General features: G+C 74.6%; 41 protein-coding genes, 1 rRNA gene and 1 pseudogene (1 of these 43 cut by a window edge). 12 read left to right on the forward strand and 31 right to left on the reverse strand.

Features of this window, described 5'->3' with window-relative positions; genetic code table 11:
* On the reverse strand, window positions 1–190 hold the 5' portion of the coding sequence (locus ACIBPC_RS14630; protein ID WP_362964872.1) for an urease subunit gamma. 113 nt of this gene lie to the left of the window's left edge; the window shows 190 of its 303 coding nt (coding positions 1–190); its start codon is at window positions 188–190; the stop codon falls past the left edge of the window.
* 217 nt (window positions 191–407) lie between these two features.
* Between ACIBPC_RS14630 and ACIBPC_RS14635 the strand changes: the two genes are divergently transcribed.
* Window positions 408–1,433: an aspartate-semialdehyde dehydrogenase gene (locus ACIBPC_RS14635; RefSeq protein WP_362964874.1), complete on the forward strand. Its 1,026-nt coding sequence runs from the start codon at window positions 408–410 to the stop codon at window positions 1,431–1,433.
* 816 nt (window positions 1,434–2,249) lie between these two features.
* Here the strand turns inward: ACIBPC_RS14635 and ACIBPC_RS14640 are convergent.
* The 4 genes from ACIBPC_RS14640 to ACIBPC_RS14655 all read right to left on the reverse strand — a co-directional run bounded on the left by ACIBPC_RS14640 (window position 2,250) and on the right by ACIBPC_RS14655 (window position 6,352).
* Window positions 2,250–3,458, reverse strand: a complete 1,209-nt coding sequence (locus tag ACIBPC_RS14640) for a DUF5685 family protein (protein ID WP_398844275.1) — start codon at window positions 3,456–3,458, stop codon at window positions 2,250–2,252.
* Window positions 3,459–3,556: 98 nt separating this feature from the next.
* A complete protein-coding gene (locus ACIBPC_RS14645) occupies window positions 3,557–4,648 on the reverse strand; it encodes a S1 family peptidase (protein ID WP_398844277.1) in 1,092 nt (363 codons plus the stop codon).
* A gap of 370 nt (window positions 4,649–5,018) precedes the next feature.
* Window positions 5,019–5,327 carry a hypothetical protein gene (locus tag ACIBPC_RS14650; RefSeq protein WP_398844280.1) on the reverse strand — a complete coding sequence of 103 codons (309 nt, stop codon included), beginning with the start codon at window positions 5,325–5,327 and terminating at the stop codon, window positions 5,019–5,021.
* A 104-nt stretch (window positions 5,328–5,431) separates the two neighbouring features.
* A complete protein-coding gene (locus ACIBPC_RS14655) occupies window positions 5,432–6,352 on the reverse strand; it encodes a S1 family peptidase (protein WP_398844282.1) in 921 nt (306 codons plus the stop codon).
* A 389-nt stretch (window positions 6,353–6,741) separates the two neighbouring features.
* Between ACIBPC_RS14655 and ACIBPC_RS14660 the strand changes: the two genes are divergently transcribed.
* Window positions 6,742–7,185 carry a cell division protein SepF gene (locus tag ACIBPC_RS14660; protein ID WP_362964884.1) on the forward strand — a complete coding sequence of 148 codons (444 nt, stop codon included), beginning with the start codon at window positions 6,742–6,744 and terminating at the stop codon, window positions 7,183–7,185.
* A gap of 30 nt (window positions 7,186–7,215) precedes the next feature.
* Here ACIBPC_RS14660 and ACIBPC_RS14665 read toward each other — a convergent pair whose 3' ends face one another.
* Together ACIBPC_RS14665 and ACIBPC_RS14670 are read right to left on the reverse strand one after the other, a co-directional pair.
* Window positions 7,216–8,400 (reverse strand): acyl-CoA dehydrogenase family protein, encoded by a 1,185-nt coding sequence (locus ACIBPC_RS14665; RefSeq protein ID WP_398844284.1) that lies wholly within the window; start codon window positions 8,398–8,400, stop codon window positions 7,216–7,218.
* Window positions 8,401–8,425: 25 nt separating this feature from the next.
* The gene (locus ACIBPC_RS14670) at window positions 8,426–10,051 is read right to left on the reverse strand and encodes an MFS transporter (protein WP_398844287.1); all 1,626 of its coding nucleotides are present in this window, start codon (window positions 10,049–10,051) and stop codon (window positions 8,426–8,428) included.
* 337 nt (window positions 10,052–10,388) lie between these two features.
* On the opposite strand from ACIBPC_RS14670, the gene ACIBPC_RS14675 reads away from it, so the two are divergent.
* On the forward strand, window positions 10,389–11,363 hold the full coding sequence (locus ACIBPC_RS14675) for a phosphatase PAP2 family protein (protein ID WP_398844288.1): 975 nt from the start codon (window positions 10,389–10,391) through the stop codon (window positions 11,361–11,363).
* A gap of 15 nt (window positions 11,364–11,378) precedes the next feature.
* Here the strand turns inward: ACIBPC_RS14675 and ACIBPC_RS14680 are convergent, their stop codons facing one another.
* Complete coding sequence (locus ACIBPC_RS14680) at window positions 11,379–11,594, reverse strand: hypothetical protein (protein WP_398844291.1); 216 nt, start codon at window positions 11,592–11,594, stop codon at window positions 11,379–11,381.
* Window positions 11,595–12,040: 446 nt separating this feature from the next.
* Between ACIBPC_RS14680 and ACIBPC_RS14685 the strand changes: the two genes are divergently transcribed.
* Window positions 12,041–12,841 (forward strand): hypothetical protein, encoded by an 801-nt coding sequence (locus tag ACIBPC_RS14685; protein ID WP_362964894.1) that lies wholly within the window; start codon window positions 12,041–12,043, stop codon window positions 12,839–12,841.
* A 196-nt stretch (window positions 12,842–13,037) separates the two neighbouring features.
* On the forward strand, window positions 13,038–13,334 hold the full coding sequence (locus ACIBPC_RS14690; RefSeq protein ID WP_398844294.1) for a hypothetical protein: 297 nt from the start codon (window positions 13,038–13,040) through the stop codon (window positions 13,332–13,334).
* Window positions 13,335–13,430: 96 nt separating this feature from the next.
* On the opposite strand, the gene der is transcribed toward ACIBPC_RS14690, so the two are convergent.
* From der to ACIBPC_RS14755, 13 genes are all read right to left on the reverse strand, one after another.
* Window positions 13,431–14,900 carry a ribosome biogenesis GTPase Der gene (gene der / locus ACIBPC_RS14695; RefSeq protein WP_362964898.1) on the reverse strand — a complete coding sequence of 490 codons (1,470 nt, stop codon included), beginning with the start codon at window positions 14,898–14,900 and terminating at the stop codon, window positions 13,431–13,433.
* Between the two features lie 95 nt (window positions 14,901–14,995).
* Window positions 14,996–15,652, reverse strand: coding sequence for a lysophospholipid acyltransferase family protein (locus ACIBPC_RS14700; protein WP_362964900.1), 657 nt, complete (start codon window positions 15,650–15,652; stop codon window positions 14,996–14,998).
* A complete protein-coding gene (cmk, locus tag ACIBPC_RS14705; protein WP_362964902.1) occupies window positions 15,649–16,371 on the reverse strand; it encodes a (d)CMP kinase in 723 nt (240 codons plus the stop codon). Before cmk ends, ACIBPC_RS14700 begins: the two co-directional genes overlap by 4 nt.
* Window positions 16,372–16,475: 104 nt before the next feature.
* On the reverse strand, window positions 16,476–17,561 hold the full coding sequence (locus tag ACIBPC_RS14710) for a prephenate dehydrogenase (RefSeq protein WP_362964903.1): 1,086 nt from the start codon (window positions 17,559–17,561) through the stop codon (window positions 16,476–16,478).
* On the reverse strand, window positions 17,562–18,581 hold the full coding sequence (locus ACIBPC_RS14715; protein ID WP_398844298.1) for a pseudouridine synthase: 1,020 nt from the start codon (window positions 18,579–18,581) through the stop codon (window positions 17,562–17,564).
* Window positions 18,581–19,285, reverse strand: coding sequence for an SMC-Scp complex subunit ScpB (gene scpB / locus ACIBPC_RS14720; RefSeq protein WP_398844300.1), 705 nt, complete (start codon window positions 19,283–19,285; stop codon window positions 18,581–18,583). Before scpB ends, ACIBPC_RS14715 begins: the two co-directional genes overlap by 1 nt.
* Window positions 19,282–20,571 carry a segregation/condensation protein A gene (locus ACIBPC_RS14725; RefSeq protein ID WP_398844387.1) on the reverse strand — a complete coding sequence of 430 codons (1,290 nt, stop codon included), beginning with the start codon at window positions 20,569–20,571 and terminating at the stop codon, window positions 19,282–19,284. The genes scpB and ACIBPC_RS14725 overlap by 4 nt, the downstream gene beginning before the upstream one ends.
* A gap of 913 nt (window positions 20,572–21,484) precedes the next feature.
* Window positions 21,485–22,114: a hypothetical protein gene (locus tag ACIBPC_RS14730; RefSeq protein WP_398844390.1), complete on the reverse strand. Its 630-nt coding sequence runs from the start codon at window positions 22,112–22,114 to the stop codon at window positions 21,485–21,487.
* Complete coding sequence (locus tag ACIBPC_RS14735) at window positions 22,111–23,103, reverse strand: ParA family protein (RefSeq protein ID WP_398844392.1); 993 nt, start codon at window positions 23,101–23,103, stop codon at window positions 22,111–22,113. The genes ACIBPC_RS14730 and ACIBPC_RS14735 overlap by 4 nt, the downstream gene beginning before the upstream one ends.
* A 521-nt stretch (window positions 23,104–23,624) precedes the next feature.
* Window positions 23,625–24,740 (reverse strand): alanine dehydrogenase, encoded by a 1,116-nt coding sequence (gene ald, locus ACIBPC_RS14740; RefSeq protein ID WP_398844302.1) that lies wholly within the window; start codon window positions 24,738–24,740, stop codon window positions 23,625–23,627.
* A gap of 134 nt (window positions 24,741–24,874) precedes the next feature.
* Entirely contained in the window at window positions 24,875–26,977 is a 2,103-nt protein-coding gene (locus tag ACIBPC_RS14745; protein WP_398844304.1) for an AAA family ATPase, read from the reverse strand.
* 57 nt (window positions 26,978–27,034) lie between these two features.
* Window positions 27,035–27,682, reverse strand: coding sequence for an NUDIX hydrolase (locus ACIBPC_RS14750; RefSeq protein WP_362964917.1), 648 nt, complete (start codon window positions 27,680–27,682; stop codon window positions 27,035–27,037).
* 29 nt (window positions 27,683–27,711) lie between these two features.
* Window positions 27,712–29,373, reverse strand: a complete 1,662-nt coding sequence (locus ACIBPC_RS14755; protein WP_398844395.1) for a CTP synthase — start codon at window positions 29,371–29,373, stop codon at window positions 27,712–27,714.
* Between the two features lie 314 nt (window positions 29,374–29,687).
* On the opposite strand from ACIBPC_RS14755, the gene ACIBPC_RS14760 reads away from it, so the two are divergent.
* On the forward strand, window positions 29,688–31,553 hold the full coding sequence (locus ACIBPC_RS14760; protein WP_362964919.1) for a glycoside hydrolase family 15 protein: 1,866 nt from the start codon (window positions 29,688–29,690) through the stop codon (window positions 31,551–31,553).
* 238 nt (window positions 31,554–31,791) lie between these two features.
* Window positions 31,792–32,826 (forward strand): LacI family DNA-binding transcriptional regulator, encoded by a 1,035-nt coding sequence (locus ACIBPC_RS14765; RefSeq protein ID WP_398844307.1) that lies wholly within the window; start codon window positions 31,792–31,794, stop codon window positions 32,824–32,826.
* 11 nt (window positions 32,827–32,837) lie between these two features.
* Here ACIBPC_RS14765 and ACIBPC_RS14770 read toward each other — a convergent pair whose 3' ends face one another.
* The 6 genes and pseudogenes from ACIBPC_RS14770 to ACIBPC_RS14795 all read right to left on the reverse strand — a co-directional run.
* A complete protein-coding gene (locus tag ACIBPC_RS14770) occupies window positions 32,838–33,974 on the reverse strand; it encodes a glycosyltransferase family 4 protein (protein ID WP_362964923.1) in 1,137 nt (378 codons plus the stop codon).
* A 185-nt stretch (window positions 33,975–34,159) separates the two neighbouring features.
* Window positions 34,160–35,941, reverse strand: a complete 1,782-nt coding sequence (gene recN, locus ACIBPC_RS14775) for a DNA repair protein RecN (protein WP_398844310.1) — start codon at window positions 35,939–35,941, stop codon at window positions 34,160–34,162.
* Between the two features lie 101 nt (window positions 35,942–36,042).
* Window positions 36,043–36,999 carry an NAD kinase gene (locus tag ACIBPC_RS14780; protein WP_362964927.1) on the reverse strand — a complete coding sequence of 319 codons (957 nt, stop codon included), beginning with the start codon at window positions 36,997–36,999 and terminating at the stop codon, window positions 36,043–36,045.
* Window positions 36,996–37,820 carry a TlyA family RNA methyltransferase gene (locus ACIBPC_RS14785; RefSeq protein ID WP_398844397.1) on the reverse strand — a complete coding sequence of 275 codons (825 nt, stop codon included), beginning with the start codon at window positions 37,818–37,820 and terminating at the stop codon, window positions 36,996–36,998. The genes ACIBPC_RS14780 and ACIBPC_RS14785 overlap by 4 nt, the downstream gene beginning before the upstream one ends.
* Before the next feature lie 4 nt (window positions 37,821–37,824).
* Window positions 37,825–38,094: a hypothetical protein gene (locus tag ACIBPC_RS14790; protein ID WP_362964932.1), complete on the reverse strand. Its 270-nt coding sequence runs from the start codon at window positions 38,092–38,094 to the stop codon at window positions 37,825–37,827.
* Window positions 38,095–38,912: 818 nt separating this feature from the next.
* A pseudogene (locus ACIBPC_RS14795) lies at window positions 38,913–39,128 on the reverse strand (GatB/YqeY domain-containing protein); the annotation flags it as partial.
* Between the two features lie 424 nt (window positions 39,129–39,552).
* On the opposite strand from ACIBPC_RS14795, the gene ACIBPC_RS14800 reads away from it, so the two are divergent.
* The gene (locus tag ACIBPC_RS14800; protein ID WP_398844312.1) at window positions 39,553–40,392 is read left to right on the forward strand and encodes a siderophore-interacting protein; all 840 of its coding nucleotides are present in this window, start codon (window positions 39,553–39,555) and stop codon (window positions 40,390–40,392) included.
* Between the two features lie 15 nt (window positions 40,393–40,407).
* Here ACIBPC_RS14800 and ACIBPC_RS14805 read toward each other — a convergent pair whose 3' ends face one another.
* Window positions 40,408–41,463, reverse strand: a complete 1,056-nt coding sequence (locus tag ACIBPC_RS14805) for an HAD hydrolase-like protein (RefSeq protein ID WP_398844315.1) — start codon at window positions 41,461–41,463, stop codon at window positions 40,408–40,410.
* Window positions 41,464–41,509: 46 nt separating this feature from the next.
* Here ACIBPC_RS14805 and ACIBPC_RS14810 point away from each other — a divergent pair, with 46 nt between their 5' ends.
* Window positions 41,510–42,754: a DUF1015 family protein gene (locus ACIBPC_RS14810; RefSeq protein WP_398844318.1), complete on the forward strand. Its 1,245-nt coding sequence runs from the start codon at window positions 41,510–41,512 to the stop codon at window positions 42,752–42,754.
* A gap of 14 nt (window positions 42,755–42,768) precedes the next feature.
* Here ACIBPC_RS14810 and ACIBPC_RS14815 read toward each other — a convergent pair whose 3' ends face one another.
* Complete coding sequence (locus tag ACIBPC_RS14815) at window positions 42,769–43,899, reverse strand: hypothetical protein (RefSeq protein ID WP_398844321.1); 1,131 nt, start codon at window positions 43,897–43,899, stop codon at window positions 42,769–42,771.
* 333 nt (window positions 43,900–44,232) lie between these two features.
* Here ACIBPC_RS14815 and ACIBPC_RS14820 point away from each other — a divergent pair, with 333 nt between their 5' ends.
* Both ACIBPC_RS14820 and ACIBPC_RS14825 read left to right on the forward strand, forming a co-directional pair.
* Complete coding sequence (locus tag ACIBPC_RS14820) at window positions 44,233–44,808, forward strand: GNAT family N-acetyltransferase (protein ID WP_398844324.1); 576 nt, start codon at window positions 44,233–44,235, stop codon at window positions 44,806–44,808.
* Window positions 44,805–46,589, forward strand: coding sequence for an IucA/IucC family protein (locus tag ACIBPC_RS14825; RefSeq protein WP_398844326.1), 1,785 nt, complete (start codon window positions 44,805–44,807; stop codon window positions 46,587–46,589). The genes ACIBPC_RS14820 and ACIBPC_RS14825 overlap by 4 nt, the downstream gene beginning before the upstream one ends.
* On the opposite strand, the gene ACIBPC_RS14830 is transcribed toward ACIBPC_RS14825, so the two are convergent.
* On the reverse strand, window positions 46,580–47,392 hold the full coding sequence (locus ACIBPC_RS14830; RefSeq protein ID WP_398844400.1) for a hypothetical protein: 813 nt from the start codon (window positions 47,390–47,392) through the stop codon (window positions 46,580–46,582). The two genes, ACIBPC_RS14825 and ACIBPC_RS14830, sit on opposite strands and share 10 nt — an antisense overlap.
* 42 nt (window positions 47,393–47,434) lie before the next feature.
* Between ACIBPC_RS14830 and ACIBPC_RS14835 the strand changes: the two genes are divergently transcribed.
* The gene (locus tag ACIBPC_RS14835) at window positions 47,435–48,550 is read left to right on the forward strand and encodes a hypothetical protein (protein WP_398844402.1); all 1,116 of its coding nucleotides are present in this window, start codon (window positions 47,435–47,437) and stop codon (window positions 48,548–48,550) included.
* A 126-nt stretch (window positions 48,551–48,676) separates the two neighbouring features.
* Here the strand turns inward: ACIBPC_RS14835 and rrf are convergent.
* Window positions 48,677–48,793: ribosomal RNA gene (gene rrf / locus ACIBPC_RS14840) — 5S ribosomal RNA — on the reverse strand.
* Window positions 48,794–48,996: the final 203 nt, after the last annotated feature.

Below are 48,996 nucleotides of genomic sequence, written 5' to 3' on the forward strand. Positions count from 1 at the left end.
GGACGCGGCGGCCCGACTCCATCAGCTCGGCGACCGTGCGGCCGTCGCGCGCGCCCTCCAGGACGTGGGCGGTGATCAGGGCGACGGCCTCCGGGTGGTTGAGCCGCAGCCCCCGGGCGCGCCGCCGGTCGGCGACGTCCGCGGCCACGTGGATGAGCAGTCGCTCCTGCTCGCGCGGGGTGAGTTGCACGCCTTCCACCTCTGCTGTCGTGGGGACCGGAAACGCCAGGTTCCGGAGGTTAGTTCGACCTCGTTACGGTGGCGTTACTTCCATACAGAACTATCACCGGCGTGAATGGATTGGCCTTCGGCACTCCGCTCGGGGCAGTCTGGTGAGGGACGGCGGGACATCCACCGGACGAGCACCCTGCCCGTACGGACGGGCGGGCGTACTGCGAAGGAGCCTCATGAAGATCGGGATCGTCGGAGCAACGGGACAGGTCGGCGGCGTGATGCGCGGCATCCTCGCCGAGCGGAAGTTCCCGGTGGACGAGCTCCGGCTGTTCGCCTCGGCCCGCTCGGCGGGCAGCACGCTGCCCTGGCAGGACGGCGTGGTCACGGTCGAGGACGCGGCGGCCGCCGACTTCTCCGGGCTCGACATCGTGCTGTTCTCGGCGGGCAAGACCACGTCGAAGGCGCTCGCCGAGAAGGTCGCGGACGCCGGGGCCGTCGTGATCGACAACTCCTCCGCCTGGCGCATGGACCCGGACGTCCCGCTCGTCGTCTCCGAGGTCAACCCGCACGCCGCTGCGGACCGCCCCAAGGGCATCATCGCCAACCCGAACTGCACCACCATGGCCGCCATGCCCGTGCTGCGCCCGCTGCACGCCGAGGCGGGGCTGACGGCCCTCGTCGTCGCCACCTACCAGGCGGTCTCCGGCAGCGGCCTGTCCGGCGTCGCCGAGCTGGAGGGCCAGGTGCGCGCCGCCGCCGGGCAGGACCTGACGCGCCTCGCCTTCGACGGGCAGGCCGTGGACTTCCCCGCGCCGCAGCAGTACGTCCGCCCCATCGCGTTCAACGTCCTGCCGATGGCCGGCTCGCTCGTCGAGGACGGCCTGGAGGAGACGGACGAGGAGCAGAAGCTCCGCAACGAGAGCCGCAAGATCCTGGAGATCCCCGGCCTCAAGGTCTCCGGCACCTGCGTGCGCGTGCCCGTCTTCACGGGCCACTCGCTCCAGATCAACGCGCGCTTCGCCCGCCCCCTCGGCCCGGCACGCGCCCGCGAGCTGCTCGACGGCGCGCCCGGCGTGGCCCTGTCCGACATCCCGACGCCGCAGCAGGCGGCGGGCCGCGACGCCAGCTACGTCGGGCGCATCCGCGCGGACGAGACGGCGGAGAACGGGCTCGCGCTCTTCGTCTCCAACGACAACCTGCGCAAGGGCGCGGCGCTCAACGCGGTGCAGATCGCGGAAGTGGTCGCGGCCGACCTGTAGCCGTCACGGGCGGCGGCTGCCCCCTTCCCCGCGAGGACACGGGGACAGCCGCCCCTCCCCCACCGCCACCACCCGACCGCTCCGGCTCGCCGAACACCGCTCGCCGCCGCACCGACCAGCACCGGCCGGCACGTCCCAGCCACCCCCCGAACGGCCGCCCCGGTCACGGAACGCGAGGACGCCCTCCGCCGGATGTCCCACAGGCGAACCGCAGCCCGGCGAGCACCACCGACCGTCCACGACCACGCCCCCTGCGCCCAGCGCCCGTGCCGTCGCGGCACCCGCACCGCACGGGAACCGGCCGCCGCGTGAGCGGCCGACCGACACACTCTGACGCCTTCGGCACGGGTCGCCGGAGGGCCCTCACATGCCGGACACCCGAGACACCCGCCGCGCAGAGCGCAGCCCCGGTCCGGCGCCCCCCGTGATCCCGTACGCGCCCCACCCGGCCCACCCGCCGTGCACGCAGTCGGCCTCGTGCCCTCACCACGTAGCGGTCAGCAAGTCCTCTCCTGCCGCCACACCGGTCCACAACCATCCCGTACAGCGCACCCCATCTCCCGGGCACAACCGTCCGGCGCACTCACCGCGCCCTGCCGTGTCACCCGGAGCGGCGGAGAGCGGCCGCCCGCCGCACACAGCGGAACAGGGCCGCCGCCCGACACCACGTCCCCGTCCGGCGGCGCACCCCGGTCCACACGCGTCACCCGGTGCCCTACCTCCACAGCCCCCGTGCGCAGCGGTCAGTGCACCACGGTCACCTGTCGGCCGCCCCCACCGCCACGGTGCGGCAGGGGCCGGGGACGGCCGGGGCGCTCAGCAGTTGCAGTCGCAGTTGCAGTCGCAGCAGCCTCCGTCGCCCCCGCTGTCGCCGCCACCGCAGTTGCAGCACTGGCAGCAGTTGCAACACTCGCAGCACTCCGCGTAGTGGCACCAGCCGTGCCGCTCCTTGCCCGTCCACGGGTCGGCGTAGTCCTCGCGGCAGCAGACCTGGCAGGTGCAGAACATCGCGCTCCACGCCGCGCAGCCCGCCCAGAAGCCGCGCCGGTCGCCCCGCTTGCCGCGATCCGGCAGGCCCGGCAGCCCGTCGGGCAGCCCCGGCGGCAGAGGCGACGGCCCGGACCCGTCGGCCGATGCCTCCGCGCCGTGCGCGTGCCCGTCGTGCGCGTGCCCGCCGCCGAAGGCGCGGTCCACCGAGCGCCCGACCTCGTGCGCCAGCAGCAGGTGCGCCAGCTTCCCGTCGGAGAACTCGGCGTCCCGCAGCGCCAGCCGTATCCCCGTCACCGCCTCGTCGCACAGCCGCCTGACCTCGGGCAGCGGCGTCCCGGTGGCGTCGATGGGGTTCCACGCGCCCTCCCGCCGGTCCTTCTCCAGGTCCTCCACGGCGTCGAGCAGGTGGGCGAGGCGGCCGAAGAGGGCGCCCGCCTCCGCGAGCGGCGCCGCGTTCCCCGGGCGCCCGGCGAGCCGCGCCGTGTGGGCGAACGCGGCGGCGGTCGCCGTCTCGACCGGCTCGGTCACGGCCAGCACGGACGTGCCGGGCCCCGCGAGCCCCTCCACCTCCGGCTGCCGCGCCACCGCGTCCACCAGCACCGACGTGTCGAAGCCGACCGCCCCGCCGGAACGCGCGCCCGCCGCGTCCCACCCGGAGGCGACGCGCCGCGCCGCGCCCGCGAGCACCGGGCGGGCGAACACACCGTCCCGGTCCGCCACATGGTCGCGCAGCTTGGCCGACGCCAGGACGAGGGAGACCACCGCCGCGAGGCGCGCGCCCTCGTCCGCCGCGACCGAGGCGGTGCGCATCCCCCGCAGCGCGCACGGCCCCGCGGTGCGCCGTACCCGCGCGCCCGCGGGCGCCTGGGCGGCGAACAGCACGGATATCAGCAGCCCGTCGTAGTTGGTGGCGACCCGCGCCGCCTGCCCCCGCACCCCCCGCAGGGCCAGGCACAGCCCGCACAGGTGCCCCATCCACTCCTGGAACAGACCTTCGGGCAGCCGGTGCCTGCACGGCCGCACGATTCCGAACATTGCGCGTTCCCCCCTGTCGCGCCGCAGCGCGGAGCCCCCGGTCCCTGTCGGACCGGGGGCTCCGTGAAGCGACGTGCCGGTGATCTGACGGTCTACCGCTACGGGATCGTAGCCCCCACCGCGGCGAGCGCGTCCGTCACGGGGTAGAAGAACGTCGTCCCGCCCGACGTGCAGTCACCGCTGCCGCCCGAGGTGAGGCCGACCGCGCTCGACCCGTCGAACAAGGCGCCGCCGCTGTCGCCCGGTTCGGCGCACACAGTCGTCTGGATCGTGCCCTCGACCGTGCCCTGCGGGTAGCGGACGGCGACATCCACGGCGGTCACCTGGCCGTCGTGGACGCCCGTGGTGCTGCCGCTGCGCTGTACGTTCTGACCGACCGTCGCCTCGGCGGCGCCCGTGATCTCCTGGGTGCCGCCGTCGTAGAGGGACACCTCGCTCGGGTGCTCGGGCGCCGGGTCGGCGTACTCGACCAGCGCGTAGTCGGAGCCGGGGAACTCACCGGCCGTCAGGGTGCCGACCGCCGCGCCGCCCGAGGAGTCGGACCAGGAGCTGCCGACGCTCCCGCAGTGCCCGGCCGTGAGGAAGCCGGGGGCGCCGTCCACCGTGACGTTGAACCCGAGCGAGCAGCGCGCGCCCGAGCTGTAGATCGCCTCGCCGCCCGCGAGGAAGGGCTGGAACTCCCCGGGCACCGCGGCCAGGGAGGCGGTGTCGCCGAGTCCGGCGACGGCGGTGCGCAGGTCCGTCAGCTCCGCGCCGCGCACCGTGCTGTCGGTGGTGACGCGGACCGTGTTGGAGACCGGGTCGACGGCCCAGGCCGTGCCGGCCACCGCGAACCCGGCGACGGCGTCCTTCACCTCGTCGAGTTCGGCGAGGCTGTGGCGGACGACGCGGGCCTCGGCGCCCGCGCCGCGGACGGTCGAAGCCGCCGCCTCGTCCGTGACGTTGACGACGAGCCTGCCCGAGTCCGCGTCGTAGTAGGTGCCGCCCGAGGTCTCGGGGGTGAGTTGTGCGGAGAGTGAGGCCGCGAGAGTGCCCGCCTCGGCGGACGAGAGGACCCGGGGCGCGGCCGTGGGGACCGCGGCCGGGTCGGCGTTCGCCTCCGCGACGGCGAAGGTGCCGGCGAAGAGGGCCGCGGCGCCGGCCGCCGCGGCGGCGACACGTCGCCGGTGTGACGTACGTCGGTGTGTCACGCTCTTTTCCTCCTGTGGGGGTTGGAGCCGGAGCTCCGGAGAGCGCATGAACCCGGCCGGTCCCGGCCGGCGCGGCGCGGGCCAGTCACGTTCATGCCAAGCGATACCGGCGAGTATCCGAGCCGGGCGGGTACGGCACAAGGCCGAGAACTTGCCCCGACCATATGAGCACACCGGTGAAGGTAATGCGCGTAAACCATCCAGAACACTCCGCCTTTTCCTGCGCGGGACGGACAGCGCGGCGGCACCTTGCGCATGCGTACGCTCGCCCGGCGTGGCGGGGGCAGCGACATCAAGTGGTCTGGACCTGTCTGGAAATCGCCGTCTGCTACGCGCGTTTCACCCACATACCGGTCCCCCCGAACACATGTCAGGTGATCTGCATCACAGTCACGTCGCGGACGGCGGCGCGCCGTTCAGGCGTACGCGCGGGGCCGACCGCCGCCGCCCGGCGGGGCTCAGACGCGGCGCCGAGGAGGCGGCACCGGCCGGCCCGGGACGGGCGTACGCGCAGGTCGGCGGCGTACGCGGGCGCCCTCCGCGGACGGCGGTACGCGCGCGGGGCGCCGTCGTACGGGCCGCCCGGCGCGGCGTTCAGGCGCGGCCGGGAGGCGCCCTGAGGCGGGGTCAGCGCGCCGCCGACCGCCCCGGCCGACGCGGGGCCACAGGACAGGACCACGGACGGAAGGCGCCGGGAGCCGCCGTCGGCGGGCCGGGACAGCACTCCGCCCCGCCGGTCGGGGACCGGCGGGGCGGAGCGTCGTGCGAGGGGACGCGAAGGCGTCAGAGGATGGTCGCCCCGTAGGCGCTCAGGGCCTCGACGACGGGCTGGAAGTACGTGGTGCCGCCCGTCGAGCAGTTGCCGTTGCCGCCGGAGGTGAGGCCGATGGCGGTGCGGCCGGAGAACAGCGGGCCGCCGCTGTCGCCGGGCTGGGCGCAGACGTTGGTGCGGATCAGGCCGGAGACGATGTCACCGCCGCCGTAGTTCACCGTGTAGTTGAGACCGGTGACCGAACCGCCCCACAGACCCGTGGTGCTGCCGCTGCGCTGGACGCTCTGGCCGACCGTCGGGTTCGCCGCGCCGGTGATGTCCACCGTGCTGCCGTTGTACAGGTTGACCACGCCGGGTGCCGGGATGGCGCTGTTCGCGTAGCGCACCAGGCCGTAGTCGTTGCCCGGGAAGCTGGACCCGGCCGTCGGACCGATGTACGTGGTCAGCGACGAGTTGGTGTACCAGTTCGGGAAGCCCTCGGTGCAGTGGCCCGCCGTCAGGAAGTAGGCGGCGCCGCCGATCGAGACGTTGAAGCCCGCCGAGCAGCGCCAGCCGAGGTCGGCGTAGATCGGGTCGCCACCGGCGAGGTAGCGCTGGAGGGTGCCCTCGGTGCGCTCCACCGAGAGGGCGCCGGAGAGCGCGCCGGCGCTGCTGCGCAGCTCGGCGATCTCGGCGTTCGAGACCGTCTCGTCCGCCGTGACGACGACGCGGCCCGACTGCTTGTCCACCGTCCAGGCGGTGCCCGAGACGTCCGCCTCGAGCACGGCGTCGCTGGCGGCCTTCAGCTGCGAGGTGCTGTAGGTGGCGACCGGCTCGGCCTGGGCCGCGTTCGGCATCACGAACGCGGCGGCGGCCAGCAGGCCAGAGGCGGCGGCGGCCAGCCGGAGCCGGCGGGACATACGCCCGTGGGGGTTGGTGCGCTTCAAACCCACTTGATCCTCCAGTAAGGAATCCGGTGCCCATTGGCTGTCTGGGCAGGGGTGAGGCGTGGCCAGGGGCGGGACGGCGGGGACGCGCCCCTTCCGCCATGACCCTGACAAGCGCTGCTGCAGAGTCTTCTCACCGCCGACGCCGTTGAAAAGAACGCCTTTTGGACACCCTCCGCACGCGCTCCGTCACCCGATCGGCCGGGCGCGGGGAACTTACTCGCAGTCAGCACGCCGCGAGCACAACACCGCTGATGAAGCCCCACTTCGAATGCACCAGAACCGTCACGAAAACGGGATCTGATGGGCATACCCTTGGCGCATCATCCGCATGATGGACGACCATAGGGGGGATGCGGACGGGTACAAGCCGCCCGGGAGGAGAGGAGGCATCCATGGGATCGGTGCGAAAGGCGAGCGCCTGGCTCGGTCTCGTCGAGGACCGCGAGATGCGCTACTACGACGACGAGTACGCGGAGGGGCCCGAGCCCGGCGACGACGCCGGTCCGTGGACCACCGACCCGCGGGTCAGGGTCGCGGCCGAGGTCGCGCACGACCAGGGGGGCCGTATCGCCACGGTCACACCCGACGGATTCGGCGACGCCCGCCGGATCGGCGAGCTGTTCCGCGACGGGGTCCCCGTCGTGATCAACCTGACCGTCCTCGACTCCGCCGACGCCAAGCGCGTGGTGGACTTCGCGGCCGGTCTCACCTTCGGCCTGCGCGGGACGATCGAACGGGTCGCCAACCGCGTCTTCCTCCTCACCCCCGCCGACTACCAGATCGTCACCGCACAGCGCGACCGTTCCGCCGAGGACGGCTTCTACAACCAGAGCTGATCCGCTCCCGCCCCCACCGGGCGGAGCGGATCAGCCGCGGAACGCGTCGAGACCGGTGAGCGCCTTGCCGAGCACCAGCTGATGCATCTCGCTGGTGCCCTCGTAGGTGAGGACCGTCTCCAGGTTCGCCATGTGGCGCATCACCGGGTACTCCCACGAGATGCCGTTCGCCCCCAGGACGGTCCTGGCGGTGCGGCAGATGTCCAGCGCCTCGCGCACGTTGTTCAGCTTGCCGAGGCTCACCTGCTCGGGCAGCAGCCGCCCGGCGTCCATGCGGCGCCCGAGGTGCAGGGCGAGCAGCAGCCCCTTCTCCAGCTCCACCGCCATGTCCGCGAGCTTCGCCTGCGTCAGCTGGAAGGCGCCGATGGGCCGCCCGAACTGCTCCCGCGTCCCGGCGTACTCAAGCGCCGCGCGGAAGCACGTCCTGGCGGCGCCGAGCGCGCCCCAGACGATCCCGTACCGCGCGTGGCTCAGGCAGCTCAGCGGCGCCCGCAGCCCGCGCGCCTCGGGCAGCGCGGCGCCGGCGGGCAGCCGTACGCCGTCCAGGACCAGCTCGCTCGTCACCGAGGCGCGCAGCGAGCCCTTGTGCCGGATGGTGTGCGCCGTGAAGCCGGGCGTCGCGGCGGGGACGAGGAAGCCCCGCACGCCCTCGTCCGTCCTGGCCCAGACGACGGCGACATCGGCGATCGAGCCGTTGGTGATCCACATCTTGCGGCCGGTCAGGACCCAGTCGCCGCCGTCGCGCACCGCGCGGGTGCGCATGCCGGACGGGTCGGAGCCGTGGTCGGGCTCGGTGAGGGCGAAGCAGCCGATGGTCCCGCCGGACGCCATCCCGGGCAGCCAGGCGCGGCGCTGCTCCTCCGAGCCGTACCGGTGGATCGCGTACATGGCGAGTGAGCCCTGCACGGAGACGAGGGAGCGGATGCCCGAGTCCGCGGCTTCCAGCTCCAGGCACACCAGCCCGTACTGGACGGCCGACGCGCCCGCGCAGCCGTAGCCCCGCAGCGGCATCCCGAGCGCGCCCATGGCGCCCAGCTCGCGGGCCAGGCCGCGCGGGTCGGGCAGTTCGCCGCGCTCGTACCAGTCGGCGACGTACGGGAGCACCCGGTCCGCGGCCCAGCGGCGCGCGGTGGCGCGGACGGCGAGGTCGTCGTCGCCGAGCAGTTCGTCGATGCCGAGCGGGTCGGCGGGATCGAAGGCGGGACGGTCCGGCACGCGGGACCCCTTCCCTTGCGTCGTCTCAGCTGTCGGCGCGCGGGACGGGCCCTGCCGCACCCGCGCGTCCCGCGACGCTACGGGCCGGTAACGCGGGAGGGCAAGCGGACGGCGCCCGCGTCTCCTCGTCCGGCGCCCGCAGGTCGCGCGGCAGGCGCCTGGCGGCGACGGCGCCCGCGAGCAGCAGGACGGCGCTGACCAGCAGCGTCGTCTTCATGCCGTGGACGAACGCGTCGCGCGCCGCCTGCCGCAGCGCCTCCCCCGCCCCGCCGCCGACGCGCGAGGCGACCGTGTACGCCTCGCCGAGCGAGTGCCCCGCGGCTGCGCTCTCGTCCCCCCTGACGCCCTTGAAACGGTGGACGGCGGGCCCGTACACGGCGTTCATGATGCTGCCGAGGACGGCGATGCCGAGGCCCGCGCCGAACTGGTAGGCCGTCTCGCCGATCGCCGCCGCCCCGCCCGCCTGCCGCACCGGGACGTCGCTCAGCATCGACTCGTAGGAGGCGAACAGCGTCGTCTCCAGGCCGAAGCCGAGCAGCACGAAGCCGGTCACCATGAGGACAGGCCGGTCGTGGCCGTCCAGGCAGGTCAGCGTCAGGACGGCCACCGCCGTCAGGACGAACCCGGCGGTCACCATCAGGCGCGGCCCGAGGGCCGTCAGCAGGCGCGACCCGGCGAGCCCGGCGGCGATGGCCGCCACGCTGAGCGGCAGCAGGCGCAGCCCCGTCTGGAGCGGCGAGAGCCCGAGGACGAGCTGCAGGTACTGCGCCGCGACGAGCGCGAGGCCGACGAGCGCCAGCACCGTCAGCACGATGCAGCCGACCGCCGTGCCGAACGCGGGCCTGGCGAACGACGACAGGTCGATCAGCGGCTCGGGCAGCCGCCGCTGGCGCCGCGCGAACAGGACGAGCAGCAGCGCCCCGCCGCCCGCCGCCAGCGCGGTCCCCGGCGTGAACAGGTCGCCGCCGCCCGCCCGTTTGACCGCGAGGATCACGGCGAAGAGCCCGCAGGCCGCCATCAGCGCGCCCGTGACGTCCCACGGGCCGGTCCTGTCGCCCGTGGACTCGGGCAGCAGCAGGCGCGCCACGGGCAGGCAGGCGGCCATCAGCGGCAGGTTGACGAGGAAGACCGAGCCCCACCAGAAGTGTTCGAGCAGGACACCGCCGACCAGCGGGCCGATCGCCGCGCCCACGGCGGCGACGGCGCTCCAGATGCCGACGGCCAGGGCACGTTCGCGCCGGTCGGGGAAGACCTGCCGGAGGAGGGACAGCGTGGCGGGCATGATCATCGCGCCGCCCGCGCCGAGCAGCACGCGCGCGGCTATGAGCGTCCCGGGCCCGGGGGCGTACGCGGCGGCGGCGGACGCGAGGGCGAAGCAGCCGTAGCCGGCCAGCAGCACGCGGCGGCGGCCGACGCGGTCGCCGAGGGTGCCGAAGAGGATCAGGAGCGAGGCGCAGGCGAGGGGGTACGCGTCGACGATCCACAGGAGTTCGACGCCGCTCGGCCGCAGGTCCTCGGTCACGGCGGGGACGGCGACGTGCAGCACGGTCGCGTCGATCGCGACGACCAGCAGGCTCACGCAGAGGACGACCAGGACCGTCCAGCGGTTACGGGCACCGCGACAGGCTCCGGGCGGGACGATCCCGGACATCGACGCACCTTTCCTCCGCGCGCGCGGACGGCGGTCCCGCGCCACCACGGGGGACTCCCGGCGGCACGCGCGGCGCCGGGCACGGTGGTTGCGGGCGGATGGTCAGACAGACTACGGCAGCGCGTCACCGGGACAAGGGGCGGCGTTCACCCACCGGGCACGGGAAAAACTCCCGCACGGCTCACCCGAATTGGCCGGAACGGAATTCCGGGACGCCGCGCATTCCATGCAGCGAAGCGAAGCCGGGTGGGTGAATTGACGGGCCATACATCACATAGCCATTACGAAGGCGGGGCCGCGCAGGAGGGCCGCTATCACGGGCTGTAATCTTGAAAAAGTGCGTACCGACCGACTCCTCGCCCGCCTCGAACAGGAGCCTCAGCCACCCGACGCGCCGGCTCCCGTGATGAGCCGCACGCGCGTCGCGCTGCTGTGGGCCACCCTGGGCTTCTACGCGGCCATCGTGGCGGCGGTCCTGAGCACGTCCTGGCTGGTCCGGCTGGACTGGCAGGTGATGCTGTTCCGGCCGTACAAGCAGTGGCCGGAGATGCACGCGTTCCTCGACTACTTCGTCGTCCTCGGCCAGCGCGGCCCGACCGCCGCGCTGGTCGTGGCATGGCTGGGCTGGCGCTCCTGGCGCACGCGGACCCCGCGCCCGCTGCTGGTGATGGCCTGCGCGCTGCTGCTGCTGAACGTCACGGTGGGCGCCGCGAAGATCGGCATGGGCCGCGAGGGCCCGCACTACGCGACGGTCATGGGCTCGAACGAGATGTTCCTGACCGGCGATATATTTCCCTCCGGCCACACCGCCAACGCCGTCGTGACCTGGGGAATCCTCGCCTATCTGGCCACCACCCCCCGCGCCAGGCGCGGCCTGTCGGTCATCGCCGCCCTGTGCGCCCTCGGCGTCGGCGCGACGACCGTCTACCTCGGTACGCACTGGGTGAGCGACGTGCTGCTCGGCTGGGCCGCCGGCCTGCTGATCCTGCTGGCGCTCCCGTGGTGCGAGCCGGTCATCACGCACGTCGAACGGCTCCTCCTGACCCTCTGGGGCCACGCCCTGGGGACGGCCTCGCGGCGGCCAGGCACCGGGGCGGCGCGCCCGCTGGGTGTCACGCCGCTCGCGGCGACCGCCTCCGTGCGGGTGCCGGAGGAGCAGCTGACCGGGGCGGGCGAGCCCGCGCGGCTCGCGAAGATCCGCCTCCGCCCGGCCACCGCGCACCCCCACCAGGTCGCGCACCCGCACCAGCCCGACCATCCGGGCCACCCCGGGCACCCGGAGCACCCGGCACGGCCCGTCGGGAGCCACTGAGGCCCCCGGTGGGGGTCAGCCCTGCCAGCAGCGCACGACCTCGCCGTCGCGCACGGCGAGGTTGAGCCGCCCCGGCATGAACTCCATGGTGACGATCGCGTCGGGCGCCAACCTCCGGACGCGGGGCCAGCCCCGTTCCGTGGCGGAGCGCTCGGCGTCGTCGGCGCGCATGCCGACGTAGCGGTCGGGGACGTCCTGCGGCGGCTGCGGCGGCCTGGGTACGGGAGCCATGCCGCCACCGTACGGCCTCGGCCGGACCACCCGGAAGTCCCACCGGGATCGGCGAACTGTCACGCTTCTGTCACAGCGGAACCCCGCGCCACCCGTTCGGCCCAACAGGGCCTTCGCGTTCGCACGGCCTGCCGCAATTCCCCTCCGGCCCGGCGCCCCGCACAATTCCCGCGCCTTTTCCCGCACGCGGCGAAATCAGCCCGCGCCACCTCGAATTCACCTTTCCGGTGAACAGCGGGAACGGCGGGACCCGGCGGCGTCGCCCTCCCCGGCCGGGCGCGCCCGCGCCCGGGCACGGCGCCGGGCAGGATTGGCCGCCCCGCGGGCGTGACCCGGGCGCCGTCCCGTCCGTTGAGCACGGGGCACCTCGCCGCCCGCGGCGGGGCGCCCGAGATGCCACAGCCCGAACCGACCACAGCCCGAACCGAGGAGCGACAGTGTCCCCCTTGCTCGACGTCAGCGACGACGTACGCGCCGAGATCGGCGACGAAGAGGCCGAACGGCTGCTCGCCGGCGAGAACGCCCCGGGAAGCTACGACTGCACCTCCTGCCGTACCCCGGGCAACACCGAGCAGGAGCGCACCAGCACGGTCCTCTTCGTCGGGGACGAGACCGCCGTCCTCGCCTTCGCGCACGCCTCCTGCATCCCCTCCCAGGTCGTGACGGTCTCCGAGGAGCAGCTCAAGGGCGCGGTCAGGTCCCTGACCGGCGACAGCCCCGTGGGCGGCGTGCCCGCGCAGGCCACCGCCCCCGGCGGTCTCCCCGAACCGCAGCCAGAGCAGGCCGTGCTGGGCGTGACGTGCGGGCAGATCCTCGTCGAGGAGCAGCTGTACCCGGCGATCGTCGTCGAGCCGACGGGCCCGATCGCCCGCCCCGGCACGGAAGGTCCTGGCGACGACTTCCTGCCCCTGCTGATCGAGGCGGGCTTCGTGCCCGTCACCGATGTCGCGACGCCGCCGCAGAAGCTGCCCGGCTGGTCCGTGCTGGTCGCCATGGGGCAGCTGCACGCGGTGCTCCAGGCCAACCCGGGCGGCCAGCCGCTCGCCTGGTGGCAGGCGCACCAGCCGCTCGCCGTGACGGACGGCTGGCGGGCGAGCGCGAACCAGCGGGGCACCGTGCTCGTCTACTGCGCCCCGGCCGGTGCCATCGGGCAGCAGCCGCGCGAGGACCTGATGCGGGAGGCCCTGGAGAAGGCCGCGGCGGGCGGGCTGCTGGTCGCCGCCGCGATGCCGCTCGCCGGTACCTGATCCGGTACGCGCGCCCCGGCGCGGGCGCGCGGGCGGGCGCCCGGGGGCGGCTCCTGGCTGGGACGATCGGGTAGAAGCGGTTCCGCGGCCCGCATCCGTCGGGCGCGCCGCTCGTTGGAGGGGCGTGCACCCATATGACCCTTCCCGACCGCAGCACTCCCCCCGGCACGCGACGTCCCGCACCGGCATCCCCGGCATGCGGGCGCCCTACGAGCACGCGGTGACGTCGGAGACCCCGATCTTCGACGCGCTGTGCGCCGAGTACCGGCGGCTGTTCCGGTCCCTGCCGGGGGACCGTTCGGGAGAGGAGCATCTGGCGTTCGTCGCCTTCGGCTCGTTCCACGGCGCGCACCACGGCCAGGGCAGCGCGCTCGCGGCGTACGGGTACGGCACCGCCGGGTCGCTCCACGCGCCCGCCGTGCTCGTCCCCGCGGTGCTGCCGCCGACGCGGCAGGACCCCGGGCGGCACTCGTCGTCGTCCCAGAGCCTGTGACGGCACCGGGCGCCGGAGCGGCACGCACAGCAGGCACGAGCAAGGGGAAGGGCCGCGCAGCCGCGCGGCCCTTCCCCTTGTGCCATCCGCCCCCCACTACTTCTTGGCGCGCCCGCGCTTCTCCCGCACGCGCACGGACACGTGGATCGGCGTGCCCTCGAAGCCGAACTCCTCGCGCAGCCGCCGCTCCAGGAAGCGCCGGTAGCCCGCCTCCAGGAAGCCCGACGCGAACAGCACGAAGCGCGGCGGGCGCGTGCCCGCCTGGGTGCCGAAGAGGATGCGCGGCTGCTTGCCGCCCCGCACCGGGTGCGGGTGGGCGGCGACGATCTCGCCGAGGAACGCGTTCAGCTTGCCCGTCGGGATGCGGCTCTCCCAGCTGGCGAGCGCGGTCTCGATGGCCGGGACGAGCTTCTCCATGTGGCGGCCGGTGCGCGCGGAGATGTTCACGCGCGGCGCCCACTGGACCTGGACCAGCTCCTGCTCGATCTCGCGCTCCAGGTAGAAGCGGCGCTCGTCGTCGAGCTGGTCCCACTTGTTGTACGCGATCACCAGGGCGCGTCCGGCGTCCACGGCCATGGTGATGATGCGGGTGTCCTGGACGCTGATCGGCTCGGTCACGTCGATCAGGACGACCGCCGCCTCCGCCTTCTCCAGCGCGGCGGCCGTGCGCAGCGACGCGTAGTAGTCGGCGCCGTCCTGGAGGTGGACGCGGCGCCTGATGCCCGCCGTGTCGACGAAGCGCCATGTCGTGCCGCCGAGGTCGATCAGCTCGTCCACCGGGTCCCTGGTGGTGCCCGCGGTCGGGTCCACCACCACCCGCTCCTCGCCCGCGACCTTGTTCAGCAGCGACGACTTGCCGACGTTGGGGCGCCCGATCAGCGCGATGCGGCGCGGGCCGCCCACGGTGACGCCGAACGTCTCGCGGGGCGCCTCGGGCAGCACGTCGAGGACCTTGTCGAGCATGTCGCCCGTGCCGCGCCCGTGGAGCGCGGAGACGGGCTGCGGCTCGCCGAGGCCGAGGGACCACAGGTAGGCGGCGTCGGACTCCATGTTGGGGCCGTCCACCTTGTTCGCGCACAGCACGACGGGCTTCCCCGAGCGGCGCAGCAGCTTGACGACGGCCTCGTCCGTGTCGGTGGCGCCGACCGTGGCGTCCACGACGAGGACGACCGCGTCGGCCGCCTCGATGGCGAACTCGGCCTGGGCCGCCACGGACGCCTGGATGCCCAGGACGTCCTGCTCCCAGCCGCCGGTGTCGACCACCTTGAAGCGGCGGCCCGACCACTCGGCCTCGTAGGTCACGCGGTCGCGGGTCACGCCGGGACGGTCCTCGACGACGGCCTCGCGGCGGCCGAGGATGCGGTTGACGAGCGTGGACTTCCCGACGTTCGGGCGGCCGACGACGGCCAGCACGGGCAGCGGGCCCGCCGAGGCGGCGGCCAGCTCACCGGCGATCTCGTCGGCCTCGAAGCCCTCCTCGGCCGCGAGGGCCATGAACTCCTCGTACTCGGCGCCCCCGAGGGCACCGTGCGGGGCATCGGTGCCTGGGTGGTTCTGGTCGGTCATGGAGTTCAGTACCTCGTGTCGGTGTGCGTTGTCGGGGCTGTGCTGTCGGGGCGGGAACGGCGCGGCGCGCGGTGTCCCCCGGTGTCCAGTGTCGCTCAGCGGCCGGTGAGACGGCGGGCGTCCTTCAGATGCGTGGTCAGCCGCTCCTGTATGCGTACGGTCGCGTCGTCCAGCGCCGCCCGCGTACGCCGTCCCCCGGCCGCGCCCTCGGGCGTGACGGTGAACGGGTCGCCGAAGACGACGTCGATGCGGCTGCGCAGCGGCGGCATGCCGGGCACGAGGCGGCCGCGCCGCTCGTTGCTGCCGAGGACGGCCACCGGCACGACGGGCGCGCCCGAGCGCAGCGCGAAGTACGCCAGTCCGGCCCGCAGGGCGGCGAAGTCGCCCTCGGTGCGGGTGCCCTCGGGGAATATCCCCAGAACACCGCCGCCCTTCAGGATGTCGAGCGCCCCGGTGACGGCTGCGCGGTCCGTGCCCTTCCGGTCGACGCTGAGCTGCCCGATGCCGCGCAGGAACGAGCCGACCGGGCCGACGAACGCCTCCTTCTTGACCAGGAAGCTCACCGGCCGGGGCGACGTCCCCATCAGGACGGGTCCGTCGACGTTGTGCGTGTGGTTGACCGCGAGGATGACCGGGCCGCCCGGCGGGACCCGCCAGGCGCCCAGCACGCGCGGGCGGAAGGCACCGTTGATGATCCCGATGGCCAGCCTGCGTCCGGTGGCCGCGCCCCTGCCGGCGCCGGGTGCGGTCACCTCGGCCGCCGCTTCCCGTCCACCAGCTCCGCGACCCGTTCGACGACCTGGTCGAGGGTCAGCTCGGTGGTGTCCACCTCGATGGCGTCGGCGGCCTTGGCGAGCGGGGACGTCTTGCGGCCCGAGTCGGCGGCGTCGCGGCGGACGAGCGCGGCACGGGTGGCGGCCACGTCGGCGGCCTCGGCGCCCGTCAGCTCGGCGCTGCGGCGGGCGGCCCGCGCCTCGGCGGACGCGGTGAGGAAGATCTTGACGTCCGCGTCCGGCAGCACGGTGGTGCCGATGTCGCGGCCCTCGACGACGATGCCCCCGCCCGCCCCGGCGGCGATGGTGCGCTGGAGCCCGGTGACGCGCGTACGGACCTCGGGGACGGCGCTGACGGCGCTGACGGCGGCGGTGACGGCGCGGCCGCGGATCGGGGCGGCGACGTCCGTGCCGTCCACGGTGATGGTGGGCGCGCGCGGGTCGGTGCCCGAGACGATGACGGGCTTGGCCGCGGCGGCGGCGACGGCGGCCTGGTCGGCGACGTCGACGCCGTTCTCCAGCATCCACCAGGTCATCGCGCGGTACTGGGCGCCGGTGTCGAGGTAGCCGAGTCCGAGCCGGACGGCGACGGCCTTCGAGGTGCTCGACTTGCCCGTGCCCGACGGGCCGTCGATGGCGACGATGACGGGGTTCCCGGCCGGGGGGACGGTCGTGGGAACAGCCTCGGGAACAGCCACGGGGGGTGCGCACCTTTCTCACATGCCGGCCTGCGCCAGACAGCGCGGCGGGGACGGGACCGGCCGCCCCCGGGGAAGAAGGGTACCGGTCCCGCCGCGGAGCCCTACTGCCGGATCGGCCAGCCCCGCTGCCGCAGGGCGGCGATGAGCCCGGGGGCCGCCGTGGGCTCCACCATGAGCTGCACGAGACCGGCCTGCTGCCCGGTGGCGTGCTCGATGCGGACATCCTCCACGTTGACGCCCGCGCTGCCCGCGTCCGCGAAGATCCTGGCCAGCTCGCCCGGCCGGTCGCTGATGTGGACGGCGACGGTCTCGTACGCGGCGGGCGCCGCGCCGTGCTTGCCCGGGACGCGGTCCTGCCCTGCGCGGCCGCGCCGCAGCAGCTCCTCGACGGCGGTGAACCCGGCGTCGCGCTTCGCGTCGTCGGCGGACTCCAGGGCCCGCAGCGCCCGTACGGCCTCCTCCAGGTCGGCGGCCACCTCGGCGAGCACGTCGGCGACCGGTCCCGGGTTGCTGCTGAGGATGTCCAGCCACATCCGGGGATCGGACGCGGCGACGCGGGTGACGTCCCGCAGGCCCTGCCCGCTCAGCCGGACGGCGGACTCGGCCGCGTTCTCCAGCCGCGCCGCGACCAGGCTGGAGACCAGCTGCGGCGTGTGGGAGACGAGGGCGACGGCGCGGTCGTGCGCGTCGGCGTCCATCACGACGGGGACGGCGCGGCAGAGCGCGACGAGTTCCAGCGCCAGGTTCAGCACCTCGGTGTCGCTGCCGGGCGTCGGGGTCAGGACCCAGGGCCTGCCCTCGAAGAGGTCGGCGGTCGCGGCGAGCGGCCCGGACCGCTCCTTGCCCGACATCGGGTGCGTGCCGAGGTAGCTGTCCAGGTCGCCGCCGAGGTCGGCCAGCTCGCGGCGCGGGCCTCCCTTGACACTGCCCACGTCCACGTAGCCGCGGGCCGCGTCGCGCTTCTGGAGCGCGGCGAGAGTCCTGGCGATGTGGGCGGGGGGGACGGCGACGACGGCCAGGTCCACCGGTCCCGCGGGCGGCTCGTCCGTCCCCGCGCCCAGGGCGGCGGCGGTCTTCGGCTGGTCGGGGTCGTGGTCCTCCAGGTGCACCCGGACGCCGCGCGCGGACAGCGCGAGCGCCACGGACGTGCCGATGAGGCCGGTGCCGACGACGAGTGCGGTGCGCATCTACAGACCGACCTCCTTCATGAGGCGGCCGACCTCGGTGTGGGTCATGCGGCGCAGCCAGCCCGACTTCTGGTCGCCGAGCGCGATCGGGCCGAAGTGGGTGCGGACGAGCTTGTCCACGGGGAAACCGGCTTCGGAGAGCATGCGGCGCACGATGTGCTTGCGGCCCTCGTGCAGGACGACCTCGACGAGGTAGTCGCGGCCCGTGTTCTCGACCACGCGGAAGTGGTCGGCGCGGGCGTAGCCGTCCTCCAGCTGGATGCCCTCCTTGAGCTGCTTGCCCAGGTCGCGCGGGATGGGCCCGCGGATGGCGGCCAGGTACGTCTTGGTGACGCCGTACCGGGGGTGCGTCAGGCGGTGGGCAAGCTCGCCGTGGTTGGTGAGCAGGATGATGCCCTCGGTCTCGGTGTCGAGCCGCCCGACGTGGAAGAGCCGCGTCTCGCGGTTCTGCACGTAGTCGCCCAGGCACTGGCGGCCCTCGGGGTCCTCCATGGAGGAGACGACGCCCGCCGGCTTGTTGAGGGCGAAGAAGAGGTACGACTGCGCGGCGACGGTCAGGCCGTCCACCTTGATCTCGTCCTTCTCGACGTCCACACGGCGGCCCTGCTCCGTGACGATCTTGCCGTTGACCTCCACGCGGCGCTGCTCGATCAGCTCCTCGCAGGCGCGCCGCGAGCCGAGACCGGCACGGGCGAGCACCTTCTGCAGCCGCTCGCCCTCCTGGTCGCCGAAGGTCTTCGGCAGCTTCGCGGCGGGCCCCGCGTGCCGCTCGCGGTTGCGGTCCTCCAGCAGCGCCTCGTACTCACGGGAGCGTGCGGGCGCGGCGGGACGGCGCTTGCCCTGACCCCTGCCCTGGCCCTTGCCCCCGCCCTGGGCGGCCCCCGGCCGCCCGGCGCCGGACTGGCCCTGGCCGTGGCGGCGCTCCTCGGGGCGGGGGCGGCCCGCCCCCTGCCGCCGGTCGTCGCGGTCGTTGCCCGCGCCCCGGTAGTTCCGGTCGTTGTTCCTGCCACTGCTTCGCATCAATGATCCGTCGGTGAGTCGCCGCTGTCGTCTGCATCTGCATCCACGCTGAACGACGGCACGCCCTCCCGGCTCTCGCCCTCGACCTGGTCGGCCTCCGGGAGGAAAGGGGCGAGCTCGGGCAGTTCGTCCAGGCCGCGCAGGCCCATCCGCTCCAGGAAGTAGTGCGTCGTCCCATACAGGATCGCACCTGTTTCGGGTTCGGTGCCCGCCTCGGCCACCAGCCCCCGCTGGAGCAGGGTGCGCATGACGCCGTCGCAGTTGACTCCCCGGATGGCGGACACGCGGGAACGGCTCACCGGCTGGCGGTACGCGACGACCGCGAGCGTCTCCAGCGCGGCCTGGGTGAGGCGGGCGTGCTGGCCGTCCAGGACGAAGCCCTCGACGGCCGGGGCGTACGCGGGGCGCGCGTAGAACCGCCAGCCGCCCGCCACCTGCCGCAGCTCGAAGCCGCGCTCCTGCGCGGTGTACTCGTCGGCCAGCTCGCGCAGGGCGGCGGCCACGGCGCGCCTGGGGCGGCCGAGGACCTTCGCGAGGTGGTCCTCGGTGGCGGGCTCGTCCACGACCATGAGGACGGCTTCGAGCGCCGGGCGCAGCGGCAGCGCGGCGGCGCCGTCCGGGGGCGCGGCGGCTTCGGTGTCCCGGGGGGCTTCGGTGTCCCGGGGGGCCTCGGTGGCCGTGGCGGCCTCGGTGTCTGCGGTCATTCCTGCGCGTCCTTCCCTTCGGCGGGCGCCGCGGTCTCCTGGTCGAACTCGTCCGTGACCAGCGGCCGGTCCCCCGCCGCCGTACCGCTCCAGCGGACCAGCAGGGGGCCGAGCGCCTCGTCCTGGTCGAGGGCGACGGCCCGCTCCCGGTACAGCTCCAGGAGGGCGAGGAAGCGGGCGACGACGGTGAGGGTGTCGGGGGCGTCCCTGGTCAGCTCGGCGAACGTCGCCTCGCCCGCCTCGCGCAGGCGGCCGATGACGATGTCCGCCTGCTCGCGGACGCTGACCAGCGGCGCGTGGATGTGGTCGACGTACACCTGGGGCTTGGGCTTCGGCTGCATGGCCTTGACGGCGAGGCGCGCGAAGCCCTCGGGGCCGAGGCGGATGACGACCTCGGGGAGCAGCTCGGCGTGGTGCGGTTCGAGGCCGACCGTGCGGGGGTGGCGGAGTGCCTCGGCGGCGAGGCGGTCCGCGAGGATGCCGGCCACCTTCTTGTACGCGCGGTACTGGAGGAGGCGGGCGAAGAGCAGGTCGCGCGCTTCGAGGAGCGCGAGGTCCGCCTCGTCCTCCACCTCGGCGGTGGGCAGGAGCCGCGCGGCCTTGAGGTCGAGGAGGGTCGCGGCGACGACGAGGAACTCGGTGGTCTGGTCGAGGTCCCAGTCGGGGCCCATGGCGCGGATGTGGGCCATGAAGTCGTCGGTGACGCGGGAGAGCGCCACCTCGGTGACGTCCATCTTGTGCCGCGAGATGAGCTGGAGGAGCAGGTCGAAGGGGCCTTCGAAGTTCTCCAGGACGACCTTGAACCGGCCGTCGTCGGGCTGGTCGCCGACAGGGGGCGCGCCGGGCGGGCCCGCCTGGGCGGGAACGGCGGGGCGCGCCGGGGCTCCGCCGTCCCCGGTCCTGGGCCGGGGCGGTGCGGCGCCCGGCCCGTCCGCCGCGTCATCGGCCGCCCGCGCCGGGGCCGGGCCCTCGCCGGCACGCCTGCCCGAGGGGATCCGCGTGCCTTCGGACGTGCCGGCACCCACTGCATCGGCACGTCCACCCGAAAGGACAGTGGCAGACGCCACAGGACGCTCACCGGTCCGCGTACCTGCGGACGACTCTTCAGAAGCGCCCACCCCGTCCGCCGCGTCACCGGAAGGCGCCAGGGAGTACGCGGCATCGCGTGCGCCGCCCGCCCGAGACGGGCCGACAGCCGCGCCGGAACGCACGCTGGCCTCCGTGCCCTCGGACGGCTCCCCCGCCGTGACGGCGTTTGCGGCATCGGCGCGTCCACCGGAGAGCATGGCGGCGGACGGCACGGGGCGCTCACCGCCTCGCACGCCTCCGGGCGACTCCTCCGAGGCGCCCGACACCTTGACGCCTGCACCGGAACGCGCGGCACCCCGTGCGCCCTCGGGCGACTCCCCCGAGGCGCTCGGCCCGTCTGCCGTTGTGCCGGGAGATGTCGGCGGCCACGCGGCGTTGCGTACGTCGCCCCCGGCATCGGGTCGCACGCCGGTATGCGCGCTGCCGCCTGACTCCCCCGCGCCTTCCGATCGGTCTCCGGCGCTGTCGGCCTCATCGGGGCGGTCGAGTGCGCCACCGTCCGCCCGAGGCGAGGCCGTGCGCACATCAGCGCGTCCGCCCGGAACGACGGCGGCGGACGGCACAGGACGCTCACCGCCCTGCGCGCCTCCGGGCAACTCTCCGGAAGCGCCCACCTCTTCCGCCGCGGTGTCGGAAGGCGACGGGGGGTACGCGGCATCGCGTGCGCCGTCTGCCCAGGACAGGTCCACACCCGCGCCGGAGGGCGCGTCCTCGGGCGGCCCCTCCGCGGTGACGGCATCCGCCGCGTCGCCGCGCCTGCCCGATGGGACGGCGGCGGTGTCGCCCGGACCCGTGTCGGAGCGGCCGGGCGCCTCGGCGGGCGTTGTCGGGTGCGCGGTGTCCGGGGCGGGAGTGTCGTCTCCCGCGCGGGAAAGGTCCGTGCTCGGCGGAGTGGCGGCGGGCGGCTCGTCCGTCCCGCCGTCGGAGGGCGGCAGGGGGTGCGCGGCGTCTTCCGTCCGGGGCGGGGGCGGTACGGCCTCCGGCTCGGTGTGCGGCTGCGTGGGCGGCGCCGTTCCCGGGCCGAGGCCGAGGGAACGGCGGCGGCGGGGATCGGGGGCGGGCGGGGTCATCGCGGGGCAGACTACCGCGCCGTATCGGGCGAAGCGGACGTCAGCGACCGCGCAGGCGGCGCACGAGGATGCTCGCGTCGCCACGCGACTCGAGGTCGGCGAGGACGACCGCGACGGCTTCCCTGACGATGCGGCCGCGGTCCACCGCGAGGCCGTGCTCGCCGCGCAGGACGAGACGCGCGTGTTCGAGGTCCATCAGTTCCTCGGCGGAGACGTAGACCGTGATCTTCTCGTCGTGCCGCTCCCGGCCGCTCGGGCGGCGCGCGGCCCGGCCGCGGCGGCCCGAGGACTGGGCGCCCTGGGCGTTCTGGGCAGCGCCGGAACCGGCGCCGCCCCTCGTCTGCTTGGGCGGCCCGGAGGCGCCGCCGCCTCCCGCCGGGGCGCTCCCGCCGCCTGCGGGGGCGGCCGGTTCGCGCTGCTGGCGCGCCTGGGGGCCGCCGCCCCCGGGCGCCCGGTCGGCGGCGGGCCTGCCCCTGCGGGAGTCCTCCGCCGTGCCGCCCGCGGTCTCCTCGCCGCCGGGAGCGGCGGCGGGCTGCTGCTCGGCCGCGGGGGCGGGCAGCCGTGGGGTGGCGCCGTTGTCCTGGGCCCCGCCGCCGTCGTGCGGGGTCGAGGGCTGCACGGCGGCCCCACCGGTGGTACGGAAGAGTTCGTCAGCCGCCGGGAGACTCACTCGGCGTGGCACCGGGCGAGCACCTCCCTTGCGAGCTGGCGGTAGGCGGCGGCGCCGACGGAGTTGGACGCGTAGGTGGTGATGGGCTCGCCGGCCACCGTCGTCTCGGGGAAGCGGACGGTGCGGCCGATGACGGTGTGGTACACGTTGTCGTCGAACGCCTCGACGACGCGCGCGAGGACCTCGCGGCTGTGGACCGTGCGCGAGTCGTACATCGTCGCCAGGATGCCGTCGAGGTGCAGGCCGGGGTTGAGCCGCTCCTGGACCTTCTCGATGGTCTCGGTGAGCAGCGCGACGCCGCGCAGCGCGAAGAACTCGCACTCCAGCGGCACGATCACCTTGTCCGCGGCGGTGAGCGCGTTCACCGTCAGCAGGCCGAGGGACGGCTGGCAGTCGATGATGATGAAGTCGTAGTCGGCGAGCAGCGGTTGCAGGGCGCGCTGGAGCGTGGACTCGCGGGCGACCTCGCTGACGAGCTGGACCTCGGCGGCGGACAGGTCGATGTTGCTCGGCAGCAGGTCCATCCCGGCGACGGCCGTCTTGAGGAGCACCTCGTCGGGCGCCATCCCCCGCTCCATGAGCAGGTTGTAGATGGTGAGGTCGAGTTCCATCGGGTTGACGCCGAGGCCGACCGAGAGGGCGCCCTGCGGGTCGAAGTCCACGAGCAGGACGCGGCGTCCGTACTCGGCGAGCGCGGCACCCAGGTTGATGGCGGAGGTGGTCTTGCCGACGCCGCCCTTCTGGTTGCACATGGCGATGATCTTGGCCGGGCCGCGCTCGGTGAGCGGTCCCGGGATCGGGAAGTACGGGAGCGGGCGGCCGGTGGGCCCGATGCGCTCGCGCCGCTGGCGCGCCGCGTCGGGCGCGATGGTGGCCGCGTACTCGGGGTCGGGCTCGTACTCGGCGTCGGGGTCGTAGAACTGCCCGTCGGGCAGCTCTTCGTAGTCGGGGAAACGGTCGGCGTCGCCGGCCGTGCGGTCCGCTGCCATGGGCGTGGTCACATGGCTGTCCGTGCTCTGATGCGCAGTCATGCTCGGTTGGCTCTGGTGGGTTGCGAAGGTATGGACGGCGACGGAGCCCAGGCCCGCGTGATCCGGGGCGCCGTGGCGCCCAGCCTGGACCCCTGGGTGTCCTCCCCCGGGAGTAATTGTCGACTCATTCACAAGTCGTCTTACCTCCTTGGGGACCAGGAAACATCTGGACAGAGTCAGCGTTGCACCATGCCGACGATTGGCGACTCTATGGCGTGTCGGCGGTCGACAGCAACACAATCCGCCGGACCGGCACGGATGTGTCGGCCGTCGAACATTCGCCTGTCAACCGCACAAGGCTCGCCAGTGGGACGTTTCTCCGGGCCGCGAAACGGTCAAAGGGCCATCTTCGCCGCGAGTCGACGCCCCGTCGGGGAGTGGCCGGAAGCCGACCCGCCGGGGAACGGGCGGCGTGGCGCCGACGCGGTGTGTGACATTCCCGATGTTGACGCCGGGAGTTGACCGGCGTGTCCGCGCGGTCAGGCGAGCACGGAACGGAGTTCGGCGTGCGGCAGACCGTGGGCCTCGGCGACCGGACCCGAGACGACCTCGCCCTCGTGCACGTTGAGCCCGAACGCGAGCGCCGGGTCGTGCCGCAGCGCGTCGCGCCAGCCGTGCCGGGCGAGGCGGGAGATGTACGGGAGGGTCGCGTTGGTTAGCGCCCAGGTCGAGGTGCTCGGGACGACGCCCGGCATGTTGGCCACGCAGTAGAACACCGACTCGTGGACGCGGAAGGTGGGTTCGGCGTGGGTCGTGGGGCGCGATCCCTCGAAGCAGCCGCCCTGGTCGATCGCGATGTCGACAAGGACACTCCCGGGCTTCATCCGTGACACCAGGTCGTCGGAGACCAGTTTCGGCGCGCGGGCGCCGGGCACGAGGACCGCGCCGACGACGAGGTCGGCGTCGAGGACGGCGCGCTCCAGCGCGTACGCGTTGGAGGTGGCGGTCTGGACGCGCGTGCCGAAGATGCGGTCGGCCTCGCGCAGCCGGGCGGCGTCGGTGTCGAGGAGCGTCACGTGGAAGCCCATGCCGACGGCGATCTGCGTCGCGTTGAAGCCCGAGACGCCGCCGCCGATGACGACGGCGCGCCCGGCCGGGGTGCCCGGGACGCCGCCGGGCAGCACACCGCGGCCGCCCGCGGAGCGCATCAGGTGGTACGCGCCGACCTGCGGGGCGATCCGGCCCGCGACCTCGGACATCGGGGCGAGCAGCGGGAGCGCGCGCGCCGGTGTCTCGACGGTCTCGTACGCGATGGCGGTGGTGCCGGAGGCGAGCAGCGCGTCGGTGCACTCCCGGGACGCGGCGAGGTGCAGGTAGGTGAAGAGCACCTGGTCCTTGCGGAGGCGGTGGTACTCCTCGGCGACCGGCTCCTTGACCTTGAGCACGAGGTCGGCGCCGCCCCAGACGTCGTCGGCGGTGGGCAGCAGCGTGGCGCCCGCGGCGGTGTACTCGTCGTCGGGGATGGCGGAGCCGACGCCGGCGCCGCGTTCGACGGTCACCTCGTGCCCTGCCGTGACGAGTTCGTGCACACCGGCGGGGGTGATGGCGACGCGGAACTCGTTGTTCTTGACCTCGCGGGGGATGCCGACCTTCATGGGGGATCACGTTCCTCGGCTTGTGAAGCGTGTGAAGCTTCGGGAGCACTGCCAGCCAGCGCCGCTTCGACCAGTCTATTGAAGGAGCTAAGGTTGTCCAGCCTTGCTTTCAGTCAGCATGTGCGACGTAGCGGCTATGTTTCGAAAGTGGTGGCCTCGGGCAGCAGGGAGACGTCGTGTGTCAGGAGCGCGTCGGCCGCCGCCCGGTGCCGGTCCGCGCCCGGGGTGTCGCCCTGACGGTCGGCGTACTCCGCGAGCCGCAGGCGCAGCGCCGCCTGGAGCCGTGTGTCACCGGCGCGGACGGCGAGGCGCAGCGCGTCCGTCGCCATGCGTTCGGCGTCCCGCGTCCGGTCGGCGTGCTCCAGGACGCGTGCCGCCTCGGCGAGCGCGCGTGCCTGCGCGGGCACGTCGCCGCGCCGCCGGTGCGCCGCGCCCGCCGCGCGCCAGGCGCGCAGGGCGTCCGTCCACTCCTCGGCGCAGGCGAGTGCCGCGCCGATGCGGGCGTGGAGCCGGGCCGTTCCGTCCAGGTCGCCGCGCGACTGGGCCAGCGTCAGGGCGCGGCCGTACCAGTCGGCGGCCCGCTGGCGGTCGCGCAGTTCGGTGTACGTGTCGCCGATCGATTCGAGCGCCCGGCCGAGGGTGGCGGGGTCGGCCTGGTCGCGTTCGTCCCTGGCCGCGTCGAGCGCCGCGCGGTAACGGGCGAGCGCGGCGGTGTGGCGGCCCGCCCGCGCGTCGATGTCCCCCAGGTTGAGGTGCGCGGCGGCCAGTTCGCGCGGCAGGCGCTGCCGGGTGGCGACCTCGACGACGAGACCGTGCAGCTCGTACAGCTCGCGGGCCGCGCCCCCGGCGCCCCGGTGCGCGACGAGCGCGTGGGTGAGGGCGGAGAGCAGGCGCCGGGCGAGCGTGTCGAGCCCGCCGTCGGCGACGGCCAGCCGGGCGGCGGCGAGGAGCGCGCCGCGCCGCGCGTCGAGCCACCCGGCGGCGGCCTCCCCCGTCTCGAAGCGGAGCGCGGCGGGGAGCCCGGAGAGCCAGCGTCTGGCGGCGGATCCTGGCGGCTCGGTGACGGCCTCGGCGGCGCGGAGGCGGCGTACCGTCCGTTCGAGCATCCGGGCGCGGGCGAGGACGACCTCGGCCGGGCGTTCCTGGGTGCGGACGAGGGTGTGCAGGAGCGTCTCGAAGCAGGCGGGCAGGACGTACTGGCCCGGTTCCGGCGCGGGACGCAGCAGGCCGAGGGTGGCGAACTCGGCGAGGGCCGCGCGCGCGGCCTGCACGGGGCAGCCCGCGAGGGCGGCGGCGGTGTGGGCGTCCACGGGTCCCGCGGGCGCCAGGGTGAGCAGGCGCAGGAGCCGGGCGGCCGGTGCGGGCAGGGAGGCGTGGACGAGTCCGAACGCGCGGCGCAGCGGCCCGTCCGCGAGTCCGGCGTCCGCCGCCGCGTCGTCGTCCTCCCCCTCGTCCCCGTCCTCCGCGGGGCGTTCCGCCGTGTCCAGGAGCGGGCCCATGTGGTCGGTGCGCATGCGGTGCAGCGCGTCCGCGACCGTCGCCTCCGGGTGGGCGCCGAGCCACCCGGCCGCCAGCACGAGGGCGGCGGGCAGGTCGGCGCACTCCTCGGCCAGGCTCTCGGCGGCGGTGGGGTCCACGGTGATGCGGACGGGTCCTGCGCCCCGCGCCAGCAGCCGTACGGACGTCTGCCGGTCGAGCCCGCCGAGCGTGCAGGGGCGTACGTCGGGCACGCCGGTCAGCGGGCCGCGCGCGACGGCGACGACGAGGCAGTCGCGGCTGTCGGGGACGAGGTCGGCGAGTTGCGCGCCGTCGTGCACGTCGTCGAGGACGAGGACGGCGCGCCGCTCCTGGAGCGCGTCGCGGAGGGTGTCGCTCAGTTCGGCGTCGTCGGCGCCCGGCGGGGCGGCCTCGCCCAGGGCGTCGAGCAGCGTACGGGCGGCGCGCCCGGTGGGGACGGCGGCGCCGCCCGGGTCGGTGAGGCGGACGTGGAGCACCCCGTCCGGGTGGTCGCCGTCGGCGGCCAGCTCGCGGGCGAACTTGCCCGCGAGTGCGGTGCGGCCGGTGCCGGGCCGCCCGGCGATCAGCAGGACGCGGCAGCGGGGTGCGGGGCGCCCCGCGAGAGTGTCGAGACCGGCCCGTGCGATGTCGGAGCGCAGCGCCGCCAGCTCGCGGCGGCGGCCCAGGAACTCGGGCGCCGGTGGCCCTTCGGTGACTGTCTGGTGCGTCACGTCCGTCACGGGCCCGAGCGTATGCCACGGTCCCCGCGCGGGCCGGTCAGGACACGTCAGGGCACGTCAGGCGCTGAACGGGCGGGCCGGCCAGGGAGCGTTCGCCGGGCGCAGCGACTCCAGGCCGCCGTCGGCGGTGCGCGCCGCCTGGAGGGCGAGCACGCCGACGGCGAGGCAGGTGTTGTGCAGGCGGCCGTCGAGGACCGCGCGGACCAGGTCGCCGAGCGGCACGCGGGCGAGCCGCATGTCGGCCTCCTCCTCGGTGGCAGCGAACCGCTCGCCCGTGGCGTCGGACAGGCCGGTCGCGAGGAAGATCCGCACCGCCTCGTCGGAGCCGCCCGGCGACGTGTAGACGTCGGCCAGGACGTGCCACTCGTCCGCCTTGACGTGGGCCTCCTCGTACAGCTCGCGCTGCGCGGCGTGCAGCGGGTTCTCGCCCGGCACGTCGAGGAGTCCCGCGGGGATCTCCCAGAGCTTGTGCCGCACGGGGTGGCGGTACTGCTCCAGGATCACGACCTCGTCGTCGTCCCCCAGGGCGAGCACGGCCACCGACCCCGGGTGCACCTGGTAGTCGCGGCGGGCGGCGGAGCCGTCGGGCATCACCACCTCGTCGGCGCGGACGCTGGTCTTGGCGCCCGTGAAAGGGGTCTCCGTGACGGTGACGGACCAGTGTGCCGGTGTGTCGGCGAGGAAGTCGCCGGTCTGCTCGGTCATGGCAGTCAGTCTCCTATGCCCCCGCCGCCCTACGCGTCCCCGCCCGGCGCCTCGCCACGCGCGGCCACCGCCGCGCCGATCAGCCCGGCGAACAGCGGGTGCGGGCGCGTCGGGCGCGAGCGCAGCTCCGGGTGCGCCTGGGTGGCGACCAGGTACGGGTGGACCTCGCGCGGGTACTCGACGTACTCCACGAGCTGGTTGTCGGGCGAGGTGCCGGAGAAGAGGAGCCCGGCCTTCTCCAGCTCGGCGCGGTAGGCGTTGTTCACCTCGTACCGGTGGCGGTGCCGCTCCTCGACGGTCTCGGCGCCGCCGTACACCTCGCGCACGATCGAGCCCTCGGCGAGCCGCGCCGGGTACATGCCCAGGCGCATCGTGCCGCCCATGTCGCCCTCGCCGCCGACGATGTCCAGCTGCTCCTCCATGGTCGAGATGACCGGGTGCGGGGTGCCCTGGTCGAACTCGGTGGAGCCCGCCGTCTCGATGCCGGCCAGGTGGCGCGCGGCCTCGATGACGATGCACTGGAGGCCCAGGCACAGCCCGAGCAGCGGGACGCGGTTCTCCCTGGCGAAGCGGATCGCGGAGATCTTGCCCTCCACGCCGCGCTCGCCGAAGCCGCCGGGGACGCAGATCGCGTCCACGTCGCCGAGCTGCTCGGCGGCGCCGGACGCGGTGCGGCAGTCGTCGGAGGTGACCCACTTGACGCGGACCCGCGCGTTGTTCGCGAAGCCGCCCGCGCGCAGCGCCTCGGTGACGGAGAGGTACGCGTCGGGCAGGTCGATGTACTTGCCGACGAGCGCGACCGTCACGTCGTGCTCCGGGTGGTGGACGCGGCGCAGCAGGTCGTTCCACTGCGTCCAGTTGACGTCGCGGAACGGCAGGTCGAGGCGGCGCACCACGTACGCGTCGAGGCCCTCCTCGTGCAGCACCTTGGGGATGTCGTAGATCGACTTGGCGTCGATCGCGGCGACGACGGCCGCGTCGTCCACGTCGCACATCAGCGAGATCTTGCGCTTGATGGCCGTCGGGACCTCGCGGTCGGCGCGCAGCACGATCGCGTCCGGCTGGATGCCGATGCTGCGCAGCGCGGCGACCGAGTGCTGCGTCGGCTTGGTCTTCAGCTCGCCCGAGGGGCCGATGTAGGGCAGGAGGGAGATGTGGACGACGAAGACGTTGTCCCGCCCCACCTCGTGCCGCACCTGGCGCACGGACTCCAGGAACGGGAGCGACTCGATGTCGCCGACCGTGCCGCCGACCTCGGTGATGACGACGTCCACGTCGTCGCTCGCCATGCGGCGGATGCGGTGCTTGATCTCGTTGGTGATGTGCGGGATGACCTGCACGGTGTCGCCCAGGTACTCGCCGCGCCGCTCCTTGGCGATCACGGTCGAGTAGATCTGCCCGGTCGTGACGTTGGCGGAGCCGTCGAGGTCCACGTCGAGGAAGCGCTCGTAGTGGCCGATGTCGAGGTCGGTCTCCGCGCCGTCGTTGGTGACGAACACCTCGCCGTGCTGGAAGGGGTTCATCGTGCCGGGGTCGACGTTCAGGTACGGGTCCAGCTTCTGCATGGTGACGCGCAGGCCGCGCGCCTTCAGGAGCGCTCCGAGACTGGACGCGGTGAGCCCCTTGCCGAGCGAGGAGGCGACCCCGCCGGTGACGAAGATGTGCTTGGTCGTCGTGGTGCTGGGCGGAATGGCCAAAGGGAGCTCCCGTGGTCGCGAGGTCGGATGCGTGACAGCGCCCGGCGGAGGCGGTGCCTCGCATCGGGGTGGGTGCCGTCGCTGGATGTCGGGGGTTCGGCTGCCCTCCGGTCCACGGGCTACCAGGGTAACAGCGGACGGGAGCGGGCGGCGGCGCGGGCGGCCGCTGAGGACTCGCTGAAGAGTCGCTGAACCCGATTCCGACTTATCGCACCCAAGGTGAACAAGCTCACCCCGCCCCGCGACGACGGCCCCCGCGCGCGACGCGCGGGGAGCCTGGTGCCGTCGTATTCTGCTCGGACGCTCGAATGGGCGACGAAACCCGCACGTCCCACGGGGGGCGGAGCGCTGTTCGACTGGAGACGCAAGTGGCCGGGCGTATCGAGGACTACGCACTCGTCGGGGACATGCAGACCGCCGCGCTCATCTGCCGGGACGGCTCGGCCGACTGGATGTGTCTGCCCAGATTCGACTCCCATGCCGTGTTCGCCGGGCTCCTGGGCACCGAGGAACACGGCTTCTGGCGGCTGGGGCCCGCCCACGGCAAGGACGCTCCCCCGCCCCCGGCCAGCCGGCGGCGCTACCGGGGCGACTCCCTCATCCTCGAGTCCGAGTGGGACACCCCGCGCGGCACGGTCCGGGTGATCGACTTCATGCCGCCGCGCGGCACGGACGCGCCGCAGCTGGTGCGCATCGTGGAGGGCGTCAGCGGCCGGGTGCCGATGCGCTCGGTGCTGCGCATGCGGTTCTCCTACGGCTGGGTCGTGCCGTGGGTGCACAAGGTGGAGGACCGCACGGTCGCCGTCGCCGGGCCCGACTCGGTGTGGCTCGACACGAGCGTGGACACGTACGGCAAGAACCTGACGACGTACTCCGACTTCACCGTCGCCCCGGGCGACCGGGTCGCCTTCGCGATCAGCTGGCAGCCGTCGCACAAGGAGCCGCCGCCGGTGCCGCAGCCGGAGGAGGCGCTGGAGACGACCGCCGAGTTCTGGCGCGACTGGGTCGCCCAGTGCACGTACCACGGGCCGTACCGCGAGGCCGTGGTCCGCTCGCTGATCACGCTCAAGGCGCTGACGTACGCGCCGACCGGCGGCATCGTCGCGGCGCCGACGACCTCGCTGCCCGAGGAGATCGGCGGCTCGCGGAACTGGGACTACCGCTTCACCTGGCTGCGCGACGCGGCCATCACCCTCTCGTCGCTGCTGCGCACGGGCTACCACGAGGAGGCGCGCGCCTGGCGCGAGTGGCTGCTGCGCGCGGTCGCGGGCGATCCGCAGAACCTCCAGATCATGTACAGCATCGCGGGCGACCGCGAGCTGTCCGAGGCGGAGCTGAGCTGGCTGCCCGGCTACGAGAACTCGCAGCCCGTCCGCGTCGGCAACGGCGCGGCGGCCCAGCTCCAGCTCGACGTGTACGGGGAGGTCACCGAGGCGCTGCACCTGGCGCACATGACCGGCCTGGCCCGCAACGATCACGCCAATCTCCTCCAGCTCAAGCTGATCCGCTACCTGGAGGACCACTGGAACGAGCCGGACGAGGGCATCTGGGAGGTGCGCGGCCCGCGCCGCCACTTCGTCCACTCGAAGGTGATGGCCTGGGTCGCCGTGGACCGCACCGTGCGGCTGATCGAGTCCGGCGAGGTGGACGGCCCGCTGGAGCGCTGGCGCGACCTGCGGGACGAGATCCACCGCGAGGTCTGCGAGAAGGGGTACGACAAGGAGCGCAACACGTTCACGCAGTCGTACGGGTCCAAGGAGCTGGACGCCTCCCTGCTGCTCATCCCGCAGATGGGCTTCCTGCCGCCCGACGACAAGCGCGTGATCGGCACCATCGAGGCGATCCAGCGCGAGCTGTCCACGCTGGACGGCTTCATCCTGCGCTACCCCACGGCGGGCGACCAGGCGGGCGTGGACGGCCTGGAGGGCGACGAGGGCGCGTTCCTCGCCTGTTCCTTCTGGCTGGCGGACGACCTGGCGATGATCGGCCGGGTGGACGAGGCGCGCAAGCTCTTCGAGAAGCTGCTCGCCCTGCGCAACGACCTCGGGCTGCTCGCCGAGGAGTGGGACCCGCGGCGGATGCGGCAGGTGGGCAACTTCCCGCAGGCCTTCAGCCATGTGCCGCTGATCGACACCGCCCTGCGGCTGACGGCCTCCGGCGCGTACGGCGGCTGAGCGCACGGACGCGGCGCCGCCGGGGCCGGACGGCCCGGCGGCGCGGTGGCCGGATCTGTACGGTGCACCGGGCAGATCCGGCCGTCTTCCGGCCCTGCGCGGCGGGCGCGGCCCCCGTACGTGCCGGGGGGTGACGCGGGACCCCGGGCGCGGCGAGGATGAAAGCGCTCTCCCGCGCGTCCCGGCACACCCGCGCGCCGGGGGAACGCCGACGAAACCATCGGGAAAGGAGCGTCCGGTGCAGCCGGCCCATCCCACCCTGGAGGCCGTGGCGGCGCACGCCGGGGTCTCCCGCGCCACCGTCTCCCGCGTCGTGAACGGCACCCCCGGCGTACGGCCCGAGCTGCGCGAACGCGTCCGCCGCTCGGTCGCGGCGCTCGGCTACGTCCCGAACTCCGCGGCCCGCAGCCTCGTGACCCGCCGCACCGGCGCCGTGGCCGTCGTGATCGCCGAGCCGGAGACCCGCGTCTTCGCCGACCCGTTCTTCGCCCAGCAGCTGCGCGGCATCGGCAGCGAGCTGTCGGCGCACGACACGCAGCTACTGCTGATGCTGCTGGAGGGCCGCACGGACTACGAGCGCATCGAGCGCTACCTGTCGGGCGGCCACGTGGACGGCGTGCTGATGTTCTCGGTGCACACCGACGACCCCCTGCCGGCCATGGCGGCGGCCTCGGGGCTGCCCACGGTGTACGGCGGCCGCCCCGGCTGGCCGGGCGCGGCGGACGGGCCGGGGCCGCTGTACGTGGACACGGACAACCGCGACGGCGCCCGCCAGGCCGTACGGCACCTCCTGGCGCGCGGCAGGCGGCGCATCGCGGTGGTCACCGGGCCGCTCGACCAGACGGCCGCCGTGGACCGGCTGGACGGCTATCTCGACGCCATCGGCCGCGCCGCCCCCGATCCGGCGCTGCTCGTCCACGGCGACTTCACCGTGGAGGGCGGCGCCCGCGCCATGGCGGAGCTGCTCGACCGCACCCCCACACCGCCCGACGCGGTGTTCGCGGGCAACGACCTGATGGCCACCGGCGCGCTGCGCGTGCTGCGCGCCCGGGGGCTGCGGGTGCCCGACGACGTGGCGGTGGTGGGGTACGACGACCTCGAACCGGCCGCCTGGTCGGAACCGGCGCTGACGACCGTGCGGCAGGACGTCCGCCGGATGGGCGAGCTGATGGCCGCGCTGCTGCTGCGCCTGCTGCCGCCCGGCAGCCCCCAGGGGGAGCCGCCCGCGCCGATCATCACCCCGGCGCGGCTGGTCGTGCGCGACTCGGCCTGACGCCGCGTTCCTCAGCCGGCGCGCGTCAGCTCGTCGTAGACGCTGAGGACCTGCGCGACCGTCGTGTCCTCCGTCGGCCAGCTCCCCGCCCGCACCCGGCCCGCGGCGGCGAGGCCCGCGCGCCGCGCCGGGTCCCCCAGCAGCACGCGCACCGCCGCCCCGAGCGCCACGGGATCGCCGTACGGCACCAGGACCGCCGCGTCCCCCACCATCTCGGGGACGCCGCCGACCGCCGTCGCGACCAGCGGCACGCCGCCCCGCAGCGCCTCAAGCGCCAGCGGCGCCCGCCCCGCCCACTCGACGACGAGCAGCGCCGCGTCGGCCGCCGCGAGCAGCCGCGCGGGGTCGGGGCAGCCGCCGAGCAGGCGCACGGGCAGCCGTTCGCGGTCGATGCGCCGCTGGAGGGCGGCCCGCCCAGGCCCTTCCCCGGCGACAAGCAGCAGCGGCTGCGGGGTGAGGCCGCGCCAGGCGCGGGACGCGGTGAGCAGGACGTCGAGGCTGGGGTCGCGGTCGAGGCGGGTGACGGTCAGCAGCAGCGGTCTGTCGGTCGCCCCGAGGTCGGCGCGCAGCTTGTGCGGGTCGGGGTCGAGGCCGTCGGTGTCGGGCGCGGACTGCTCCGGCGGCGGGGACGGGAGGGCCACGGGGGCCAGCCGCGCGTCGCGGGCGCCGCGCCGCCTGGCCCGTTCGACCAGGTCGGAGGTGGCGCCCAGGACGACGGACGCGGTGCGCGCGACCCAGCTCTCGGTCAGCTGCCGGACGCGGGCGCGCAGCCCGGGGGTCGTCGAGCGGGTGTGCCAGGTGACGACGAGGGGGCTGGTGTCGCGGCGGCGGCGCGCGAGGGCGGCGAGCGTCCCGGCGCGCATGCCGTGCGCGTGGACGAGGTCGGCCCCGGCGCAGACGGTCCGCAGGATGCCGACGGCGGCCCGCCGCGTGGTGATGGGGACGGGCACGAAACGGGCGCCCGCGCCGGTGAAGTCGTAGCGCCGCTCGGCGGAGGCGGGGGCGCAGACGGTGACGGTCAGGCCGCGCGCGACGAGCCCGGCCGACAAGGACCTGACGTGGACGCCGGTGCCCGCGCTGCCGCCGCCGAGGAGCTGGACGACGTGCGCCGGGCCGCGGCCGTGGGGACCGGCGGACGGGCCGCTCACGGCGCCACCCGCCCGGAGCCCGGCTCCGGCCGGGACGTCCGTCCCCCGGGTGCGTGCGCCCGCAAGGCGCCGGATCGTGCTCGCGGGCGCGCGTGGCTCACGGCGGCCTCTCGTTCGCTGGGGTCGCGGGGGCTCCAGGATGCCAGTCCCGGCGCCGCGTACGGTAGCGCGGCCACTCGCACGGGCTATCCCCGGCCGAGCCGGGCGGCGGTGGCGAGGAGTTCCTCGGCGTGGGCGCGGGCGAGGCGGGAGTCCTCCTGTCCGGCGAGCATGCGGGACAGCTCGCGGATCCGGCCCTCGCCGTGGACCGTGCGGACGCCGCTGCTGGTCACCGTGCCGTCGCTGGTCTTCTCGACCACCAGGTGCCGGTCGGCGAAGGCGGCGACCTGCGGGAGGTGCGTGACGACGACGACCTGCGCCGACTCGGCCAGCTTCGCGAGGCGGCGGCCCACCTCGACCGCCGCCTTGCCGCCGATGCCCGCGTCCACCTCGTCGAAGAGGTACGTGGGGACCGGCGCGGCGTCGGCGAAGACGACCTCGATGGCGAGCATCACGCGGGACAGCTCGCCGCCGGACGCGCCCTTGGCGATGGGGCGGGCGGGGGCGCCGGGGTGGGGGGCGAGGAGGAGTTCGACGTCGTCGGTGCCGTGGGGGCCGTACGCGACCTGGCGGCCGTCGATGTCGAGCGCGTCCTCGTCGGGCGCGGCGGCGGGCTGGGTGACGGAGAACTGGACGCGGGCGTGCGGCATGGCGAGCTGCGTCAGCTCGGCGGTGACGGCGTCGGCGAAGCGCTTGGCGGCGTCGTTGCGGGCGTCGGTGAGGGTGCGGGCGAGGTCGGTCAGCTCCTCGCGCAGGCGGGCGCGTTCGGCGGCGAGGGTGTCGATGCGGTCGTCGTCGCCCTCCAGTTCGGCGAGGCGGGCGGCGCCGCGTTCCGCCCAGGCGAGGACGGCGGAGCAGCCGTCCTCCTCGGCGGCCGCGCCCGGCTCGGCGTACTTGCGGACGAGGTGGGCGAGGGCGGCGCGGCGTTCCTCGACGGCGGCGAGGCGCAGGGGGTCGGCGTCCAGGCCGTCGGCGTATCCGGCGAGTTCCTGCGCGACGTCGGCGAGGAGGATGCCGACCTCGCCGAGCCGGTCGGCGAGTCCGGCGAGCGCCGCGTCGTGGCCGCGCACGGCGTTCAGCGCGCGGTGGGCGCCGGCGACGAGGGTCCCGGCGTCCACGCCCTCGGGGTCCGCCGGGTCCCCGGCGAGCGCGCCGTGGGCGACGGCGGCGGCGGAGGCGAGGGCCTCGGCGTGGCCGAGGCGTGCCGCCTCGGCGGCGAGTTCGGTGTCCTCGGCGGGGCGCGGCTCGGCGGCGGCGATCTCGTCGAGGCCGAAGCGGAGGAGATCGGCCTCCTGGGCACGTTCGCGCGCGCGGGTGGTCAGTTCGGTGAGCGTGCTGTTGACGGCGCGCAGGCGGCGGTACGTCTCCAGGTAGGCGGCGAGCGGCGCGGAGACGGCGTCGCCCGCGTACCGGTCGAGCGCGCCGCGCTGGCGCGCGGGCCGCAGCAGGCCCTGCTGGTCGGTCTGCCCGTGGACGGCGACGAGGTCCTCGCCCAGCTCGGCGAGCAGTCCCGCGGGGACCGAGCGGCCGCCGACGTGGGCGCGCGATCTGCCCTCGGCCGAGACGGTCCTGCTGATCAGCAGGGCGCCGTCGTCCAGCTCGGCGCCCGCCTCCACGGCCCTGCGGGCGGCGGGGGCGCCGTCGGGCACGGCGACACGGCCCTCGACGACGGCGGCGGCGGCCCCGGCCCGTACGTACCCCGCGTCGCCGCGTCCGCCGAGCAGCAGCCCGAGGCTGGTGACGACCATGGTCTTGCCGGCCCCGGTCTCGCCGGTCACGGCGGTGAATCCGGTGGACAGCTCGACCACGGCGTCGTCGATCACGCCGAGGTCCTTGATCCGCATCTCCTCCAACACGGATACGACCATACGAGGTTCGGGGGCGCGATGGCGACGACGGCACCCGAACATCAGTACGGAAATCGCACGGATACCGTGCGGAGGCTCCCGCGGAGGGCCCGTACGGAAGATCAGTGCGGCGCCCCGCGCCACCCCGCCACCGGCAGCGCGAACTTCGCCACCAGCCGGTCCGTGAACGGCGCGTGGTGCAGCCGCGCGAGCCGTACGGGCACGGCCCCGCGCCGCACCTCCACCCGCGCGCCCGCGGGCAGTTCGACCGTACGGCGGCCGTCGCACCACAGGACGCCGGGTCCCGTCCCCGGCCGCACCTCGACCGCGAGGACCGAGCCCGGCGCGGTGACCAGGGGCTTGGCGAAGAGCGCGTGCGCGCTGATCGGCACCATCAGCAGCGCCTCCACCTCCGGCCAGACGACCGGCCCCCCGGCGGAGAAGGCGTACGCGGTGGAGCCGGTGGGCGTGGCGCAGACCACACCGTCGCCGCCGAAGCCGGAGACGGGGCGGCCGTCCACCTCGGTGACGACCTCGAGCAGCCGTTCGCGCGCGGCCTTCTCGACGGACGCCTCGTTGAGCGCCCAGTCGGTGTGGCGCGTGCCGCCGTCGACGAGCACGGTGACGTCGAGCGTCATGCGCTCCTCGACCTCGTAGTCCCGGCGCACCACGCGGTCCACGACCTGGTCGAGGTCGTCGCGCTCGGCCTCGGCGAGGAAGCCGACGCGCCCGAGGTTGACGCCGAGCAGCGGCACGCCCGTGGCGCGCGAGAACTCGGCGCCGCGCAGGAGCGTCCCGTCCCCGCCCAGGACGACGAGCAGCTCGCAGCCCTCGACGGCGGCGCGGGCGCCGTCGTCGGTGGGCGCGGTCTTCACGATGCGCTCGGCCGACCCCGGCAGGTCCAGGTCGGCGGCCTCCTCGGCGAGGACGCGCACGCCGATGCCGTGGCCGAGGAGGCCGCGGACGACGAGTTCGGCGCTGCGGATGGCGGCGGGGCGCCCGGTGTGGGCGAGCAGGAAGACGGTGCGCTCCGGCGCCGGTCGCCCGGTCCCGCCGGAGCTGCGTGGGCTGTCGGTCACTGGGGTCCCTCTGTCACGGCGTGGTCGAGGTCGGCCGGGTCGAGTGGCGGCGCCCCGGCGTGGAGCCAGAGAAAGTATTCAACATTGCCGGACGGGCCGGGCAGCGGGCTTGCCGTGACGCCGCGCACACCGAGGCCGAGCCCGGCGGCGCGGTCGGCGACGCCGCGCACGGCCTCGGCCCGCAGCGCCGGGCTGCGGACGACGCCGCCGCTGCCGAGCCGTTCCCTGCCGACCTCGAACTGCGGCTTCACCATCAGGACGAGGTCCGCGTCCGGCGCGGCGCAGCGCACGAGCGCGGGGAGCACCAGGCCGAGGGGGATGAACGACAGGTCGCCGACGACCAGGTCCACGGGCTCGCCGCCGATGGTGTCGAGGGTGAGGTCCCGTACGTTGGTGCGGTCCCGGACGGTGACGCGCGCGTCGGCCTGGAGGGACCAGGCGAGCTGCCCGTAGCCGACGTCCACGGCGACGACGTGCGCGGCGCCCGCGCGCAGCAGGACGTCGGTGAAGCCGCCCGTCGAGGCGCCCGCGTCGAGGGCGCGGCGGCCCTCCACGCGCAGTCCGTGCGGGGTGAAGGCGGTGAGGGCGCCCGCGAGTTTGTGGCCGCCGCGCGAGGCGTAGCCGGGGTCGTCTGCGTCCTCGGTGACGAGGAGGGCGGCGCCGGTGGCGACCTGGGTGGCGGGCTTGGCGGCGCGGGTGCCGTTCACGGTGACGCGTCCGGCCTCGATCAGGGTCCTGGCGTGGTCGCGGGAACGGGCGAGCTTGCGGCGGACGAGTTCCGCGTCGAGCCGGGCGAGGCGGCCCTGGGTGGCGGGTGGCATCGGGTCACATCCCCGGAGCGGGGCGGTCGAGGCCCGCCAGGGTCTCGCGCAGCGCGCGGTGGACGTCCTCGTACACCTCGGGGTGGCCCGCCACTCCGATGCGGTCGGCGTCGGCGAGGCGCTGGAGGTGCGCGTCGAGCGGGGCGTGGCCGGTGGGCCTGACGCCGATGCCGAGCGGCTGCGGTCCGTCGTCGGGCGTGGCGCCCTCGGCGGCGTCCCCGGGCGGGAGCTGCCCGCCGGGGGTTTCCGGGGAGGCGGAAGGGGACTCGTCCATGCCCCCGACGCTACCCGGTGCCCGGGCCACCGCTCCGCCGCGCCACCGGTCCGGCGGGCGGGGCGTGTCGATTCGTCGATACGAGCGCGACGGCGGCGCCTGCCGAAGGGGTCGGTGCCGCGCGCCCCGGTCCGGTCGGGCGACGGATCGAAGCCCGGCGATGCCACCCGGCTGCCGAATCGCAGTCCTGACAGTGGGCCGGTGTTCCCGGTGCGGAGGAGCCGGGCGGCGGCCCAGGGCGGGTTGACGCCGGTGAAGGCTGTCGGGAAGATCCCGGCGGACGGCCGCGGGTCCGCTTCGAGGAGCGCAGGCCGCCCCGGCAGTGGCGCGGTTGGACATCCGACACGCAGGCGAGCTTGAAGTGTCCGACGACGCGCCAGGCGATCCGCGCCGCCTCGGGGTCGTCCAGGCAGGGCATCACGAGGAAGCCGGGTGTCTTCGCGCGCGCCTGCGCCGACCGACATCCGGGATGCGGAAGCCGAACGCGGAGTATCCGCCTCCGGTCTGACGCACACCGGCCCGCAGGCCGTCCGCGTCCGACACGACCCGCCAGTCGGGTACCGGCACACCGACAGCGCGGGCGGCCTCGCACGTGCGGCTCTTGCTGGTCGGCAGCGCACAGCGGCCGGTGCGAACGGGGTGCGCGGAGGTCGCGGAGGCATGCCCGAAACGGGGGTGTCCGTGACAACAACGGCGGCGGCTTCGACTTCGGCGACCTGCCCGACATCGAGTTCCCGCCCAACCGCGACTGACCGCGGCCCGGCATGAGGAAGGCCCCCCCGGCGCACGACGCGCCGGGAGGGCCTTCCGCCGTTCTCCCGCCCGCCCTCGGCCCGCCCGGCGACCTTCGGGTTCACGATCTTCATCACCGCGCCCATCGCCCGCGGCACCTCGGCACCACCGGCGCGCACCTCCGCCACGACGTCCGCGACGAGCCCGTCCAGCTCCTCGTGCCGGACAGCGCCGGGCAGCCGGTGCGCGGTCGCCTTTCCGCCACGGCTCCCCCGCCCGGGGCACACGGCCCACACCCGCCGGGCTCCGTTGCCGGACTCCCTCCGGGCAGCGACCCGCGCAGGACCTCGCCGCGTTGTCGAAGGAGGACGTCCGCGCGAGCGCGTCCCTGTGACCCGCGACGCACCCCATCGGGCATGGCCCAGGACCGCCGCGTCCGACCCCCCGGAGCGGCCCGTCCACGGGATCGGACGCCCCCTTCCACCGCCACGCACCGCGCGCCGCGCCGCACGGGCGCCCCCGGCGCGCTTCCCGTCCGCCGCCACGCGGCCTCCCCCGCGCCCCACGAGTTAGGTTAGCCTAACCTCGCTTTCGGACCTCGTGCCCCGGCTCCCACCGGGGGCAGTGCAGGGCCCCGCGTCCGCGTCCCACCGTGCCGCGCGCCGCCGCCCCGGCACGCCCCCGCCCGGCCGGGCGCGGCCCGCCTCACAGGAAAGGACCCGCACCATGGCCACGGCTCCCTACGCGTTCTTCGACCTCGACGTCCTCCGCACGTCCCGCCTCAGCCCCGGTTTCGCCCGCGTCACCCTCGGCGGCGGGCAGATCGCCGCCGTCGGACACGCCGGCCGTGACCAGCGCGTCAAGCTCTTCGTGCCCCAGCCTGGCCACCGGACGATCGCCGTCCCCCGCGACCAGGGCGCCGACTGGTGGACCGCCTGGCAGCGGATGCACCCGGCCGAACGCGCGTCCATGCGCACCTACACCGTGCGCGAACTGCGCCGCGACGCGGGCGAGCTGGACATCGACTTCGCCCTGCACCCCCATCCGGGGCCCGCCGCCGAGTGGGCCACGACCGTCCGCCCCGGCGACCCCGCGACCATCCTGGGCCCCACCCAGGACGAGAACGCAGGCATCGGCTTCCACCCTCCCGCAGGCACCGACGCCGTCCTGCTGGCCGGTGACGCCTCGGCGCTGCCCGCCATCGCGGGCATCCTCGCCTGGCTCCCGCCGGGCACCCGCGCCACCGTCCTCGTCGAGACGGCCGACGCCGCCGACCGCCAGCACCTGCCCACCCACGCCGACGCCGACATCACCTGGCTCACCCACGCCGACGCCCGCCCCGGCACGGACGACAGCCCCCTGCTCGCCGCCCTGCGCTCCACCCCGCTCCCCGGCAGCGCGCCGTACGCCTGGGTCGCGGGCGAGGCGGGCTGCGTACGGGCGCTGCGCCGCCACCTCGTACGCGAACGCGGCATCGACCGCCGCCACATCACGTTCACGGGCTACTGGCGGCGCCACGCCTCCGAGGACACGCTCATGCAGGAGGCCATCGCCGCCGCGGCCTGACGCGGAACGGGCGGGCTACGCGCCGAGCCCCAGCCGCTCCAGCGCCTCGTCCGCCGGAAGCCCGCAGCGCCCCTCCCCCGCGTCGGTCCACGCCGCCGCGCACAGGGCGCGCAGGCCGTCCAGCGCGTCCCCCTCGCCCTCGACGGCGAGCCGCCCGTCGCGTACGAGCGCGCGGACGCCGCCGCACCGCCAGCCGTCGCCGTCCCGCACCACCTCGGGGTGCGGGACGAGCAGGCCGCGCAGGTCGGCGGCGACGTACGTCGGCCGGTGGTCGGGCCGGGCCGCCAGCAGCACGGCGGGCGTGGTCACACCGGTCAGCACGAGCAGCGAGTCCACGCCCCCGGCGTACGCCCCCTCGATGTCCGTGTCCAGCCGGTCCCCCACCACCAGCGGGCGGCGCGCGCCGGTCCGCAGGATCGTCTCGCGGTGCATGGGCGGCAGCGGCTTGCCGGCCACGACGGGCCCCTCCTCGCGCCCGGCGGCGAGGCGCACGACCTCGACGGCCGTCCCGTTGCCCGGCATGATGCCGCGGCCGCTGGGGATGGTCAGATCGGTGTTCGACGCGTACCACGGCACGCCGCGCGAGACCGCGAGCGCCGCCTCGGACACCAGCGCCCAGCGCATGTCGGGCCCGCCGTACCCCTGGACGACGGCGACCGGCCCGTCGTCGGCGGAGTCCACCGGGACGAGGCCGCGTTCGCGCAGCGCGACGCGCAGGCCCTCGCCGCCCGAGCACAGCACGCGCGACCCGGCGGGGACGTCGTCCGCGATCACGCGCGCCACGGCCTGCGCCGACGTGACGACCTCGGAGGCGTCGGCGGGCACGCCCAGGCTCGTCAGGTGCCCGGCGACCGTCTCGGGCGTCCGCGCCGCGTTGTTGGTGACGTAGGCGAGCCCCATCCCGTCCGCCTCGGCGGCGCGCAGCGAGGCGACGGCGTGCGGCAGGGCGTCGCCGCCCGCGTAGACCACACCGTCCAGGTCGAGGAGCGCGGTGTCGTACGCCGTGTGCAACTCCCGCTCGGAGGCGTCGGGTCGCGAGCGAGGCGTCCCCGGAATCTTCGTATCAGTCATCTCGCACCGATCATCCCCCATCACACCGGCGGCCTACGATGCGAGGGTGCGCACCGCAGGCCTCGATCTCGCCCCGTTCCGCGCCCTGCGCTACGCGACCGGCCGCGTGGCGGGGCTCGCCGACGTCACCTCGCCGCCGTACGACGTCGTGGTCAGGCCGGACGGGCAGCGCGCGCTGGAGACCGCCGACCCGCACAACATCGTGCGGCTCATCCTCCCGCCCTCCCCCGACCGCGCCGCCGCCACGCTCACCGCCTGGCGCCGCGCGGGCGTCCTCGTGACCGAAGACCTGCCCGCCCTCTACGTCTACGAGCAGCGCGCCTCCGGCACGGTCGTCCAGCGCGGCCTCATCGGCGCCCTGCGCCTGACCCCGCCCGCCGAACGCACCGTGCTGCCCCACGAGGACGTGATGCCCGACGTCGTCGCGGAACGGGCCGCGCTCCTGCGCGCCACGGCCACCAACTTCGAGCCCCTGCTCCTCTCCTACCGCGGCCACGCCGACGACGCCGCCGCGGCCCTCGTGGAACGCACCGCCGCCAGCGCCCCGGACACCTCCCTCACCACGGACGACGGCATGGCGCACCGGCTGTGGCGCGTCACCGACCCGGCCGGACAGTCCGCCGCGACGCGCGCCCTGGCGGCCCACCGCGCCCTGATCGCGGACGGCCACCACCGCTGGGCCACCTGCCTGCGCCTGCGCGACGAGCACGGCGCCCGGCCGCCGTGGGACCGGACGCTCGTGCTGCTCGTGGACACCGCCAGGTACCCGCTGCGCGTGCAGGCGATCCACCGGGTCCTGCCGGGCCTGGCCCCGGCGGACGCGCTCGGCCGCGTCACCGGCGCGTTCCGCGTCCGCCAGGTCACGGGCCCGCTCGACGCCGCGCTGCGCTTCCTGGACGGCACGCCGGGCACCGCGTTCCTGCTCGCGGGCGCGGGCACGTTCCACCTGCTCGACCGTCCCGATCGCGCGCTGCTCGACCGCACGGTCCCCGGCGGCCGTCCCGACGCGTGGCGCCGCCTCGACGCGACGGTGCTGCACGCCACGCTGCTCGACGCGGTGTGGCGCGTCCCCGACCGGCCGGGCGGCATCGCGTACCTGCACGACGCCGCGGCGGCCGTCACCCAGGCGGAACGCCTCGGCGGCACCGCCGTCCTGCTCCGCCCCGTCCGCGAGGACACCGTCCTGGCGCTGGCCGAGCAGGGCGTCACGATGCCCCGGAAGTCCACCTCGTTCGGCCCGAAACCGGCCACGGGCCTCGTGATGCGGTCCCTGGCCGACGAGGAGGACTAGGGCTCGTCCCCGGCTCACGCCGGACCGGCCGCCGCCGCCCACTGGTGGGCGCTGCCCTGGTGGACGGCGGCGTAGACGCGGTCGCGCAACAGGTTGGCGTCCTGGTCGGTGAGGGTGCGGTCCAGGTGCCGCAGGACCACCTTGAGGAGCACGTTCTTCTGATCCGGCCGGGCCCCGAGCCGTTCCAGTGCCTGCGGCGGGAGTTCGGCGCATGGCGTCTCGGCCAGGATCCCGACGCTCTCCACGCAGTCGGCGTCGGCGCCGAGCGCGTCGCGGACCCGGTCGCCGAGGTCTTCCGCCAGGTCGTCGCGGTCGACGGCCACGGACAGGTCCCGGCGGACGGCGGGCATGGCGGACACGGGCCGGTACGGGCTCAGGTCGGTCATCTGCGCGTCCACGGACGGGTCGGCCGACCGCAGGGCGCGGATGTCCGGGATGCCCTTGAGCAGCATCAGCATCCGGTCGAGCCCCATGCCGAGCGCGAGTCCGCTCCACGAGGCGCCGAGCCCGGCGCGCGCGAGCACCGCCGGATGCGCCAGGCCGCACTCCGCCACCTCGATCCACTCGCCGCCGCGTTCCACGTCCACCTGGCGGCCGGAGAGGGTGTACGGGTGGACGCGGTCCTCGTGGCGGTGCTTCGCCCCGGGGAGCAGCGTTTCGACGAGGGTGGTGACCATGCCGTCGAGGTCGGTGGTGGTCATGGGGGCCGGGCGGCGGGTGACGCGCCACAGGTCGAGCTGGTGGGGCGTGCCGGTGTGCAGGCGGTCGATGCTGTCCCGGCGGTAGACCAGCCCGGGGCAGACGAGGAGTACGTCGTCGGCCGGGTCCGCCGCCAGGGCGCGCAGCGCGGCGGGGATCAGCGCGCTGGAGTGGCTGCGCAGCATGTGCCGGTCGTCGGCGTAGCGGGTGTAGCGGGCGTCGCGGGTGATGTCGTCGGGGCGGAAGCCGAGGTTGTCGTAGTTGTCCTCGACGGTGACGACGCGTTCGCCCCGGCACCACCGGACCTGGCAGCCCCAGCGGTCCGCCAGCGCCTGGACGGCGTCGGTGAGGACGAGTTGGAGCGCGTGCGGTCCGGCGGCGGGGTCGGTGAGGTCCCGGACGGAGAGGTCGCGGGCGAGCTGTTCAGCGGTGAGACGGGCGGGCATGTCGGCCTCCTGGCCACGGAGCGGTGACGGGGTTTCGGGAACCCCCCGGCCCCGGGGCCCAGCCGCTCGGTGGGGACGGCCCGCTCAGTTCCGCGGACGTGGCGAGGTCCGACCCCTGCGGCGCCCTTCGGGGGCCAGGGGGCCGGTAAATCGGCGAGAGATCGCTACGACGGCCACGTTCCCACTGTAACGCGCGCCCGGCGCAAGGCCTCGGTTGTCTCCGCCGGGCGGCCACCGGTGACCGGCTGACGCCCCGTCCGGCCCGCTGGCCCCAGAAGATTAGGTTAGGCTAACCTCACTCTCGGTCGTTCCCCCCGCGCTCCCGGGAGTCCCATGCGTACACCCCTCTTCGCCCGGCACGACGCACGCCTCGGCGAGTTCGCGCTGCGCCCGGTCGATCCCGACCGCGACACCCCCCTCCTGCACCGCTGGCTTACACACCCCAAGTCGGCGTTCTGGCTGATGGGCGACGCCACCGCCGAGGACGTCGGCAAGGAGTACCGCGCCCTCGCGGCGTCACCGGCGCACGACGCGTTCCTCGGCCTCCACAAGGGCCGCCCCGCCTTCCTGACCGAACGCTACGACCCGGCGGCCGAGCCCGTCGGCCGCGCCTTCACGGTCCAGACCGGCGACATCGGCATGCACTTCCTCACCGCACCGGCCGACACCCCGCTGCCGGGCTTCACCCGCGCCGTCATCACGACCGTCATGGCGTTCCTCTTCGACGACCCGTCCGTCCGCCGCGTCGTGGTCGAACCCGACGTGCGCAACGAGGCGGTCCACCGGCTGAACGCCCTCGTCGGCTTCGAGGTCGACCGCACCGTCACCCTCCCGGGCAAGGAAGCCCTCCTCAGCTTCTGCACCCGCGAGCAGTTCACCGCCGCCGTCACGCCGGGAGCGACCCGATGACCGCCACCGACGTCACCGCACACCTCACACCCGGCCTGTGGGCGCGCGCCGAGCGGCACCTGATACGCAAGGCGCTCGCCGAGTTCTCCCACGAGCGCCTGTTCACCCCGCGCCAGGACCCCGCGGACGGCCGCTGGAGCGTCACCAGCGACGACGGCGCCGTCACCTACCGCTTCCCCGCGACCCGCCACGCGCTGGACCACTGGCACATCGACGCGGACGGCATCACCCGCGAACGCACGGCGGACGGCACCGCGCTCCCCCTGGACGCCCTCGCCTTCTTCATCGAGACGCGCGGCACCCTGGGCCTGTCCGACACCGTCCTGCCGACCTACCTGGAGGAGATCACCTCCACGCTCGCGGGGGCCGCCTACAAGCTGTCCCTCCCCGCCCGCTCCGCCGCCGACCTGGCGGCCGCCGACTTCCAGACCATCGAGGCCGGCATGACGGAGGGCCACCCCTGCTTCGTCGCGAACAACGGCCGCCTCGGCTTCGACTCCGCCGAGTACCACGCGTACGCGCCCGAGGCCGCCGCCCCCGTCCGCCTCGTCTGGCTCGCCGCGCGCCGCGACCTGGCCACCTTCACCTCATGCGCCGACCTGGACTACGAGACGCTGATCGCCGCCGAACTGGACCCCGCCACGCGCGCCGCGTTCGCCGGCCGCCTCGGCGCCCTCGGCCTCGACCCGGACGGCTACTACCTCCTCCCGGTCCACCCCTGGCAGTGGCACAACCGGCTGTCCGTCACCTTCGCGGGCGAACTGGCGCGCCGTCACCTCGTGCTCCTGGGCGAAGGCCCCGACGACCACCGCCCCCAGCAGTCGATCCGCACGTTCTTCAACGTCTCGCACCCGGAGAAGCACTACGTCAAGACGGCCATCTCCGTGCTCAACATGGGCTTCCTGCGCGGCCTGTCCGCCGCCTACATGGAGGTGACCCCGGCCATCAACGACTGGCTCGCCGAACTGATCGCCCGCGACAGCGTCTTCGCCGAGACGGGCTTCTCCATCCTCCGCGAGCGCGCCGCCATCGGCTACCACCACCGGCACTACGAGGCGGCCACACAGAAGGGCTCGCCCTACCTCAAGATGCTCGCCGCGCTCTGGCGCGAGAGCCCCGTCCCCACGCTCGCGCCCGGCCAGCGCCTGGCCACCATGGCGTCACTGCTGCACGTGGACCGGGACGGACGCTCCCTGGCCGCCGCGTTCGTCGCCGAGTCGGGCCTGCCCCCCGCCGACTGGCTCCGGCACTACCTGCGCGCCTACCTGACGCCGCTCCTGCACAGCATGTACGCGTACGACCTCGCGTACATGCCGCACGGCGAGAACCTCATCCTCGTCCTGGAGAACGGCGTCCCGCGCCGCGTCGTCATGAAGGACATCGCCGAGGAGATCGTCGTCATGAGCCCGGACGTCCCGCTCCCGCCGGAGGTGGAGCGCATCCGCGCCCGCGTGTCCGACGAGGAGTGGCCGCTCGCCGTCCTCACCGACGTCTTCGACTGCTTCTTCCGCTTCCTCGGCGCGACGCTGGACGAGGAAGGCGTGCTGGACGAGGAGACCTTCTGGGCCGCGGTCGCCGAGTGCGTCCGCGACTACCGGAAGGCCACCCCGCAGTTCGCCGAGCGGTTCGAGCGGTTCGACCTGTTCAAGGAGGAGTTCCCCCTCTCCTGCCTGAACCGCCTCCAGCTGCGCGACAACCAGCAGATGGTGGATCTGCAGGACCCGACGAGCCTGCTCCAGTACGCCGGGACCCTGCGGAACCCCCTCGCTCCCTACGCCTGACGCGGCTCCTCGTCGTCACCGTCGTCGTCATCCCCGTCGTCCTCGGCGGGACGGGACGAGTCCGCCGCCTCGGCCTTCTCCTCGTCCTCCTCGTCCTCGATCCCGTCCTCGTCGTCCAGGTCGGGGTCGAGGGCGTCGACGAACTCGACGCCGTCCAGCTCCGCCAGCCGGTCGGACGCGTTGGTGACGCCGCCCTGGTCGGCGTCGAGCGCCTTGGCGAACCAGGTGCGCGCCTCCTCCTCCCGGCCGACCGCGAGCAGCGCGTCCGCGTAGGCGTAGCGCAGGCGCGCGGTCCACGGGTGAACGGCGGTGGACGCCAGCTCGGGGCATTCGAGCGTGACGACGGCGGCGTCGGGCTGGCCGAGGTCGCGCCGCGCACCGGCGGCGACGAGCCGCATCTCGATCTGCCCGGCCTTGTCGAGCTGCTGCACCTCGGGCTCGCCGGCCATCGCCAGCGCGCGCTCCGGCCTGCCGATGCCGCGCTCGCAGTCGGCCATGAGCGGCCACAGGTGGACCGAGCCGGTCATGCGCCGCGCCGCGCGGAACTCCGTCAGCGCCTCCGCGTACTTCTCCACGCCGTACGCCGCGAACCCGGCGGCCTCGCGGACCGCGCCGACACGCGACGCGAGCCGCAGCGCGACACGGGAGTACGCGTAGGCGCGCTCCGGCTCCTCGTCCAGCAGGTTGGCCACCATGACGAGGTTCCTGGCGACGTCCACGGCGAGGGTCTTGGGCAGGCTGAGCAGCTCCTGCCGCACCGAGCGGTCGATCTCGTCGCCCGTCACCTCGTCGGGGATGGGCAGCCGCTGGGTGCGCTCACGGTCGGCGCGCCCCTGCTCGGAGCGGTGGAAGCCGCCCTCCCGCCGGAAGCCGCCACCGCGCGGACCGCCCCGGCCGTCCCTGCGGTCGTCGCGGCGGAAGCCACCGCCGCGCCCGTCACGCCGGTCGTCCTGGCGGGGCCGGTCCGAACGGGGCCGGTCGTCGTAGCGCGGCCTGTCGTCCCTGGGACGGTCGTAGCGCGGACGGTCGTCACGCGGCCTGAACTCCCGCCGCTCACCACCGTCACGCCCACGGTCACCCCACGGGCGATCCTGGCGCGGCCGGTCGTCACGACGGAAGCCCTGGCCGCTCCCACCACGGTCATCGCGCCGCTCACCACGCCTGTCGTCGTAGCGCGGCCTGTCGTCCCTGGGACGGTCGTAGCGCGGACGGTCATCGCGGGGCCTGAACTCCCGCCGCTCACCACCGTCACGCCCGCCCTCACGCCCACGGTCCCGGTCCCGGTCACCCCACGGGCGATCCTGACGCGGCCGGTCATCCCTGGGACGGTCGTAGCGGGGACGGTCGTCACGCGGCCTGAACTCCCGCCGCTCACCGCCCTCACGACCGCCGTCACGCCCACGGTCACCCCACGGCCGGTCCTGACGCGGCCGGTCACCGTATCGGGGCCGGTCGTCACGACGGAACCCCTGGCCGCTTCCACCGCGGTCGTCCCGCCGGTCATCCTGGCGCGGCCGGTCGTAGCGCGGCCGGTCATCCCTGGGACGGTCATAACGGGGACGGTCGTCACGCGGCCTGAACTCCCGCCGCTCACCACCGTCACGGCCACCCTCACGCCCACGGTCCCGGTCCCGGTCCCGGTCCCGGTCACCCCACGGGCGGTCCTGACGCGGCCGGTCGTCACGACGGAAGCCCTGGCCGCTTCCACCGCGGTCATCGCGCCGGCCGCCCCAGCGGTCGCCCGTACGCTCACCACGTTCGCCGCCGCGCTCGCCACGACGGTCGTCCGGGCGGTCACGCCAAGGCCGGTCGTCACGGCGGTCGTTGGTGTAGCGGGGCCGCTCGTCACGGCCTCCGCGGCGGTCGTCACGGCGGTCGTCGCGCCAATTCCCACCACCGCGGCGGAAACCACCACGCTCGTCATCGCGCCGCGGACCCCGCGACTCGCGCTCCGACCGTGACGGCCGCTCATCCGATGAATTCGTCATTGACTTGACTCCTGCCTCACACACACGAAAACGAAAAACAAAAAAGGACCTCTGGTTCTCCAGCATGTCGCTGAAGAACCAGAGGTCCTATCAAAGATTGTCCGGCGGCGACCTACTCTCCCACACGGTCCCCCATGCAGTACCATCGGCGCTGGAGAGCTTAGCTTCCGGGTTCGGAATGTAACCGGGCGTTTCCTCTCCGCCATGACCACCGGAACACTAGAAAGTGCTCCAAGCGAACAAGCACACTTTTCAGTTGACATTCAGCTGAAGCACTTCATCCCGCCAGGACATTCCTGTCCCGACAAGGGTGGCTTCAAAAAGCACAGTGGACGCGAGCATCTATGGACAAGCCCTCGGCCTATTAGTACCGGTCAACTCCACCTCTCACAAGGCTTCCATCTCCGGCCTATCAACCC

This window comes from Streptomyces sp. NPDC049879 (genome assembly GCF_044461265.1).
In the GTDB taxonomy this organism is placed as follows: domain Bacteria; phylum Actinomycetota; class Actinomycetes; order Streptomycetales; family Streptomycetaceae; genus Streptomyces.

What these genes read in the sequence shown, in the direction of transcription:
- ACIBPC_RS14635 (WP_362964874.1), top strand. Translation starts at nt 408, where the DNA reads ATGAAGATCGGGATCGTCGGAGCAACGGGACAGGTCGGCGGCGTGATG.
- ACIBPC_RS14640 (WP_398844275.1), bottom strand. Translation starts at nt 3,458, where the DNA reads ATGTTCGGAATCGTGCGGCCGTGCAGGCACCGGCTGCCCGAAGGTCTG.
- ACIBPC_RS14660 (WP_362964884.1), top strand. Translation starts at nt 6,742, where the DNA reads ATGGGATCGGTGCGAAAGGCGAGCGCCTGGCTCGGTCTCGTCGAGGAC.
- ACIBPC_RS14670 (WP_398844287.1), bottom strand. Translation starts at nt 10,051, where the DNA reads ATGTCCGGGATCGTCCCGCCCGGAGCCTGTCGCGGTGCCCGTAACCGC.
- ACIBPC_RS14680 (WP_398844291.1), bottom strand. Translation starts at nt 11,594, where the DNA reads ATGGCTCCCGTACCCAGGCCGCCGCAGCCGCCGCAGGACGTCCCCGAC.
- ACIBPC_RS14690 (WP_398844294.1), top strand. Translation starts at nt 13,038, where the DNA reads ATGCGGGCGCCCTACGAGCACGCGGTGACGTCGGAGACCCCGATCTTC.
- der (WP_362964898.1), bottom strand. Translation starts at nt 14,900, where the DNA reads ATGACCGACCAGAACCACCCAGGCACCGATGCCCCGCACGGTGCCCTC.
- ACIBPC_RS14710 (WP_362964903.1), bottom strand. Translation starts at nt 17,561, where the DNA reads ATGCGCACCGCACTCGTCGTCGGCACCGGCCTCATCGGCACGTCCGTG.
- ACIBPC_RS14715 (WP_398844298.1), bottom strand. Translation starts at nt 18,581, where the DNA reads ATGCGAAGCAGTGGCAGGAACAACGACCGGAACTACCGGGGCGCGGGC.
- scpB (WP_398844300.1), bottom strand. Translation starts at nt 19,285, where the DNA reads ATGACCGCAGACACCGAGGCCGCCACGGCCACCGAGGCCCCCCGGGAC.
- ACIBPC_RS14725 (WP_398844387.1), bottom strand. Translation starts at nt 20,571, where the DNA reads ATGCTCTCCGGTGGACGCGCCGATGCCGCAAACGCCGTCACGGCGGGG.
- ACIBPC_RS14735 (WP_398844392.1), bottom strand. Translation starts at nt 23,103, where the DNA reads ATGGCAGCGGACCGCACGGCCGGCGACGCCGACCGTTTCCCCGACTAC.
- ald (WP_398844302.1), bottom strand. Translation starts at nt 24,740, where the DNA reads ATGAAGGTCGGCATCCCCCGCGAGGTCAAGAACAACGAGTTCCGCGTC.
- ACIBPC_RS14750 (WP_362964917.1), bottom strand. Translation starts at nt 27,682, where the DNA reads ATGACCGAGCAGACCGGCGACTTCCTCGCCGACACACCGGCACACTGG.
- ACIBPC_RS14760 (WP_362964919.1), top strand. Translation starts at nt 29,688, where the DNA reads ATGGGCGACGAAACCCGCACGTCCCACGGGGGGCGGAGCGCTGTTCGA.
- recN (WP_398844310.1), bottom strand. Translation starts at nt 35,941, where the DNA reads ATGGTCGTATCCGTGTTGGAGGAGATGCGGATCAAGGACCTCGGCGTG.
- ACIBPC_RS14785 (WP_398844397.1), bottom strand. Translation starts at nt 37,820, where the DNA reads ATGCCACCCGCCACCCAGGGCCGCCTCGCCCGGCTCGACGCGGAACTC.
- ACIBPC_RS14790 (WP_362964932.1), bottom strand. Translation starts at nt 38,094, where the DNA reads ATGGACGAGTCCCCTTCCGCCTCCCCGGAAACCCCCGGCGGGCAGCTC.
- ACIBPC_RS14800 (WP_398844312.1), top strand. Translation starts at nt 39,553, where the DNA reads ATGGCCACGGCTCCCTACGCGTTCTTCGACCTCGACGTCCTCCGCACG.
- ACIBPC_RS14805 (WP_398844315.1), bottom strand. Translation starts at nt 41,463, where the DNA reads ATGACTGATACGAAGATTCCGGGGACGCCTCGCTCGCGACCCGACGCC.
- ACIBPC_RS14815 (WP_398844321.1), bottom strand. Translation starts at nt 43,899, where the DNA reads ATGCCCGCCCGTCTCACCGCTGAACAGCTCGCCCGCGACCTCTCCGTC.
- ACIBPC_RS14820 (WP_398844324.1), top strand. Translation starts at nt 44,233, where the DNA reads ATGCGTACACCCCTCTTCGCCCGGCACGACGCACGCCTCGGCGAGTTC.
- ACIBPC_RS14825 (WP_398844326.1), top strand. Translation starts at nt 44,805, where the DNA reads ATGACCGCCACCGACGTCACCGCACACCTCACACCCGGCCTGTGGGCG.